51 protein-coding genes, 1 tRNA gene and 1 pseudogene (1 of these 53 only partly in view) are annotated in these 56,544 nt (G+C 65.2%); 26 read left to right on the forward strand and 27 right to left on the reverse strand.

Annotated features, from left to right (window positions below; genetic code table 11):
- The first annotated feature begins 267 nt into the window (after nt 1–267).
- From DES43_RS14885 to DES43_RS14905, 5 genes are all read left to right on the forward strand, one after another.
- On the forward strand, nt 268–519 hold the full coding sequence (locus DES43_RS14885) for a hypothetical protein (RefSeq protein ID WP_035029909.1): 252 nt from the start codon (nt 268–270) through the stop codon (nt 517–519).
- A 98-nt stretch (nt 520–617) separates the two neighbouring features.
- Nucleotides 618–1,532, forward strand: coding sequence for a DMT family transporter (locus DES43_RS14890; RefSeq protein ID WP_035029912.1), 915 nt, complete (start codon nt 618–620; stop codon nt 1,530–1,532).
- On the forward strand, nt 1,533–2,036 hold the full coding sequence (locus tag DES43_RS14895; protein WP_035029915.1) for a GAF domain-containing protein: 504 nt from the start codon (nt 1,533–1,535) through the stop codon (nt 2,034–2,036).
- Nucleotides 2,033–3,355 carry an ActS/PrrB/RegB family redox-sensitive histidine kinase gene (locus DES43_RS14900; RefSeq protein ID WP_035029918.1) on the forward strand — a complete coding sequence of 441 codons (1,323 nt, stop codon included), beginning with the start codon at nt 2,033–2,035 and terminating at the stop codon, nt 3,353–3,355. The genes DES43_RS14895 and DES43_RS14900 overlap by 4 nt, the downstream gene beginning before the upstream one ends.
- A 194-nt stretch (nt 3,356–3,549) precedes the next feature.
- Nucleotides 3,550–4,113, forward strand: coding sequence for an ActR/PrrA/RegA family redox response regulator transcription factor (locus DES43_RS14905; protein ID WP_035030082.1), 564 nt, complete (start codon nt 3,550–3,552; stop codon nt 4,111–4,113).
- Nucleotides 4,114–4,159: 46 nt separating this feature from the next.
- On the opposite strand, the gene DES43_RS14910 is transcribed toward DES43_RS14905, so the two are convergent.
- Both DES43_RS14910 and cueR read right to left on the reverse strand, forming a co-directional pair.
- On the reverse strand, nt 4,160–4,660 hold the full coding sequence (locus DES43_RS14910; RefSeq protein WP_035029921.1) for an MmcB family DNA repair protein: 501 nt from the start codon (nt 4,658–4,660) through the stop codon (nt 4,160–4,162).
- A 90-nt stretch (nt 4,661–4,750) separates the two neighbouring features.
- Nucleotides 4,751–5,152: a Cu(I)-responsive transcriptional regulator gene (gene cueR, locus DES43_RS14915; RefSeq protein WP_035029924.1), complete on the reverse strand. Its 402-nt coding sequence runs from the start codon at nt 5,150–5,152 to the stop codon at nt 4,751–4,753.
- 203 nt (nt 5,153–5,355) lie between these two features.
- Between cueR and DES43_RS14920 the strand changes: the two genes are divergently transcribed.
- Nucleotides 5,356–5,970, forward strand: coding sequence for a L,D-transpeptidase (locus DES43_RS14920; protein ID WP_035029927.1), 615 nt, complete (start codon nt 5,356–5,358; stop codon nt 5,968–5,970).
- Nucleotides 5,971–6,118: 148 nt separating this feature from the next.
- Here DES43_RS14920 and DES43_RS14925 read toward each other — a convergent pair whose 3' ends face one another.
- The 5 genes from DES43_RS14925 to DES43_RS14945 all read right to left on the reverse strand — a co-directional run bounded on the left by DES43_RS14925 (nt 6,119) and on the right by DES43_RS14945 (nt 13,095).
- On the reverse strand, nt 6,119–6,691 hold the full coding sequence (locus DES43_RS14925; RefSeq protein WP_035029931.1) for a NifU family protein: 573 nt from the start codon (nt 6,689–6,691) through the stop codon (nt 6,119–6,121).
- 104 nt (nt 6,692–6,795) lie between these two features.
- Nucleotides 6,796–7,287 (reverse strand): universal stress protein, encoded by a 492-nt coding sequence (locus DES43_RS14930; RefSeq protein WP_035029934.1) that lies wholly within the window; start codon nt 7,285–7,287, stop codon nt 6,796–6,798.
- 87 nt (nt 7,288–7,374) lie between these two features.
- Nucleotides 7,375–8,442: a tryptophan--tRNA ligase gene (gene trpS, locus DES43_RS14935; RefSeq protein ID WP_035030085.1), complete on the reverse strand. Its 1,068-nt coding sequence runs from the start codon at nt 8,440–8,442 to the stop codon at nt 7,375–7,377.
- A 157-nt stretch (nt 8,443–8,599) separates the two neighbouring features.
- Nucleotides 8,600–10,186, reverse strand: a complete 1,587-nt coding sequence (murJ, locus tag DES43_RS14940; protein WP_035029936.1) for a murein biosynthesis integral membrane protein MurJ — start codon at nt 10,184–10,186, stop codon at nt 8,600–8,602.
- Between the two features lie 113 nt (nt 10,187–10,299).
- Entirely contained in the window at nt 10,300–13,095 is a 2,796-nt protein-coding gene (locus tag DES43_RS14945) for a [protein-PII] uridylyltransferase (protein ID WP_035029939.1), read from the reverse strand.
- Nucleotides 13,096–13,256: 161 nt separating this feature from the next.
- On the opposite strand from DES43_RS14945, the gene DES43_RS14950 reads away from it, so the two are divergent.
- From DES43_RS14950 to DES43_RS14960, 3 genes are all read left to right on the forward strand, one after another.
- Nucleotides 13,257–15,785 carry a heavy metal translocating P-type ATPase gene (locus DES43_RS14950; RefSeq protein WP_035029942.1) on the forward strand — a complete coding sequence of 843 codons (2,529 nt, stop codon included), beginning with the start codon at nt 13,257–13,259 and terminating at the stop codon, nt 15,783–15,785.
- Between the two features lie 49 nt (nt 15,786–15,834).
- Nucleotides 15,835–16,206 (forward strand): CopM family metallochaperone, encoded by a 372-nt coding sequence (gene copM / locus DES43_RS14955; protein WP_133675760.1) that lies wholly within the window; start codon nt 15,835–15,837, stop codon nt 16,204–16,206.
- A gap of 70 nt (nt 16,207–16,276) precedes the next feature.
- Nucleotides 16,277–17,110, forward strand: coding sequence for an aldo/keto reductase (locus tag DES43_RS14960; RefSeq protein WP_035029948.1), 834 nt, complete (start codon nt 16,277–16,279; stop codon nt 17,108–17,110).
- A gap of 12 nt (nt 17,111–17,122) precedes the next feature.
- Here DES43_RS14960 and DES43_RS14965 read toward each other — a convergent pair whose 3' ends face one another.
- The 6 genes from DES43_RS14965 to DES43_RS14990 form a co-directional block, all read right to left on the reverse strand.
- Nucleotides 17,123–17,359: a formate dehydrogenase subunit delta gene (locus DES43_RS14965; protein ID WP_035029951.1), complete on the reverse strand. Its 237-nt coding sequence runs from the start codon at nt 17,357–17,359 to the stop codon at nt 17,123–17,125.
- Nucleotides 17,349–18,230, reverse strand: coding sequence for a formate dehydrogenase accessory sulfurtransferase FdhD (gene fdhD / locus DES43_RS14970; RefSeq protein ID WP_133675762.1), 882 nt, complete (start codon nt 18,228–18,230; stop codon nt 17,349–17,351). Before fdhD ends, DES43_RS14965 begins: the two co-directional genes overlap by 11 nt.
- Before the next feature lie 36 nt (nt 18,231–18,266).
- Nucleotides 18,267–21,137 carry a formate dehydrogenase subunit alpha gene (gene fdhF, locus DES43_RS14975; protein ID WP_035029953.1) on the reverse strand — a complete coding sequence of 957 codons (2,871 nt, stop codon included), beginning with the start codon at nt 21,135–21,137 and terminating at the stop codon, nt 18,267–18,269.
- 68 nt (nt 21,138–21,205) lie between these two features.
- Nucleotides 21,206–22,762: a formate dehydrogenase beta subunit gene (locus DES43_RS14980; RefSeq protein ID WP_035029956.1), complete on the reverse strand. Its 1,557-nt coding sequence runs from the start codon at nt 22,760–22,762 to the stop codon at nt 21,206–21,208.
- A complete protein-coding gene (locus DES43_RS14985; protein ID WP_035029959.1) occupies nt 22,759–23,238 on the reverse strand; it encodes a formate dehydrogenase subunit gamma in 480 nt (159 codons plus the stop codon). Before DES43_RS14985 ends, DES43_RS14980 begins: the two co-directional genes overlap by 4 nt.
- Before the next feature lie 140 nt (nt 23,239–23,378).
- Nucleotides 23,379–24,272 carry a LysR family transcriptional regulator gene (locus DES43_RS14990; protein ID WP_035030092.1) on the reverse strand — a complete coding sequence of 298 codons (894 nt, stop codon included), beginning with the start codon at nt 24,270–24,272 and terminating at the stop codon, nt 23,379–23,381.
- 182 nt (nt 24,273–24,454) lie between these two features.
- Here DES43_RS14990 and DES43_RS14995 point away from each other — a divergent pair, with 182 nt between their 5' ends.
- From DES43_RS14995 to DES43_RS15005, 3 genes are all read left to right on the forward strand, one after another.
- A complete protein-coding gene (locus tag DES43_RS14995; protein ID WP_035029962.1) occupies nt 24,455–25,096 on the forward strand; it encodes a DUF47 domain-containing protein in 642 nt (213 codons plus the stop codon).
- 6 nt (nt 25,097–25,102) lie between these two features.
- Complete coding sequence (locus DES43_RS15000) at nt 25,103–26,107, forward strand: inorganic phosphate transporter (protein ID WP_035029965.1); 1,005 nt, start codon at nt 25,103–25,105, stop codon at nt 26,105–26,107.
- Nucleotides 26,108–26,212: 105 nt separating this feature from the next.
- A complete protein-coding gene (locus DES43_RS15005) occupies nt 26,213–27,385 on the forward strand; it encodes an Mrp/NBP35 family ATP-binding protein (RefSeq protein WP_035029967.1) in 1,173 nt (390 codons plus the stop codon).
- A 36-nt stretch (nt 27,386–27,421) separates the two neighbouring features.
- Here the strand turns inward: DES43_RS15005 and DES43_RS15010 are convergent, their stop codons facing one another.
- Nucleotides 27,422–28,270, reverse strand: coding sequence for an ABC transporter substrate-binding protein (locus DES43_RS15010; protein ID WP_035029970.1), 849 nt, complete (start codon nt 28,268–28,270; stop codon nt 27,422–27,424).
- A 247-nt stretch (nt 28,271–28,517) separates the two neighbouring features.
- Between DES43_RS15010 and DES43_RS15015 the strand changes: the two genes are divergently transcribed.
- On the forward strand, nt 28,518–29,207 hold the full coding sequence (locus tag DES43_RS15015) for an SH3 domain-containing protein (protein WP_133675764.1): 690 nt from the start codon (nt 28,518–28,520) through the stop codon (nt 29,205–29,207).
- 4 nt (nt 29,208–29,211) lie between these two features.
- On the opposite strand, the gene DES43_RS15020 is transcribed toward DES43_RS15015, so the two are convergent.
- Nucleotides 29,212–29,958: an SDR family oxidoreductase gene (locus tag DES43_RS15020; protein WP_035029976.1), complete on the reverse strand. Its 747-nt coding sequence runs from the start codon at nt 29,956–29,958 to the stop codon at nt 29,212–29,214.
- 41 nt (nt 29,959–29,999) lie between these two features.
- Nucleotides 30,000–31,469 (reverse strand): aldehyde dehydrogenase family protein, encoded by a 1,470-nt coding sequence (locus DES43_RS15025; RefSeq protein ID WP_035029979.1) that lies wholly within the window; start codon nt 31,467–31,469, stop codon nt 30,000–30,002.
- Between the two features lie 227 nt (nt 31,470–31,696).
- On the opposite strand from DES43_RS15025, the gene zwf reads away from it, so the two are divergent.
- From zwf to edd, 3 genes are all read left to right on the forward strand, one after another.
- Nucleotides 31,697–33,166 (forward strand): glucose-6-phosphate dehydrogenase, encoded by a 1,470-nt coding sequence (gene zwf / locus DES43_RS15030; protein ID WP_035029982.1) that lies wholly within the window; start codon nt 31,697–31,699, stop codon nt 33,164–33,166.
- 2 nt (nt 33,167–33,168) lie between these two features.
- The gene (pgl, locus tag DES43_RS15035) at nt 33,169–33,870 is read left to right on the forward strand and encodes a 6-phosphogluconolactonase (protein WP_133675766.1); all 702 of its coding nucleotides are present in this window, start codon (nt 33,169–33,171) and stop codon (nt 33,868–33,870) included.
- A 61-nt stretch (nt 33,871–33,931) separates the two neighbouring features.
- Nucleotides 33,932–35,758 (forward strand): phosphogluconate dehydratase, encoded by a 1,827-nt coding sequence (gene edd, locus DES43_RS15040; RefSeq protein WP_035029984.1) that lies wholly within the window; start codon nt 33,932–33,934, stop codon nt 35,756–35,758.
- Here the strand turns inward: edd and folD are convergent, their stop codons facing one another.
- Both folD and DES43_RS15050 read right to left on the reverse strand, forming a co-directional pair.
- Entirely contained in the window at nt 35,759–36,658 is a 900-nt protein-coding gene (gene folD, locus DES43_RS15045) for a bifunctional methylenetetrahydrofolate dehydrogenase/methenyltetrahydrofolate cyclohydrolase FolD (protein WP_035030097.1), read from the reverse strand.
- A gap of 116 nt (nt 36,659–36,774) precedes the next feature.
- The gene (locus DES43_RS15050; protein WP_133675768.1) at nt 36,775–37,743 is read right to left on the reverse strand and encodes a serine/threonine-protein kinase; all 969 of its coding nucleotides are present in this window, start codon (nt 37,741–37,743) and stop codon (nt 36,775–36,777) included.
- Nucleotides 37,744–37,944: 201 nt separating this feature from the next.
- Between DES43_RS15050 and DES43_RS15055 the strand changes: the two genes are divergently transcribed.
- From DES43_RS15055 to DES43_RS15065, 3 genes and pseudogenes are all read left to right on the forward strand, one after another.
- Nucleotides 37,945–38,029, forward strand: a tRNA-Leu gene (locus tag DES43_RS15055).
- A 184-nt stretch (nt 38,030–38,213) separates the two neighbouring features.
- On the forward strand, nt 38,214–39,203 hold the full coding sequence (locus DES43_RS15060; RefSeq protein ID WP_051520690.1) for a phage integrase SAM-like domain-containing protein: 990 nt from the start codon (nt 38,214–38,216) through the stop codon (nt 39,201–39,203).
- Nucleotides 39,175–39,414, forward strand: a pseudogene (locus tag DES43_RS15065) (usg protein); the annotation flags it as partial. The gene DES43_RS15060 and the pseudogene DES43_RS15065, both read left to right, overlap by 29 nt.
- Nucleotides 39,415–39,447: 33 nt before the next feature.
- Here the strand turns inward: DES43_RS15065 and iolB are convergent.
- From iolB to DES43_RS15110, 9 genes are all read right to left on the reverse strand, one after another.
- Nucleotides 39,448–40,248: a 5-deoxy-glucuronate isomerase gene (gene iolB / locus DES43_RS15070; RefSeq protein WP_035029991.1), complete on the reverse strand. Its 801-nt coding sequence runs from the start codon at nt 40,246–40,248 to the stop codon at nt 39,448–39,450.
- A complete protein-coding gene (locus DES43_RS15075) occupies nt 40,241–40,450 on the reverse strand; it encodes a hypothetical protein (protein ID WP_035029994.1) in 210 nt (69 codons plus the stop codon). The genes iolB and DES43_RS15075 overlap by 8 nt, the downstream gene beginning before the upstream one ends.
- The gene (gene iolE, locus DES43_RS15080) at nt 40,447–41,355 is read right to left on the reverse strand and encodes a myo-inosose-2 dehydratase (protein WP_035029997.1); all 909 of its coding nucleotides are present in this window, start codon (nt 41,353–41,355) and stop codon (nt 40,447–40,449) included. Before iolE ends, DES43_RS15075 begins: the two co-directional genes overlap by 4 nt.
- 20 nt (nt 41,356–41,375) lie before the next feature.
- The gene (gene iolD / locus DES43_RS15085; protein ID WP_035029999.1) at nt 41,376–43,202 is read right to left on the reverse strand and encodes a 3D-(3,5/4)-trihydroxycyclohexane-1,2-dione acylhydrolase (decyclizing); all 1,827 of its coding nucleotides are present in this window, start codon (nt 43,200–43,202) and stop codon (nt 41,376–41,378) included.
- Complete coding sequence (locus tag DES43_RS15090; RefSeq protein ID WP_133675770.1) at nt 43,199–45,121, reverse strand: bifunctional 5-dehydro-2-deoxygluconokinase/5-dehydro-2-deoxyphosphogluconate aldolase; 1,923 nt, start codon at nt 45,119–45,121, stop codon at nt 43,199–43,201. The genes iolD and DES43_RS15090 overlap by 4 nt, the downstream gene beginning before the upstream one ends.
- Nucleotides 45,118–45,897: an ATP-binding cassette domain-containing protein gene (locus DES43_RS15095; RefSeq protein ID WP_035030004.1), complete on the reverse strand. Its 780-nt coding sequence runs from the start codon at nt 45,895–45,897 to the stop codon at nt 45,118–45,120. The genes DES43_RS15090 and DES43_RS15095 overlap by 4 nt, the downstream gene beginning before the upstream one ends.
- A 1-nt stretch (nt 45,898) precedes the next feature.
- The gene (locus tag DES43_RS15100; RefSeq protein ID WP_051520691.1) at nt 45,899–47,050 is read right to left on the reverse strand and encodes an ABC transporter permease; all 1,152 of its coding nucleotides are present in this window, start codon (nt 47,048–47,050) and stop codon (nt 45,899–45,901) included.
- A gap of 120 nt (nt 47,051–47,170) precedes the next feature.
- A complete protein-coding gene (locus DES43_RS15105; protein WP_035030007.1) occupies nt 47,171–48,115 on the reverse strand; it encodes a sugar ABC transporter substrate-binding protein in 945 nt (314 codons plus the stop codon).
- 124 nt (nt 48,116–48,239) lie between these two features.
- Nucleotides 48,240–49,076 carry a MurR/RpiR family transcriptional regulator gene (locus DES43_RS15110; RefSeq protein ID WP_035030118.1) on the reverse strand — a complete coding sequence of 279 codons (837 nt, stop codon included), beginning with the start codon at nt 49,074–49,076 and terminating at the stop codon, nt 48,240–48,242.
- Nucleotides 49,077–49,198: 122 nt separating this feature from the next.
- Here DES43_RS15110 and iolG point away from each other — a divergent pair, with 122 nt between their 5' ends.
- The 7 genes from iolG to DES43_RS15145 form a co-directional block, all read left to right on the forward strand.
- Nucleotides 49,199–50,209 (forward strand): inositol 2-dehydrogenase, encoded by a 1,011-nt coding sequence (gene iolG, locus DES43_RS15115; RefSeq protein WP_035030010.1) that lies wholly within the window; start codon nt 49,199–49,201, stop codon nt 50,207–50,209.
- On the forward strand, nt 50,206–51,318 hold the full coding sequence (locus tag DES43_RS15120; protein ID WP_035030013.1) for a Gfo/Idh/MocA family protein: 1,113 nt from the start codon (nt 50,206–50,208) through the stop codon (nt 51,316–51,318). The genes iolG and DES43_RS15120 overlap by 4 nt, the downstream gene beginning before the upstream one ends.
- Nucleotides 51,319–51,552: 234 nt before the next feature.
- On the forward strand, nt 51,553–52,899 hold the full coding sequence (locus DES43_RS15125) for an extracellular solute-binding protein (protein WP_051520692.1): 1,347 nt from the start codon (nt 51,553–51,555) through the stop codon (nt 52,897–52,899).
- Between the two features lie 96 nt (nt 52,900–52,995).
- Nucleotides 52,996–54,303, forward strand: coding sequence for a carbohydrate ABC transporter permease (locus DES43_RS15130; protein WP_035030125.1), 1,308 nt, complete (start codon nt 52,996–52,998; stop codon nt 54,301–54,303).
- A 7-nt stretch (nt 54,304–54,310) separates the two neighbouring features.
- On the forward strand, nt 54,311–55,135 hold the full coding sequence (locus tag DES43_RS15135; RefSeq protein WP_035030029.1) for a carbohydrate ABC transporter permease: 825 nt from the start codon (nt 54,311–54,313) through the stop codon (nt 55,133–55,135).
- The gene (locus DES43_RS15140; RefSeq protein ID WP_035030032.1) at nt 55,135–56,193 is read left to right on the forward strand and encodes an ABC transporter ATP-binding protein; all 1,059 of its coding nucleotides are present in this window, start codon (nt 55,135–55,137) and stop codon (nt 56,191–56,193) included. The genes DES43_RS15135 and DES43_RS15140 overlap by 1 nt, the downstream gene beginning before the upstream one ends.
- On the forward strand, nt 56,190–56,544 hold the 5' end (the start) of the coding sequence (locus DES43_RS15145; protein WP_035030034.1) for a glycerophosphodiester phosphodiesterase. Its footprint extends 407 nt past the window's final position; 355 of the gene's 762 nt are visible here — the first part of the coding sequence; it begins with the start codon at nt 56,190–56,192; its stop codon lies off the right edge, out of view. The genes DES43_RS15140 and DES43_RS15145 overlap by 4 nt, the downstream gene beginning before the upstream one ends.

The raw sequence follows: 56,544 nt of genomic DNA on the forward strand, positions 1-56,544 counted from the left end.
GGCTGGAAGCCGGCCGAGACCCGCAAGCGCAACGTCACCACAGCCCTCAAGGCATACGCCGCCTTCGCAACAAGCGCGGACAAGGGAGCCGTCAGGAAGCTGCCAGACTGACAGGGAGCGCCACGGCATTCCGACGGAGAAGCCGTGCCAGATTCGATTACCGGGATTGCCGACGGTTTCGCGCTCAGGCTGCGACCCTGCATCTTGCCACAAATCGGTGGTGGTGTAGGAATCATGCCCGGGCAGGGACCATCCGAGGGCTTTCACATGCTTTCCAGAACCATAGCCGTCATCGCCTTCGGCCTTCTGCTTTCCGGCTGCGTCACGGCCGAGCAGCAGCGCGCGGCCGATGAGGAGAAATGCCGGTCCTACGGCTTCACGCGCAAGAACGACGCCTTTGCCGAATGCCTGCAGCGCCTGGAGCTCGACCGGCGTGCCGCTGCCCGCGAGAACCGCTATGTCGACCCGTTCCCGCAGGTGATCTACCGGCCCGTCTATGTGCCGGTGAAAGCGAAATAGCCGGCGCGGCTCTGCCCCAATGGAATTTGCTCGCAAAATCCGCGCGGCGCGGATAACAGCGCATTGTCGGCCGAAATGGCCTTTCCAGGGAATGCGCCATGTCTCGCCTGTCCGGACTCGTGAACCGCAACGTGATTGTGGCCGGCATCCTGCTGATGCTGGCCGGTGATTTCATGTTCGCACTCAACGACGCCATGGGCAAATGGCTGGTGGCGAGCTTCTCCGTCGGCCAGGTGGTGCTGGTCCGCTCCATCGGCGCCTTCATCGTCCTCGGCCCGATGATCGTGCGGCAGGGAACGGCCAGACTGTTCCATCTGGACCGCATCGGGTTGCAGTTTGCGCGTGTCGTCGCCACCGCACTCGACACCCTGCTGTTCTATGCCGCCGTCGTCCATCTGCCGCTGGCCGACGTGATGAGCTTCTACATGGCCGGGCCGATCTATGTCGCGGCGCTGTCGCATATGTTCCTGGGCGAGAAGGTTGGCTGGCGGCGCTGGCTGGCCATCCTCATCGGCTTCTGCGGTGTTCTGGTGATGCTGAAACCGTCATCGGCCGCGCTGTCGATCGAGTCGCTCTATGCGCTGATCGGCTCGATCTCCTTCGCGGTCGCCATCGTGCTCAGCCGCCTGCTGCGCGGCACCAGCGACACAGCGCTGGTCACCTGGCAGACGGTTGGCGTCGGGCTTTGCGCCGGCGTCATGACGATCGGCGAGTGGCATCATGGCGCCGCCATAGACTATGGTGCCATGCTCCTGCTGGGCGTCGTTTCCGGCGTCGCGCATCTCATGATCACCCGCGCCCTGAAGATGGCGCCGGCCTCGACGCTGGCGCCCCTGCACTACACCCTGCTTCTGTGGGCCGTTGTGTTCGGCGTGATCTTCTTCAACGACATCCCGGCCCCGCGCATCCTGATCGGCGCCGGTATCGTGGTGCTGGCTGGGCTCTTCATCTTCCATCGCCAGAACGTCAAGGCTACGGTGCCGCCTGAAAGCGTGCCCAAAGGTGTCAACTGAATGTTTGAAGCGAGCCGCATCGACAGCGCCGACAAGCCAGCCTTCTATCGCGAGCTGGCTGCGCAGATGGAGGCGCTGCTTGCCGGCGAAAGCGACGCTATCGCCAATGCCGCCAATGTCTCGGCGCTGATCTTCCACACCATGGCGAAACTCAACTGGGCCGGCTTCTACTTCCTGCGGTCGCCGCAGGAACTGGTCGTAGGCCCCTTCCTGGGAAAGCCGGCCTGCGTGCGCATCGCGGTCGGGCGCGGCGTGTGCGGAACGGCCGTGGCCGAGCGCCGCTCCATTGTCGTCGAGGACGTGACGAAGATCGAAAACCACATTTTCTGCGACCCCGAATCGCGCTCGGAACTGGTGGTGCCGCTGATCCGGCACGGTGAAATCCTCGGCGTCATCGATCTCGACAGTCCTGTGCCCGGCCGTTTCGACGAAGACGACCGGCAGGGCGTCGAGCGCCTCGCGGCCCTCTATGTCGCTGCCAGCGCACCGGAAGGCCCACGATGATCAAGCTTAACGCGCCCGATCTGCGCCAGAGCTACCGGCTGCGCCTCAACACGCTGATCCGCCTGCGCTGGCTGGCCATAGTCGGCCAGAGCATCGCGGTGATGTTCGTTGCCTACTGGCTTGAGTTTCCGCTGCCCGTCGGCCTGTGCTTCGCGCTGATCGCCGCCTCGGCATGGATGAATCTGTGGCTCGCCTTCCGTTATCCGGCTGCGTACAGGCTGACGCCGCTGGCCGCCATGAGCCTGCTCACCTTCGACACGCTCCAGCTTGCCGGCCTGCTCTATTTCACAGGCGGGCTGACCAACCCGTTCTCGCTGCTGCTCATCGTGCCGGTGGTGATCTCGGCCACCTCGCTGCCGATCCGGCTGACCGTTCTGCAGGCGGTGCTGGTGATCGCCGCCGCATCGCTTCTGGCTTTCTTCCATCGTCCATTGCCGTGGATCGAGGGCACCACGCTGGTCATGCCCTTCATCTACGTCGCGGGCATGTGGATGGCCGTGCTGTCGGCCACCGCCTTCGCCGCCATCTACGCCTTCCGTGTCGCGGAGGAAGCACGGCTTCTGTCGGATGCACTGGCGGCCACGGAGCTCGTGCTGCAACGCGAGCAGCATCTTTCGGCGCTGGACGGGCTGGCGGCCGCCGCCGCGCATGAGCTCGGCACGCCGCTCGCCACAATCTCGCTGGTCGCGAGGGAAATGGAGAAGGCGCTCGGCAAGGATCCGAAATACAGCGACGACGTCACCCTGCTGCGCAGCCAGAGCGAACGCTGCCGCGAGATCCTCAAGCGCCTGACCAGCCTGTCCTCCGAGGGCGAGCCGCAGATGGCCCGCCTTCCGCTGACCTCGCTGGTGGAGGAAGTGACCGCCCCGCATCGCGACTTCGGCATCGTCATCCGCCTTCAGCCGGGCGAGTGCATCGGGCCGGAACCGGTAGGACGCCGCAATCCGGGCGTGCTCTATGGCCTTGGCAACCTGGTCGAGAACGCGGTGGATTTCGCCCATACCAGCGTCAGCGTCCGCTGGAGCTGGGACGACGATTTCGTGTCCCTGTCCATCGTCGACGACGGCTCGGGCTTCCCCGTCGAGGTGCTCGACCGGATCGGAGAGCCCTATATGTCGACGCGGCAGGGCGCCGAACCCGGCGGGGGGCTGGGGCTCGGCCTGTTCATAGCCAAGACCCTGCTTGAGCGATCCGGCGCGACCATCACCTTCGGCAACGCCACCGGCCCCGGCGAAGGCGCTGTGGTCCGGGTTCGCTGGCCGCGCAGCAATTTCGTCTATGCCGAGGAGAGCGCGGCCCTGCCGCTCCGGAAAGCCTGAAGCCGAAATCCTCTTCCCGGCCATGAAAGTTTTTCGTCCGCATCTGCATGGAAACAGGGCAACACATGGCCGACTATGCGCTGGATCGGGAAATGGCCTTCGGACACCGCTCAAAAATTGGACAGCGGCGCTCAACGCATATATTTCCGTGCAAGGACGTTTTGTCGCGGTAAACTGAAGTGGGGTTGAAGATCATGACTGGTGAAGACGGCAATGGCGGCGTGGTGACCGGCGACGACACCTCGCTGCTGATCGTGGATGACGACAAGCCCTTCCTCACCCGTCTGGCACGGGCCATGGAAACCCGCGGCTTCACGGTCGATACCGCCGAAAGCGTCGAGGAAGCGGTCGGGAAAGCGCGCGCCAATCCCCCCGCCTATGCCGTGGTCGACATGCGGCTTGGCGATGGCAACGGCCTCGACGTGGTCGCCGCCATCCGTGAGAAGCGGGAGGATGCCCGCACGATCATCCTTACCGGTTACGGCAACATCGCCACGGCGGTGACGGCGGTGAAGCTTGGCGCGGTCGACTATCTTTCCAAGCCGGCCGACGCCGACGACGTGTTCGCGGCGCTGACCCGCCAGTCGGGCGAGCGCGCGGCGCCGCCGGAAAACCCGATGTCGGCCGACCGTGTGCGCTGGGAGCACATCCAGCGCGTCTACGAAATGTGCGAGCGGAATGTTTCCGAGACGGCCCGCCGTCTCAACATGCACCGTCGTACCCTGCAACGTATCCTCGCCAAGCGCGCACCGCGATAAACGGCAGGGCAGGAAAGGGAGAAAACCCACCGGTCTCCTGCTCTTCCTATTCGCTTTCGCCATCCAGCGCCGGCACGGCCACGCCCGCCAGCTCGGCGGCCAGCAGCCGGGCCGCGCCGGCGCGGGCAATGCGCAGCATCAGGGCCTTGCGCGTGGCTGCGGCCAGCCGGTGCTCGGGCGCCTCGCGCATGATCTCGGCACCATAGCCGTCAGACAGGATGAAGCCGCAATCCTGCGGGAAGATGTCTGCCGGTACGCCTGGATGAGTGGCGAAGAACAGCCGGTCTGAATGCAGCCGGTAATCCGGCCATTTTCGGTCCACGCGAAAATCCTCGATCGACGACTTGATCTCGATGATCCAGATGTCGCCCTGTCTGGTCAGGGCCACGAGGTCGGCGCGACGGCCGGTTGCAAGCGACAGCTCGGGCAGCACATGCGCGCCCATTTCCATCAGCAGGCGCTGGACGCCGCGCCGCACCAGCATGGCGCGTTCCGACTGGCGACCGTCGGCGAGCGGGTTTCGAAGAATCGGCGAAACGATTGGCATGAACCATTATTGCCGATTTTGTTCACGGTTTGAACCCGTTTTCTGCCCCATCGTCCGCACACTCTGCGCCGGCGCAAGGAAGGAAGAAGCTCAGATGGCACGCTCGCCGACACCTGCCATCTCTTCGAGAATCGGACAATCCGGGCGGTCGTCGCCATGGCAGGCATGGATCAGCTTTTGCAGGGTGGCGCGCATGGATTGCAGCTCGCCGATCTTTTCCTCGATCGCCGCGACATGGCTGGAGGCGATGCGGTGGACATCCGCGCTGGCGCGCGAACGGTCGCGGTAGAGCGCCATCAGCTGGCGGCAGTCCTCTATGGAGAAGCCAAGATTGCGCGCACGCTTCAGGAAGGCGAGCCGATGGACATCCTCGCCCGTATAGTCGCGATAACCGTTGGCCGACCGCTGCGGCGCGATCAGGCCGATCTCCTCATAATAGCGGATGGTCTTGGCGGGAATTCCCGTGCGGCGGGCCGCATCTCCGACATTCATGGGTGCAAACCTTTCGGAGCGTTGATTTTCTTCACGTTCCTGTGAACGACTGTTGCGCAATTGCAATAGGATGCAACTTACACGCGGGTCGCGACTGTCATATAGGCAGCGCCTGCTTGGCAAGCAAAGAAAAGCCGTCATCAATACAGCGGCGAGGCCGAATCGGCTTCCATCGGGATTACCAGGAGGGGGCAGTCTTTTCGATGCGGATCAGAACGGTACTTGCCGCCCTTGCGCTCTCTGCATCGCTTGCCGGATGCAGCACCATCGGGACAACCCCGATGTTCACCAGCAGCTACGGCGCCACCACCGACGCAGGCTACAATCTGCCGCGCATTCCCATCGAGAAGGTGGACAGGAAGTACCACCGCCAGATCGTCCGTTACGATACCAGTGAAAAACCCGGCACCATCGTCGTCGATACCTCCGGAAAGTTCCTCTATCTGGTCATGGAGGGCGGCAAGGCCATGCGTTACGGCATCGGCGTGGGCCGCGAGGGCTTCGAATGGCGCGGCACCGCGCGCGTGGCCATGAAACGGGAATGGCCGACCTGGACGCCGCCGGCCGCGATGATCAAGCGCCAGCCGGAACTGGCCAAGCACGCCGGGGGAATGAAGCCCGGCCTCGGCAACCCGCTCGGCGCGCGGGCGCTCTATCTCTTCAACAAGAGCGGCGACACAGGCTATCGGTTGCACGGAACGCCGGAATGGAATTCCATCGGCAAGGCGATGTCTTCCGGCTGCATCCGCCTCATGAATCAGGACATCATCGATCTCTACAAGCGCTCGGAGAATGGCGCCAAGGTGGTCGTTCTCTAAACCGTGCCGTCCGAAATCGGGAACCGGTTTCGGGTCTGCGTCATGCGGCAACAGTCAGGTGCGAACCGTCTCGGCAACACAGACGTCGCAACGAAAAACCGGGCCCTGAAGCCCGGTTTTTTGTTTCTTGCAGTCCGCGACGGTGCGGTCAGGCGACCTGCTCGACCTGCTGAACCTCAGGCACGAAGTGGCGCAGCAGGTTCTGGATGCCGTGCTTGAGTGTCGCCGTGGACGACGGGCAGCCGGCGCAGGCGCCCTTCATGTGCAGGAACACGACGCCGTTCTCGTAGCCGCGGAAGGTTATGTCGCCGCCATCCTGGGCCACCGCCGGGCGAACGCGGGTGTCGAGCAATTCCTTGATGGTGAGCACGATTTCCTCGTCCTCCTTGTCGTAGAACTCCTCGCCCTCGTCGATTTCAAGAGTGGAAGGCCCGGTGCCGGTCATTACCGGCTGGCCCGACATGAAATGCTCCATGATCGTGCCGAGAATCGCGGGCTTCAGATGCTGCCAGTCGGCCCCATCCTTGGAGACGGTGATGAAGTCATAGCCGAAGAAGACACCGGTGACGCCGGGAATCTCGAAAAGACGGCCGGCCAGCGCGGACGAGGCGCGCGCCGTTTCAGCGTCGCGGAAATCAGCCGTGCCATCGAGCAGCACCTCCCGGCCGGGCAGGAATTTCAGCGTGGCGGGATTGGGGGTCGCCTCGGTCTGGATGAACATGGCCGTCTCCGTGGCCGCATGGCCTCTGGAATTGTCTTTGTCGTCAAAATAAGCCCGGGACGCCGGCCATTCAAGTGAAAGCCCGTCAGGGGAGACGATTGGCCTCAGCCGAGATTCTCGATCTCCTCGTCCGACAGGGTCTGCGGAATGATGGTCACCGGAATGGGGAATGCAGCGCCCTTGCCGACCACGGACGCGACCAGCGGTCCCGGTCCTTCCTTGCCGGAGCCTGCCGCCAGAACCAGAATGGCGATATCCTGATCCTCCTCGATCAGCTTGTGGATTTCCTCCACCCTGCTGCCCTCGCGCACCACCAGCTCCGGCTCGATCCCGAATTTCTGCCGCACGCGGGTGGCCTGCGCATCGAGCGCGGCATGGGCGGCGGCCGTCGCTTCCTCGCGCATGATCTTCTCCACGCCCAGGAAATGCTGGAAATCCTCGGTGTCGATCACATAGAGCAGAACCAGCACGCCGTTGGTGCTTTGCATGCGCAGCGAGGCATAGGTCACGGCCCGCTCGCATTCAGGCGTTTCATCGACAATGGCCAGGAACTTGCGGCGATGGCCGGCTTCGCGGCTGAGACGTCTGGATACCATGTGCGTGATCCGCCTCGCTGGCTTCGAACCGGCGCAATCTGCCACCGGCGGCAGCCGGCGGCAAGACGCATCGCAACTGACGCCGGGTCAGTTTTGCAGGAGACCGATGATGTCGCGCACCGAATGCATGGTCTGTTCGGCGATGGCGCCGGCGCGCTCGCCGCCATCCCTGAGCACGGTGTCGATGTACTGCGGATCGGCCATCAGCCGGCGCATTTCACCGGCGATGGGGGCGAGCTTGTGGACGGCCAGATCGGCCAGCGCCGGCTTGAACACGGAGAACTGCTGGCCGCCGAATTCCTTCAGAACCGCTTCGCGGGTCATGTCCGCAAGCCCGGCATAGATGCCGACGAGATTGTCGGCCTCCGGTCGTCCCTCAAGTCCTTCGACCTCTCCCGGCAGCGCCTCCGGATCGGTCTTGGCCTTCTTGATCTTCTTCGAGATGGCGGCGGCGGCGTCGGTCAGGTTGATGCGCGAGAGATCGGACGGATCCGACTTCGACATCTTCTTCGAACCGTCGCGCAGGCTCATGACCCGCGTGGCCGGCCCGCCGATCAGCGGCTCGGTGAGCGGGAAGAAGCCATTGACGGTTTCGTCGCCCATCTGCATTTCGACGCCAAGGCCAAGCTCGGCGATGCGCGCGGAGAAATCGTTGTTGAACTTCTGGGCGATGTCGCGGGTCAGCTCCAGATGCTGCTTCTGGTCCTCGCCCACCGGCACATGGGTGGCGCGATAGACAAGGATGTCGGCCGCCATCAGGCTCGGATAGGCGAGCAGGCCCAGCGAGGCGTTCTCGCGGTCCTTGCCAGCCTTGTCCTTGAACTGCGTCATGCGGTTCATCCAGCCGATGCGCGCCACGCAGTTGAATATCCAGGCGAGTTCGGCGTGCTGCGGCACGCGGGCCTGATTGAAAACGATATGCTGCTTCGGATCGATGCCGGCGGCAAGGAAGGCGGCCGTGATCGAGCGCGTCTGCGAAGCAAGGTCCTCATGGACAAGCTGCGCCGTGATCGAGTGCAGGTCGACGACGCAATAGATGCAGTCGTTGCTGTCTTGCAAGGCGACGAACTTGCGGATGGCGCCGAGATAGTTGCCGAGATGCAGGTTCCCGGTTGGCTGGACCCCGGAAAAGACGAGTTGCCTGAAGGTGGTCATGATGTCTCCCTGGCTTGTGGAGGGCCGTTCGGGCATGACCCGGAAGCGCCCGGCTTGCGGCGGAATCATGCTGCCGCGAACCCCGCCCGACGAGGTTCACGAGGCGGGCTTATGAACGATGGCCCCCTTACAATCAAGGGGGCGGGAGGCAGGGTCTTCACTCTTCGGTACCGGCCGGGGCGGCGCTGCCGCGCCTGACATTCCTGCGGACCATGCCGGCATCGGCGCCGCCGGTGGCGAAGGCGAGAACGAAATAGACCAGCGCACCTGCCGCGCACAGCAGCGCCAGGGATCCCGTCTGTGCAAGCAGGGAAGCCGGGGGCGCGAGCCATGGCGACAGCCACACCGCCCCGCCATACAGCGCGGCGCCCATCAATGCCGAGGACAGCACGAGGCGGGGGATGCGCCTCATCAGCGGCGCATCATGCCCCCAGTGACCGCGCCGGATCAGCACGACGAGCAGCATCAGGGCGTTGGCCCATCCTGCGACGACCGAGGCCACGGCAATGCCCGGCGCGCCCATGCGCGGGAACAGGGTCAGGGCGATGGTGATGTTGATCGCCACCGAGATGGCGGCGAACACCATCGGCGTCTTCGTATCCTCGCGGGCGAAATAGCCCGGCGTGAACGCCTTGATGAGCACGAAGGCAGGCAACCCAAGGCCGAATACGGCAAGGATCGACGACACGAGCACCGTGTCGTCGGAGGTGAAAGCGCCGCGTTCGTACAGCACCCGCACGATCGGCTCGGAGATGACCAGCAGCGCAGCCGTGGCCGGCAGGGTCAGGAACAGCACGAATTCGACGGAGCGGTTCTGGAGGCTTGCGGCCTCGCCATCGTTGCCGGCCTTGAGCGCCCGCGCCAGTTCGGGCAGCAGAACGATGGCCACCGCGATCCCGACGACCCCGAGCGGAAGCTGGTAGAAGCGGTCCGCCTGCGCCAGCGCGGGCACGGCCTTGTCCTGCCCGGACGCGATGGCGGTGCCGATCAGCGTGTTGATCTGGGTGATGCCGCCGGTGATTGCCGCCGGCAGCGCCAGCCACAGCAGGCGCTTCACATTGGGTGTCATGCGCGGCCGTCTGAAGCCGATGGAGATGCCCGCGCGCCGCGCCGCGATCCAGACGATGGCGAGTTGCACGACGCCCGCCGCCATGACGCCCCAGGCCATGGCGTAACCGACTTCAAGGCTGTCGGCGCCCGTATACCAGGCATGCCCCAGCACCGCGATGAGGATGACGTTGAGGAACACCGGAGCGATCGCCGCCGCGAAATAGCGGCGCAGCGAATTCAGCATCCCTGCCATCATTGCCGCCAGAGACATGCACATGAGATAGGGAAACATGATGGTGGCGAGCGCGACGGTCAGTTCGTACTTCTGCGGATCGCTGGCAAAGCCCGGCGCGATGATGGTGCGCACAAGAAGCGGCATGGCCAGTTCCATAAGTATCGTCAGCACCGTCAGCACCGAGAACAGCACGCCGAACACCTCCTCGGAGAAGCGGCGCGCCCCGTCTATGCCGTTGGCCTCGATTTCCTTGGCGAACAGCGGCACGAAGGCGCTGTTGAACGCACCCTCGGCGAACAGGCGGCGAAACGTGTTGGGAAACTGGAAAGCGGCGTAGAACGCACCCGCCACCGGGCCGGTGCCAAGCGCGGCCGCCATCAGCATTTCACGGGCAAAGCCCAGAATACGGCTCATCAAGGTGCCGGAGGCGACCGTCGCGAATTTCCTGACAAGACTCAAATTATGCTCGCTTCCCTGTAACGCGTGTCGATGGGCCCCCTTCCGGGCAGGCAGGAGTGGGCAATACAGCCGGAAGCGCGCCCTGCGAAGGAACCTTCAACGCACCGCCTCGCCTATTCCGCCGCCGGGCGTGATTTGTAGAGCTGCTCCAGCCCGGTGCCTTTCAGCACTTCGACCAGCCGCCTGGAAATGGCTGCGATGCGGGCCGGGCTCTCCACCTTCTGCCCTGTCAGGTCGGTGACGTAGAAGGTGTCGATCACCTTTTCGCCGAAGGTGGTGATGTGGGCCGAGGCAATGTCGAGCGACAGGTCGGACAGCGCGCCGGTTATTTCCGACAACAGGCCGGGACGGTCCAGCCCCTTCACCTCTATCACCGAAAACCGGTGGGACAGGGTGTTGCGTATCTCGGCCCGGGGCGTGATGCTGAATGCCCTGGCGCCGCGCTTCGCCTTGCTGCGCCTTGCGATCACCTCCGGCAGCCAGCTGCGCCCCGACAGCACATCCTCGATCAGCTTGCCGACGCGCTCGGCGCGCCGCCGTTCGTCCTCGTCGAGGTCGAACTCCCGGCTGATCAATATGGTGTCGAGCGCGCGGCCATCCGCGGTGGTGAATATCTGCGCATCGACGATGTTCGCGCCGGCCGCCGCGCATGCGCCGGCGATCACCGACAGCAGCCGGGGGTGGTCCTGCGCCAGCACGGTGATCTCGGTCACCGCCTCGAACTCGTGGGTGCGCACCATGGTGTCGAGCTTGCGGCCGGCGGCGTCCGCGTCGCGCACGAACTGCGCATGGCGAAGCTGATCGGCAAGATCGACGGTGAGCAGGTAGTTCGGGTAGAGCAGGCCGACATAGGCGGCGCGCGCCTCTTGCGGCCAGCCGGCCAATGCCGCCGTCAGATCGGCGCGCGCTTCGGCCGTGCGCTGCGAACGCGACATTTCCGAGAACCCCCCGGTCAGAAGCAGTTCGGTCTCGTAGTAAAGGGTGCGCAGGAGCTGCCCCTTCCAGCCGTTCCACACGCCGGGGCCGACGCCGCGAATGTCGCAGACGGTGAGGATGAGGAGCAGCTTCAGCCGCTCCACCGACTGCACCGCCGCCGCGAAATCCTCGATGGTCTTGCGGTCGTTGAGGTCGCGGGTCTGCGCGGTCATCGACATCAGGAGATGGTTCTCGATCAGCCAGGCGACGGTTTCCGTGTCGGCCGACGACAGGCCCAGTTGCGGGCATATGCGGCGCGCGATCCGCGCACCGGCCGTGGAATGATCTTCCGGGCGGCCCTTGGCTATGTCGTGCAGCAGCACCGCCACATAGAGCGCGTCGCGGCTCTTCTTCAGGCCCGGCATCAGCGAGTGCGAAAGGGGATGGGCCTTTTCCCCCTCTCCTCCCTCGATCTGCGCCAGCACGCCGACGCAGCGGATGAGATGCTCATCCACCGTATAGTGGTGGTACATGTTGAACTGCATCATGGCGACGATCCTGCCGAAATCGGGAATCAGCTTGCCCAGCAGCCCGGCCTCGTTCATGCGCCTGAGATTGAGTTCGGCATAGCGGTCCGAGGTGAGGATATCGAGGAACAGCCGGTTGACCTCGCCATTGCGCCGCAACGCCTTGTCGACCAGCCACAGCGAACGCGTCACCAGCTTCAGCGCATCCGGATGGAACTCCAGCCCATGCCGGTCGGCAAACCAGAACAGCCGCACGAGATTGACCGGATCGCGCTCGAAAACCTTGTCGTCGGCCACATTGAGGCGGTGGTTGTCGACGACGAACTCGCCGGTGCCGGCAAGCTTGCGCCGGCGCCGGGTGAATCCCGTGAACAGGCCGGCCATGCCCGGAACCTGCTTGGCCTGCTCCTCCTCAAGCCCGGCGCAGAAGATGCGCGTCAGATCGCCGACATCCTTGGCGATCAGGAAATAGTGCTTCATGAAGCGCTCTACAGCCGACAGGCCGGGATGGCTGGTGTAGCCAAGACGCTCGGCGATATCGCGCTGGATGTCGAAATAAAGCCGCTCCTCTGCCTTGCCGGTAAGGAAGTGCATGTGGCAACGCACCGCCCAGAGGAAATCCTCGGACTTCAGGAACAGCCTGTATTCGCCTTGCGTGAACACGCCCTTGCCGACCAGATCGGCGCCATTGCGCACACGATAGAAATATTTCCCGATCCAGAACAGCGTGTGCAGGTCGCGCAGGCCACCCTTGCCGTCCTTGACGTTGGGTTCGACCAGATAGCGGCTCTCTCCCGCCTTGGCATGGCGCACGTCGCGTTCGGCAAGCTTGGCCTGAGCGAACTCAGCGCCGGTCGTCGCAACGACCTCGCGGTCGAAGCGTTCCACCAGTTCACGGCTGAGCGCTTCGTCTCCGCAAAGAAAACGGCTCTCAAGCAGCGCCGTGCGGATCGTCATGTCGGCGAATGAGAGGCGGATGCATTCGTCGATATTGCGGGTGGCATGGCCGACCTTCAGCCCCATGTCCCACAGCATGTAGAGCATGTATTCGGCGATCTGCTCGCTCCACGGCGTCTGCTTGTAGGGCAGCAGGAACAGGAGATCGATGTCGGAGCCGGGCGCCAGCGTGCCGCGGCCATAGCCGCCCACCGCGATCACCGCCATGCGCTCGGCGGTCGAGGGATTGTCGGCCGGATAGACGCGGGTGGCCGTGAATTCGTGGAGCACCCGCACGATCTCGTCCATGACATGGGAGAGCCGTCGCGCGCAGGCCGCCCCGCCGCCGTCCTGACGCAGCATCTCTTCTGCGATGCGCAGACCCTCCTTGCGCTGTCGCTTGAGCAGGGCCAGCACCGCATTGCGGGTGCCGAAGGAGCTTGCAGCATCCTTTTCGGCCAGAGCCGACAGCTCGCCGCGCAGTGCTGCGCCGTCTATGAGTTCGTCCAGCCTGAGCGCGATCCTTGCCATGCGTGCCGGCTATCCTTCAGCTTGCAGAGAAGCGTCCTATATCCTGTTTCGCGCTGCAACGGTACGATTTTGCCCGCAACGGTCCGGCACCGGCATATCCCTCTTGACCTTCCAGTGACTGGAACCCCTATCTCGGGCAAAAGCAGTTGAAAGAGGTTGTCATGGCACATTCCGACCACCCGCACGATCACGGCAAGCAACACCATCCCGGACATGGGAGCGGCTCCTGCTGTTCGGGTGCGGCTGCGGCAAAAGCCGGAACCGTGGTTCGCGATCCGGTCTGCGGCATGACGGTCGATCCCGAGGCCGGCAAGCCGAGCCTCGTCCACGAAGGACACACCTATCACTTCTGCTGTGAAAGCTGCCGCACAAAATTCGCGGCTGACCCGGACGCCTACATCACCGCCAAAGACCCTGTCTGCGGCATGAAGGTGGACCGTGCCGGCGCCCGCCATTTCCTGCGCCATCAGGGCAAGAAGCATTATTTCTGCTCGGCGCGCTGCCTGGAAAAATTCGAGACCGAGCCCGAAAAATACCTCGGCGACCGTCCGGCGCCCGAGCCGATGCCGGCCGGCACGCAGTATACCTGCCCGATGCACCCCGAAATCGTGCAGGACGGTCCCGGCGACTGCCCGCTTTGCGGCATGGCGCTGGAGCCGATGGGGGTGCCGACCGGCGACGAAGGCCCGAACCCCGAGCTGGTCGATTTCACCCGCCGCTTCTGGGTCAGCGTCACGCTGGCGCTGCCGCTGGTGGTCATCTCCATGGGGCCGATGGTCGGGCTTCCGGTGCGAGACTGGCTGGGCGAACGGGTGGCCGTGTGGACCGAGTTCGCGCTGGCCACGCCGGTGGTGCTGTGGGCGGCGTTCCCCTTTTTCAAGCGCGGCTGGGCCTCGATCCTCAACCGCAGCCCCAACATGTGGACGCTGATCTCCATCGGCGTGGCGGCGGCCTATATCTACAGCGTCGTGGCGACGCTGTTCCCCGACCTGTTCCCGCACGAGGTGCGCGGCCACGGCGATTCGGTGCCGGTCTATTTCGAGGCGTCCGCCGTCATCATCGCGCTGGTCTTCCTCGGTCAGGTGCTTGAACTGAAGGCGCGCGAGAAGACCGGCTCGGCCATCCGCGCCCTGCTCGACCTCGCGCCCAAGACCGCGCGGCTGATCGGCGCGGACGGTTCGGAGCGCGACGTGCCGCTGGCCGAGGTCAGGGCCGGCGAGCGGCTGCGTATCCGCCCCGGCGAATCGGTGCCGGTCGACGGCACCGTCGAGCAGGGCCGCTCGACCATCGACGAATCGATGATCACCGGCGAGCCCATCCCGGTCGAGAAGGGCGAGGGCGACAGCCTGATCGGCGGCACGCTGAACCGCAACGGCACGCTGGTCATGCGGGCCGAGAAGGTGGGCTCCGAAACCACCCTGTCGCGCATCGTGGAACTGGTCGCCAAGGCGCAGCGCAGCCGCGCTCCGATCCAGAGCCTTGCCGACCGCGTGTCGGCGTGGTTCGTGCCGACCGTGGTGCTGGTCGCCATCCTCGCCTTCATCGGCTGGATGACGTTCGGGCCCGAGCCGCGCCTCGTCTACGCCATCGTCTCGGCGGTGTCGGTGCTGATCATCGCCTGTCCATGTGCGCTCGGTCTGGCGACGCCGATGTCGATCATGACCGCCACCGGGCGCGGCGCGCAGGCCGGCGTGCTGATCCGCGAGGCGGCAGCACTCGAGCGGCTGGCCGCTGTCGACACGCTGATCGTCGACAAGACCGGAACGCTGACCGAAGGCCGGCCGGAACTCACCGATGTCCGCGCCGAGGACGGCTTCGAGGAGAACGAGGTGCTGGCGCTGGCAGCGGCCATAGAGCAGGGCTCCGAGCATCCGCTGGCCGAGGCCATCGTCGCCGGCGCCAGGGCGCGTGGGCTCACCCTCCCGGCTGCCGGCGATTTCGAGGCGGTCAACGGCAAGGGCGTTTCCGGCACGGCCGACGGGCGCAGGCTGGTGCTCGGCAATGCGCTGTTCATGCAGGAGCACGGCATCGACGCAACGCTCATCTCTCAGCATGCCGATGCGCTGCGCGAGAACGGGCGCTCGGCCATCCTCGTCGCCATCGACGGCAAGCCTGCGGGCGTGGTGGCGGTGTCCGACCCGATCAAGCCGACCGCGTCGGAGGCGCTGCGCGAGCTGACGCGTTCGGGCATGCGCATCGTCATGGCGACCGGCGACAACGAGCGCACCGCCAGGGCCATTGCCGCCAGCCTCGGCATCGAAGAGGTTCGCGCCGGCATGCTGCCGGAAGCCAAGGCCGATCTTGTCGCGGAGCTGAAGGGCAAGGGCGCGGTGGTGGCCATGGCCGGCGACGGCATCAACGATGCGCCCGCCCTTGCCGCCGCCGATGTCGGCATCGCCATGGGCACCGGTGCCGATGTGGCGCTGGAAAGCGCCGGCATCACGCTGGTCAAGGGCGACCTCACCGGCATCGTGCGGGCGCGCCATCTGGCGCAGAAGACGCTGTCCAACATAAGGCAGAACCTGTTCTTCGCCTTCCTCTACAACGCACTCGGCGTGCCGGTGGCGGCCGGCGTGCTCTATCCGATCACCGGCACGCTGCTGTCGCCGATGCTGGCGGCGGCCGCCATGAGCCTGTCGTCGGTCTCGGTGATCGCCAACGCGCTCCGGCTGCGGGGGCTGAAGCTCTGAAATCCCGGCAGGAGGCCCACACAGGAGAACCATTATGATATGCAGGAAAATGAAGATCGCCGCTGTGGCCGCCGCTCTCGCCGTCGGGCTCGGCTGCTACCAGATCGCCTCGGCGCAGGACGACCACGCCGGCCATGGCGCGGCGGCGGCGAGCGCCGAAAGCGCTTCCGTAGCCGGCTACAAGGCGGCCATGGACAAGATGCATGCCGACATGGCGGCAATGGACTACAGCGGCGACGCCGATGTCGATTTCGCGCGCGGCATGATCCCCCACCATCAGGCCGCCATCGACATGGCCAGGGTGCTGCTGGAGCACGGCAAGGACCCGGAGATGCGCAAGCTGGCCGGGGAGGTCATCGCCGCGCAGGAAGCCGAGATCAGGCAGATGCAGGAGTGGCTTCAGGCGCATCCGGTGCAATAAGCGCCGCGCAATTGCCTCGCATCGTCATCCGCGCCATCATGGTGCCGATTCCATGAGCCGGAGACCGCCGATGCCGATCAGGACCACTGCCCTGCCGTGCGGAGAGGCCGTGCCCGTCTTCGGGCTCGGCACCTGGACGATGGGCGAGCGCGGGGGCAGCTTCGCCGACGAGACGGCGGCGCTGCGGCTCGGCCTCGATCTCGGGGCGACGCTGATCGACACGGCTGAAATGTATGCCGATGCCGAACTGGTGGTGGGCGAGGCGATAAAGGGACGCCGCGACGGTCTGTTCATCGTCTCCAAGGTGCTGCCCTCCAACGCCTCGCGCACCGGCACAGTGGCCGCCTGCGAGCGCAGCCTGAAGCGGCTCGGCACCGACCGGATCGACCTCTACCTGCTGCACTGGCGCGGCGGCGTGCCGCTTGCCGAGACGGTCGAAGCCTTCGAGGCGCTGAAGGCAGCCGGCAAGATCCGCCACTGGGGCGTCTCCAACTTCGACACCGGCGACATGCAGGAGCTGTCCGCGCTGCCTGCCGGCAGGAACTGCCAGAGCAATCAGGTGCTCTATAATCTCTCGCGGCGCGGTATCGAGTTCGATCTGTTGCCGTGGAGCCGCGAGCGCTCCATGCCCGTCATGGCCTATTCGCCCATCGAGCAGGGCGCACTGGCGCAGGACAGCGCCATCGGGACCGTCGCCGCCCGCCATGGAGCGACTCCCGCGCAGATCGCGCTGGCATGGGTGATGCGGGAGGACGGCGTCATCGCCATTCCCAAGGCGGTGCGGCCACAGCATGTGCGCCAGAACATCGCCGCCGCGGAGATTTCGCTGACACAGGACGATCTCGCGGCACTCGACCGCGACTTCGCGCCGCCCGCGCGCAAGCGGCCCCTGGAGATGATCTGACCGGTCCGCCCCTCAGCCCGGAACCGTCTCTGCCGGTGGCGGCGGGCGCACCTGAGTGGCCGCCTCGACGACGAGGGTGTCGAACCCGGCATGACCCGCCTCGATCATCTCGAAGAACTGACTGCGCATGCGCGGCTCCCAGAACCTGTTGATGTGCTCGGCAACGCCGGCGACGCCCTCGTCATGCGGCTTGGAGCGGAAGAATTTTGCGATCTGGTTGGCCTGGTAGACGAGCTTGTCAGGCGACATGCCTGGCACCTCCGGATACGACGCGATGGGAATGGGTGAAAATGTCGAAATCGTCGCCGCGCACCAGCGCCACCAGCGTCACCCCGGCGGCTTGTGCCGTGCGGATGGCAAGCGCCGTCGGCGCCGAAACGGCGATGATGAAGGGCGAACCTATGGAAGCGGTCTTCTGCACCATCTCCACCGACACACGCGAGGTGACGACGACCGCGCCGGCAGCGCCTGCCGTTCCCGCCCGCGACAGCGCGCCGGCCAGCTTGTCCAGCGCGTTGTGACGGCCGACATCCTCGCGTGCCGCGACGACGCCCTGGCCCGGCACATAGAAGCCGGCCGCATGCACCGCGCCGGTCTGGCGATGCAGAGGCTGGAGCCCGGAAAGAAGCCGCACCGAACGGGTGATATCGTCAGGCGTCAGGTTCACCTTCGATGCGCCGACGATAGCCACGCTGCGCATCGCCTCCTCGATCGACTCGATGCCGCACAAGCCGCAGCCCACCGGGCCGGCAAGCCTGCGCCGCCGGGCCTCGAAGCGCCTGTTGGCGGCGTCGTGCAAGCGAATCTGGATGTCGATGCCGGCTCCGAGGTCCTGTACCTCGACCGCGTCTATTTCCCCGGCTGAGGCGACGATGCCCTCGGTGATGGAGAAACCGAGGGCGAAATCCTCGAAATCCGCCGGGGAGGCCATCATCACCGCATGGGTGGTGCCGCTGTAGGAAAGGGCGATCGGCGTCTCCTCCGGCACCATGCGGTCGGCGGCCGAAACGCCATCGGGCCGATGCGTGATGCGCCTTATGGCCGTCACAACGGAGCGCGACGCGCCTTCGGCGGCATCGGAGGAACAGGCGGCGGAAAGCGTTGCGTCAGGACGGATCATGATGTCCATCATAGCATCAGCCGCCGCCCCGCGCACTTACTCGGCCGCCAGCGACGCGATGCGCCGGCTGCGCCGCGCCTGCTCGTCATATTCGAGCTGCCATTCGCTCGGACCGTTGGACGGTGCGACCTGCACGGCGGTGACCTTGTATTCGGGGCAGTTGGTCGCCCAGTCCGAATAGTCCGTCGTCACCACATTGGCCTGCGTCATCGGATGATGGAAGGTGGTGTAGACCACGCCCGGCGACACGCGGTCGGTGATCAGCGCCCGCAGCGAGGTCTCGCCGGCGCGGCTCGCCACGCGCACCCAGTCGCCGTTGCGGATGCCACGCTGCTCGGCATCGTGCGGATGGATTTCCAGCCGGTCCTCGTCATGCCACACGACATTTTCGGTGCGCCGGGTCTGGGCGCCGACATTGTACTGGGACAGGATGCGCCCCGTGGTGAGCAACAATGGGAAGCGTGGGCCGGTCTTCTCGTCCGTCGCCACATACTCGGTGCGGATGAACCTGCCTTTGCCGCGCACGAAGCCGTCGACATGCATGATCGGCGTGCCCTGCGGCGCCTTGTCGTTGCAGGGCCACTGCACCGAGCCCATCTCGTCGATCAGGTCGAAGGAGACATTGGCGAAGCTCGGCGTCGTCGCCGCGATCTCATCCATGATCTGCGAGGGGTGGGTGTAGTTCCAGTCGAGGCCGAGCGCGCGCGCCAGTTCCTGTGTCGCCTCCCAGTCGGCATAGCGGGCCCTGGGCTCCATCACCTTGCGCACGCGGTTGATGCGGCGCTCGGCATTGGTGAAGGTGCCGTCCTTCTCCAGGAAGGTCGAACCCGGCAGGAAGACATGGGCGTAGTTGGCCGTTTCGTTCAGGAACAGGTCCTGCACCACCACGCATTCCATGGCGGCAAGGCCGGCGGCGACGTGATGGGTGTCGGGATCGGACTGGAGAATGTCCTCGCCCTGCACATAGAGCCCCTTGAAGCTGCCATCGACGGCGGCATCCAGCATGTTGGGGATGCGCAGGCCCGGCTCGTTGTCGAGCTTCACCCCCCACAACTCCTCGTAGATGGCGCGCGTGGCGTCGCCGGAGATGTGGCGGTACCCCGGCAGCTCGTGCGGGAAGGAGCCCATGTCGCAGGAACCCTGTACATTGTTCTGCCCGCGCAACGGATTCACGCCAACGCCGGGGCGGCCGATATTGCCGGTCGCCATGGCCAGATTGGCGATGGCCATCACGGCGGTCGAGCCCTGGCTGTGTTCGGTCACGCCGAGGCCGTAGTAGATCGCGCCGTTGCCGCCGGTGGCGTAGAGGCGCGCGGCTCCGCGGATCTCCTCTGCCGGCACGCCGATATAGGCGGAAACGGCCTCGGGGCTGTTGGCCTCGTCGGCGACGAAGCCGGCCCAGTCCTGGAAAGCGTCCCATTCGCAGCGCTCGCGCACGAATTGTTCGTCCACCAGACCTTCGGTAACGATGACGTGGGCGAGCGCCGTGAGCAGCGCGACGTTGGTGCCGGGCCTGAGCGCAAGATGATAGTCTGCCCTCACATGCGGGCTGCGGACCAGATCGGTACGGCGCGGATCGATGACGATCAGCCGCGCGCCTTCACGCAGGCGCTTCTTCATGCGCGAGCCGAACACCGGATGCGCGTCGGTCGGATTGGCGCCGATGACGACGATGACATCGCTTTGCTCGATCGAATCGAAGTCCTGCGTGCCGGCCGAGGTGCCGTAGGACTGCCCCAGCCCGTAGCCGGTGGGGGAATGGCAGACGCGGGCGCAGGTGTCGACATTGTTGTTGCCGAAGCCCTGCCGCACCAGCTTCTGGACGAGATAGGTCTCCTCGTTTGTGCAGCGCGACGAGGTGATGCCGCCAACGGCGGTCCGCCCGTACTGGTGCTGGATGCGGCGGAACTCGCTTGCGGTATGGGCAAGCGCCTCCTCCCACGTCACCTCACGCCACGGATCGGAAATCTTCTCGCGGATCATCGGCTTGAGGATGCGGTCCCTGTGCGTGGCATAGCCATAGGCGAAGCGGCCCTTGACGCAGCTGTGGCCATGATTCGCGTCGCCGCCCTTGTAGGGCATCATGCGCAGGACCTCGTCGCCCTTCATCTCGGCCTTGAACGAGCAGCCGACGCCGCAATAGGCGCAGGTGGTGACCACGGAGCGCTCCGGCATGCCGTGTTCCAGCACCGATTTCTCGCGCAACGCATCGGTGGGACACGCCTGCACGCAGGCGCCGCAGGACACGCATTCGGATTCGACGAAATCCTCGCTCATGCCGGCCACGATGCGGGATTCGAAACCCCTGCCCTCGACGGTCAGCGCGAAGGTGCCCTGCACGTCCTCGCAGGCGCGCACGCAGCGCGAGCACACGATGCACTGCGAGGGATCGTAGATGAAATAGGGGTTGGTCTCGTCGCGCACGAGATAGTCGATGTTGAGCGAGCCGTTGCCCGGCGCGACATGGTTGCGGCCATCCAGCCCGTAGCGGTTCTCTTCCAGCCCTACTTCGGCGGCCACCTTGTCGAACTCGCTGAGGCCAGTGCCGCGTTCCTCGTTCCAGCCGCTCGGGTGATCGGAAACGTAGAGCTCCATCACGCCCTTGCGGATGGCGTCGAGCCGATCGGTGCGTGTGTGGACCACCATGCCTTCGCCGACCGGCGTGGTGCAGGAGGCGGGCGTGCCGTTGCGGCCCTCGATCTCCACCAGGCAGATGCGGCACGAGCCGAAGGAATCCAGCATGTCCGTTGCGCACAGCTTCGGTATTTCCACGCCCGCTTCCATCGACGCGCGCATGATCGAGGTGCCCTCGGGCACAGTGACCGGCTTGCCGTCGACGATCAGTGTGACCTGTTTTTCGGCCTGCGATTCAGGTGTGCCGTAGTCGATTTCGTGTATCAGACCCATGGCTCAGGCTCCCGGACACATACGATAGCACCCAAAAGCGGCGCAATCACGGAAACAGATGTGCATCGTCATTCCGCAGCCTCCCGCATCGGTGCCGGCTTGAAGTCCTCGGGGAAGTGCGTCAGCGCGCTCATCACCGGATAGGGCGTGAAGCCGCCCAGCGCGCACAGCGAACCGAATTTCATGGTGTTGCACAGGTCAGTAACCAGTTCGATCTGACTGTCAGGCGCAATTCCGGCGGCCAGCCTGTCCAGCACCTCGACGCCGCGCGTCGAGCCGACGCGGCAGGGCGTGCACTTGCCGCAGCTTTCGAGGGCACAGAATTCCATGGCGAAACGCGCCTGCTTCAGCATGTCGGCGCTGTCGTCGAAAACGACGATGCCGGCATGGCCGATCAGCCCGTCCTTTGCGGCGAATGCCTCGTAATCGAAAGGCGTGTCAAAAAGCGCGCGCGGAAAATAGGCCCCGAGAGGGCCGCCGACCTGTACCGCCTTGACCGGACGCCCGGTGGCTGTGCCGCCGCCGATGTCGTCGACGATCTCGCCGAGCGTCAGGCCGAAGGCCGTCTCGAACAGGCCGCCATGCCTTATGTTGCCGGCGATCTGGATCGGAATGGTGCCGCGCGAACGGCCCATGCCGAAATCCTTGTAATAGGCCGCGCCCCTGTCGAGGATGATCGGTACGGAAGCCAGCGAGATGACGTTGTTGATCACCGTCGGCCTGCCGAACAGACCCTTGTGGGCCGGTAGCGGCGGCTTGGCGCGCACCATGCCGCGCTTGCCTTCGAGGCTGTCGAGCAGCGCCGTCTCCTCGCCGCAGACATAGGCACCGGCGCCGACGCGCACTTCCATGTCGAAGACCCGTCCGGAGCCCAGCACATCCGGCCCCAGCACCTTGGCCCCGCGCGCGATCTCCACCGCCCGGCGCATGGCGGCAACCGCATGCGGATATTCGGAACGGATATAGATGAAGCCCTTCGTGGCTCCGGTGGCGAGGCCGGCGATGGCCATGCCCTCGACCAGCACGAAGGGGTCGCCCTCCATGATCATGCGGTCGGCGAAGGTACCGGAATCGCCCTCGTCGGCGTTGCAGACGATGTATTTTTGCACATCGCCGGTATCGAGCACCGTCTTCCACTTGATGCCGGTCGGAAAGCCTGCGCCGCCGCGGCCGCGCAACCCGGATTCCGTGACCTCTGCCACGATCTGCGCCGGCGCCATCGTCGCTGCCCTGCGCAGTCCGGCAAGGCCGCCATGGCGCTCGTAGTCCTCCAGCGAGAACGGATCGGTGATGCCGCAGCGGGCGAAGGTGAGCCGCGTCTGGCGGGCGATGAAGGGAATCTCTTCCGGATCGCCCAGCGCCAGCTCGTGCGCGCCGCCGGACAGGAAACCGGCATCGAACAAGCCTTTTACCTGCGCCGCCCTTACCGGACCGTAGGCGACGCGGCCCGCTTGCGTCTCGACCTCGACCATCGGCTCGAGGAAATAGGCGCCGCGCGAGCCGTTGCGGACGATGCTGGCCTCGATGCCGCGCTGCTTCAGCTCGCCGGCAATGGAAGCGGCCACCTTGTCGGCGCCGAGCGCCAGCGCGCCGGAATCGCCGGGGATGTAGATGACCGGTTTCATGCCCGCACCTCCGCGACGATCTCGTCGATGCGGTCGGCATCGATGCGGCCGATGACCTCGCCATCGAGCATCGCGGCCGGCGAACAGGCGCACAGGCCGAGGCAGTAGACCGGCTCCAGCGTCACCCGCCCGTCCGGCGTCGTCTGGTGGAAATCGATACCGAGCGCCTGCCTGAGACGCGCCGCGACGTCGTCGGAGCCCATGGACTGGCAGGATTCCGCCTGACAGACCTTCAGCACATGGCGGCCGGCCGGTTCCTTGCGGTAGTCGTGATAGAAGGAGACGACACCATAGACCTCGGCGCGCGACAGGTTCAGCCCCCTGGCGATGACCGGCAGGGCTTCGTGCGGCACATAGCCGAATTCCTCCTGCACCTCGTGCAGGATGGGCAGAAGCGGCCCCTCCATGCCCTTCATGCCGTCGACGATCGACGCCACCTGCGCCTCGATCCCGGTACCTGCGCCCTGCATGACCATGCAGCGCCCTCCCTGAGCAAATGCGACCTCTCGCCAGAGCGTTATGCAACCAGAGAATAACGCCTTGATCAATAAAGCTCTTCCGTGGTTCGATAGATATCTTCTATCGACCGGACGGCATCATCACCTTTACTACCGTTTCAGGTCCTGAAATCTCTCGCCAGCGTCATCGCCTCGTCCAGAAGCGCCGAGACCAGCGGCGTGTGCGGCATGTGCGGGCCGGCGACCAGTCCCACCGTGTGGCTGGCGTCGGGCTCGACGATGGGAATGGCCCGCACCGGATCGGCGAAGCCGAAGGTTTCGGTCAGGGTGAGCGGCATGATCGACGACCATTTGCCGGTGCGGATATGCGAGAACAGCACGATCATGGAGTTGCTCTCCAGCGTCGGGCGCATCTGCACGCCCGCTTCGGCCAGATGCTGGTCGATGATGCGCCGGTTCTGCATGTCGGGCGTCAGCAGGCACAATGGCAGCCGGCTCACCTCCTCCCATGTCACCTTGTCACGCCCGGCCAGCGGATTGCCGCTGGAGGTGATGAGCTGGTAACGCTCGTGATAGAGCGGCACGCTGGTCACTCGCCCGAGCGGCTCGTTGTCGAGATAGGTGATGCCGGCGTCGATCTCGAAATTCCCGAGCAGCGACAGGATTTCGATCGAGGTGCGCGACAGGATCGAGAAGGTCACGCCGGGATGCTTCTCGCGGAACGGCGTGGTCAGGCGCGGCATCATCGCCAGCGCGGTCGGGATGGCGGCGATGCGGATGCGGCCCGACAGTCCGTGGCGGGCGGCGCGCATTTCCTCGCGCATCGCATGCGCATCGCCGACGATGCGCCGGGCCCAGCCGAGCACCTGCTCGCCCTCGGGCGTCAGGCCCTGAAAGCGCGAGCCGCGCTTGACCAGCATCACGCCGAGCTGGTCCTCGAGCTGCTTGATCGCGGCCGAAAGCGTGGGCTGCGTGATGCCGCACAGCTCGGCCGCACGGCCGAAATGCTCCTCCCGGGCAAGGGCGATGAAGAATTCCAGCTTGTCGATCATCCGGTCCGAAACCTGTGTGGGCAATTCCGTGCCTAAGGTCGGAGAAATCGCCGCACCGCGCAAGACACGCCGCGAAACTGCCGAAAATGCGGCCGGCTTCCACATTTTTCAGCCGACTACAGGTTTGCACCGGACGAAACCGGCGTTAAGGGGAAGCATCGGTAACCGACGAAAGATCCGACATGCTTGGCTGGTTCAGGAAGCTGCTTCCGCGCGAGGACGGGTTCTTCGATCTCTTCGAACGCCATTCCCGCGCCGTGGTGGGCGCAGCCGAGGCGCTGCAACGCCTGCTCGCCGGACAGGACGTCGAGAAGAACGGCGACGAGATCGTGCGGCTGGAAAAGGAAGCCGACCTCATCACCGCCGAAGTGATGCTGGCAGTGCGCCGCTCCTTCATCACCCCCTTCGACCGCAGCGACATCCAGGACCTCATCCAGTCGATGGACGACGCCATCGACATGATGCACAAGACCGTCAAGACGGTGCGCCGCTTCGAGCAGACGGAGTTCGATCCGCTGATGCAGGAAATGGGCGTCGCCATCGTCGAGGCCGCCAGGCTGGTCGCCGAAGCCGTGCCGCTGCTCAACAAGGTCGGGCAGAATGTGCTTCGCCTGACCGCGATCGCCGAGGAAGTGGTTCGGGTGGAGGAGCGTTCCGACGATCTGCACGAGCGCGGTCTGAGGGACCTCTATCACCGGCACGCCAAAGGCGACGCCCTGGCCTATTTCGTCGGCTCGGAGCTCTACAACCAGCTCGAAAAGGTGGTGGACCGATTCGAGGACGTGGCGAGCGAGATTTCCGGCATCGTCATCGAAAACGTCTGACCGGATATGGACGCCACAATCGCTCTTCCGCTGCTGATCGGCCTGATCGGCGTCGCGCTGTTCTTCGACTTCCTCAACGGGCTGCACGATGCGGCGAATTCCATCGCCACCATCGTCTCGACGCGGGTGCTGCGCCCGCAATATGCCGTGTTCTGGGCGGCGTTCTTCAACTTCATCGCCTTCCTGTTCTTCGGCCTGCATGTGGCCGAGACGCTGGGCACCGGCATCGTGGACGCCAACATCGTCACGCCGGGGGTCATCTTCGCCGCCCTTGCGGGCGCCATTGCCTGGAACATCATCACCTGGCTGGCCGGCATCCCGTCGAGCAGCTCGCATGCGCTGATCGGCGGCCTGCTGGGCGCGGGGATCGCCAAGGCCGGGCTCGACGCCGTGGTGTGGACCGGCGTGCTCAAGACGACCTCGGCCATCGTGCTTTCACCGCTGACCGGCTTCGTGCTGGCGCTCGTTCTGGTGCTGATCGTGTCGTGGCTGTTCGTGCGCCAGACCCCTTTCGCGGTGGACCGCTCGTTCCGCGTCCTGCAATTCATATCGGCCTCGCTCTATTCGCTCGGCCACGGCGGCAACGACGCCCAGAAGACCATGGGCATCATCGCGGTCCTGCTCTATTCGCAGGGCATGCTGGGCGACACGTTCTACGTGCCGCTGTGGGTGGTGCTGACCTGCCAGGCGGTGCTGGCGCTGGGAACCCTGTTCGGCGGCTGGCGCATCGTGCACACCATGGGCTCGAAGATCACGCGGCTGAACCCGATGCAGGGCTTCTGCGCCGAGACCGGCGGCGCGCTCACCCTGTTCGGCGCGACATGGCTCGGCATTCCGGTCTCGACCACCCACACCATCACCGGCGCCATCATAGGCGTAGGGGCGGCCCGCCGTGTGTCGGCGGTGCGCTGGGGCATCGCCGGCAACATCGTCATCGCCTGGGTCGTCACGCTGCCCGCAACCGCCGCGATCTCGGCCGTCACCTATTATCTGACGCAACTGGCTGCCTGAGCCCCGCTGGCACGATGACGCAGCCGCCGGCGCTTGGAGCGGCCGGACTTATGCAGTATCTCAGGGAACGCTCCCGGCAGCACACCCAGGCATGAGGTACACGCAATGTCCGTCACCAAGGAACTTGTCACCGAGCGGCTGAGAAGCGTGAGCGGGCCGGACTTCTCCGGCAATGTCGTCGATCTCGGCATGCTCTCCGAAATCTTCATCGCCGACGGCAAGGTGTTCTTCTCCATAACCGTGCCGGCCGCTCGCGCCGACCAGATGGAGCCGCTGCGTGCCGCGGCCGAACGCGTTGTGAAGGCCATTCCCGGCGTCACCGGCGCGGTGGTGACGCTGACGGCCGAGAAGAAGGGTGGCGGCATGGAAGCGGCGGCACCTCCCCGCCCCGCTCCGGGCCGGGCAGCCCCGTCCCGTCCCGCCGCGCCTCCCCCGCGTCAGGCGCAACCCGCGCCACCGTCGCAAAGCCCCGGCAAGCGCGGCGTTCCGGGTATCGACGCCATCGTCGCCGTCGCTTCCGGCAAGGGTGGCGTCGGCAAATCGACCACTGCGGTGAACCTCGCCCTGGGTCTTGCCGCCAACGGGCTGAAGGTGGGCGTGCTCGACGCCGACATCTACGGCCCCTCCATGCCAAGGCTGCTCGGCATGCACGGCCGCCCCGAGAGCGCCGACGGCAAGATCCTCAAGCCCATGCAGAACTATGGCCTCAAGGTCATGTCGATGGGCTTCCTCGTCGACGAGGAGACGCCGATGATCTGGCGCGGACCGATGGTCGTGTCGGCACTGACCCAGATGTTGCGCGAGGTGGACTGGGGCCATCTCGACGTGCTGGTGGTGGACATGCCCCCCGGCACCGGCGACGCCCAGCTCACCATGGCCCAGCAGGTGCCGCTGGCCGGCGCGGTCATCGTCTCGACGCCGCAGGACCTCGCCCTTATCGACGCCCGCAAGGGGCTGAACATGTTCAGGAAAGTCGACGTGCCTCTGCTCGGAATCGTCGAGAACATGAGCTATTTCATCGCGCTGGACACCGGCAAGCGCTACGATATTTTCGGCCATGGCGGCGCCAGGCAGGAAGCGGAGCGGCTGGGCGTTCCCTTCCTCGGCGAGGTGCCGCTGGAGATGGGCATCCGCGAAAGCTCGGATGACGGCGAACCCGTCACCGTCGGCCGGCCTGACGGCCCGGAAGCGCGTATCTACCGCGACATCGCCACCCGGGTCTGGCAACGGCTGCAGGAGGAAAAGGGCGGCAGCGGGCCATCCATCGTGTTCGAATAGCAGCCCCGAACGTTAGCGAGCGCTTACCATAAAAGTTCAGTAGAAACCGATCGGGAAATAGCGAAGATACAATTCCGCGAAGATGCCCTTCGCCGATATTTCCTGAAGCGCGTAATCGAAGGCGGCGGGCAGCAACGCATCGTCGGCGCGGGTGGCGATGGCGAGCCCGGTGCCGAGATATTCCGGGGCGATATAGGGGCCGCCTGCGAAGCGGCAGCATTTTTCCGATTCGGCACCGGCCAGCCAGAACGAAAGACGCATGCCGTCCCCGAAGGCCGCGTCGATCCTGCCGGCTTTCAGTTCGGCATGGAGCGCGTCCTCGTCCGGCAGGGGCACGATTTTCACAGCGCTGAAATAATCCTGCAACATGCGCTCATGCGCCGAACCGACGATTACCCCGACCGGCCTGTCCTGCAACCTGTCGTGGAGCGGCTCGGCCAGCGGGCGCGACTTCTGCACGGCGAACCGCGCGGGGAATTGCAGATAGGGGCGCGAGAAGGCATATGTGGCGCGCGTTTCGGCGGTGGCGGCCAGCCCCGCGATAATCGCCTCACCCTCCCCCTTTTCCAGCGCCTCCTGCAACTCGTCCCACGGCAATGCCTGAATCTGGCATTTGTCGGCGAGGTCGAGGCGGGCGCAGATGGCGCGGGCGAGATCGACATGGAACCCGGACAGGCGCGCCTGACCGTCGAGGAAATTGAAAGGCGGAAAATCGGTCGTGGTGAGAAAGCGCAGCCGGGGCAACGCGGAAAGGTCCGGCCGGGGCAGGCGCTCCTTCGCATCCCACAACAGCGGGATGACCGGCTCTTCGGCAAAAACGCTCTGTCCGGGCTGCAAAAGCCCGGCAAGGAGGAAGCTCAAAGCCGCAACTGTTCGCAAACGCACGATTCGCCACCCGCCGATCAGGACCTGCGTGCTTTTCCTATGAAATCGGATCGGCCACAAGTTTTGCTATGATATTGGCTGCTTTTGGCGCGCCATATGCGCAGTGATGCCACAATTTGCCTTAAGATGACGGTTGCGAATGGCCTGTCGCGGCAAAAGCTGTAAGATTGGCCCATCCGCATCCAAGACCGCTGCGAACGGGGGACGGGGCTCTTACGCAGACGGCCGGCTCTTTGGAGATGGCGAAGTGAAAGGTCTACCGGGTTTCGGCAAACCGAGACGGCAGCGTTCGGTGCAGTATGGCTACAGCACGCCGGCTTCGCACTGGCACCGGGTCAAGGAACATTCCCATCTCGTCATCGCCGCTCTTGGCAGCTTCGCCTTCATTGCCATCGCAATTACCGCTTTCTGGTTCACCCTTCCAAGAAACGACAAGCCTGTCGCCGCCAGGGCAGCCCCGCAGGAAATGACGGCACCGGATGCGGCGGACGACGCACAGCCGGTCGTAGCGGAAACCCCTGCGGCTCCGGAAGCGGCACCTGCCGTAGCCGCCGCTCCGGCAACGGAGGCCGATCCGGAGATCCAGCCGCTGGCCCTGATGCCCGAGCCAAGGGTGCCGGAAATCGATACGCAGGCCGCGGCGGCGATCATCGTACCCGATGCCGAAGCCGGCGACATCGCTCCGGAGACCGGAAGCGGAACCCGCACTGCCGCCATCCCCGCACCGAAGCCGAAACCGCCTGCGGCCGCAGCCGCGGCCACGGGAACTGGCCGCATCACCCGCGGTGTCACCTTCCGCTCGGGCCCCGGCGGCTCCGCCATCGGCACCATTCCCGGCGGCACCGAAGTGAAAGTGATCTCCTGCGACAGCTGGTGCGAGATCGTTCACAAGGACCAGCGTGGCTTCGTCTACAAGGATTTCCTGGACCGGGACTGACCGCTCACACGCAGCGGCCGCCATCGACCTCCAGCGCCACACCGGTGATGAAAGCCGCCTCGTCCGAGGCCAGCCACAGCGCCGCATTGGCAATGTCGAGCGGCGTCGACAACCGCCCCAGCGGCACCGAGGCGCGGAACCTCTCGCGCAGTTCCGGCGTATCGGAACCCATGAAGCGCTCCAGCATCGCCGTGTCGCCGGCCACCGGGCACAGGCAGTTCGCCCTGATGTTGTGCGGCGCGAGCTCCACTGCCATCGACTTGGTGGCGGTTATCGCCCAGCCCTTCGATGCATTGTACCATGTCAGCCCCGGCCGCGGCCTCAGGCCGGCCGTCGAGGCGGTGGTGAGGATGACGCCGCCGCCCTGCCTCTGCATCGTCGGCACCACCGCCAGCGTGCTGTAATAGATCGCCTTCATGTTGACGGCGGTGATGAGATCGAAGGTCGCTTCGTCCACGCCCAGCAGGTCGCCGTTGCGGTGGGTGAAGCCGGCATTGTTGACGACGATGTCGACCCGGTCGAAGGCGCTCTTGGCGGCATAGACCATCTGTTCGACATCGGCGCGCTGGGAAACGTCGGTGGTGACGGCGATGGCGTCGTTGCCGATCTCCTCGGCCAGTTCGGCGGCGCCGCGCGCATTGAGATCCGCCACCACAACCTTGGCACCTTCTTCAGCGAAACGGCGGGCAATGCCCTCGCCGAATCCCGCCGCCGCCCCGGTGACGATGGCGACCTTGTCCTTCAATCTCATGTCCTGCTCTTTCGCTTGTTGCCTTGCCTGTAACTGAACGCTTACCGATGGTCGAACACGACCGTCTTGGTCGCCGACATGTCGTAGAGCGCCTCGAACCCCTTCTCGCGGCCGTGGCCCGAGCGGCCGAAGCCGCCGAAGGGCAGTTCCACCCCACCGCCCGCGCCGTAGCTGTTGACGAAGACCTGCCCGGCACGCACCCGCTTTGCCAGCCGATGCTGGCGCGCGCCGTCACGCGTCCAGATGCCGGCGACGAGACCATAGTCGGTGCCGTTGGCGAGCCGCACCGCCTCGTCCTCGCCCTCGAAGGAAAACAGCGACAGCACGGGACCGAAGATTTCCTCCCGGGCGATCCTCGCTGCCGGATCGACGGCGCCGAACAGCACCGGCGCGGCATAGAAGCCGCCCTGCGGCGCACGCTCGTCCACGGTGCCGCGCGCCAGCACGGCAATGCCGGAAGCCTCTGCTTCCTCGACCATGGCGGCGACGCGGGCGCGCTGGCGGGCGCTGACCAGCGGGCCGAGATCGCGTTCGGGGTCGGCATCATGGGGGCCGGCGACCAGCTTCGCGAAACGGCCGGCCAGCGCCTCTGCAACCGCGTCATAGGCCGGGCGCTCGATCAGCACGCGGCTGCCGGCCGAGCAGGTCTGTCCGGCATTCTGGATGATGGCGTTGACCAGAACCGGCAGCACCTTGTCGAGATCGGCGTCGGCAAAGACGATCTGCGGCGATTTCCCGCCAAGTTCCATGGTCACGCCGCGATTGTTGAGGGCCGCCGCCTGCTGGATGGCTGTCCCGGTTCCCGGCGAGCCGGTGAAGGTGACGTAATCCACGCCTGGATGGCCGGAAAGGGCCGCGCCCGCCTCGCTTCCATATCCCGTCACCACATTGAAAACGCCTTCGGGAAAGCCGGCCTCCAGCGCCAGCTCCGCGATGCGGATCGTGGTCAGCGAGGCATCCTCGGCCGGCTTCGCCACCAGCACATTGCCCATGGCGAGCGCCGCGCCGGCCACCCGCGCCAGGATCTGCAAGGGATAGTTCCACGGAATGATGCCGGCGACCACGCCATGCGGCTCGCGCAGGGTCAGCGCCGTGTAGCCGTCGAGGAAGGGAATGGTGTCGCCATGAAGCTTGTCGGCCGCGCCGCCGTAGAATTCGTAATAGCGCATTGTCGCCGTCACATCCGCGCGGCCCTGCCTGAGCGGCTTGCCGGTATCGCGCGATTCGAGCGCCGCCAGCTCTTCCGCATGGCGCCCGACCAGAAGGCCCAGCCGCGTCAGCAGCCGTCCGCGTTCCACCGCCGGCATGCGGCCCCACGGGCCCTCGTCGAAAGCCTGCCGTGCTGCCCGTACCGCCAGATCCACATCCTGCGCGTCCGAGGCCGGAATGGAGGCAAAAACCTTGCCGTCAGACGGGCAAACCGCATCGATCCGGCCGCCCGAAACCGCCCCGACGCTTTTGCCGCCGATGATCTGACGCCATTCGGCGCATTCTGGCGTTGATGCATCCATGTGGGGTTTTCTCCTCTGCATTCGCCTTGGTTCGGTCCGGAGCCCGCACTAGAATAGAGGCATGGACGTACGGTACCAGCGTCGCAACCCGCTGCGGCCACGATTTGGAATTGGTAACAATGCCAGCGCTGCGACGCCATGGCACTGGTCAAATTAAATCGATTAGATTATATCGGCTGCGTTGCCCGGACGATGCCGAACAACATGGATAATGCCACGGACGCACCATGACCAGCCAGATCATTCCCGTCGACCCCTTCGACTTCATCATCTTCGGCGGCACCGGCGACCTGTCGGAACGCAAGCTTCTGCCGTCGCTCTATCACCGGCAGCGCGACCATCAGTTTTCAGAGCCGACGCGAATCATCGGCACCTCGCGCTCGAAGATGAGCGACGACGAGTTCCGCGCCTTCGCCCGCAAGGCCATAGAGCAGCATGTCGCGCCGGAATACATCGACAAGGCGGAGCTGGACGAGTTCCTTGCCCGTATCTCCTATGTGGCGGCCGACGCCGTGAGCGGCGAAGGCTTCGAGGAACTGAAGGCGGCGATCGGCGACAGCACCCGCATCCGCGCCTTCTATCTGGCGGTTGCGCCCTCCCTGTTCGGCGACATCTCGCGCAACCTGAAGGCGTACGACCTCATCACGCCCGCCTCGCGCATCGTGCTGGAAAAGCCGCTCGGGCGGGACCTCGATTCGGCGCGCGAACTCAACGATCTCGTCGGCAGGAATTTCCGCGAAAGCCAGATCTTCCGCATCGACCACTATCTCGGCAAGGAGACGGTGCAGAACCTGATGGCGCTGCGCTTCGCCAACGCGCTCTACGAGCCGCTGTGGAATTCGGCCCATATCGACCATGTCCAGATCACGGTGGCCGAAACGGTGGGGCTGGAAGACCGCGTCACCTATTACGACAAGGCCGGCGCATTGCGCGACATGGTGCAGAACCATCTGCTGCAACTGCTGTGCCTCGTCGCCATGGAGGCGCCGTCCTCCATGGACGCCGATGCGGTGCGCGACGAGAAGCTGAAGGTCCTGCGCGCGCTCAAGCGCATCAACGGCAACGAAGCGCCCCGGCACACGGTGCGCGGCCAGTACCGTGCAGGCGCCTCGGCCGGCGGCCCGGTCAAGGGCTATATCGAGGAGCTGGGCAAGGACAGCGGCACCGAGACCTTCGTCGCCATCCGCGCCGAGATCGAGAACTGGCGCTGGGCGAACGTGCCCTTCTACCTGCGAACCGGCAAGCGGCTGGCCACCCGCGTCTCGGAGATCGTCATCGAGTTCAAGCCGATCCCGCATTCGATCTTCGGTGACGGAGCGGGGCCGATCTTCGCCAACCAGCTCGTCATCCGCCTGCAACCCGACGAGGGCGTCAAGCAGTTCATCATGATCAAGGACCCCGGTCCCGGCGGCATGCGGCTGCGCCAGATTCCGCTCGACATGAGCTTTGCCCAGTCCTTCAAGGGCCGCGCGCCGGACGCCTATGAGCGGCTGATCATGGATGTGGTGCGCGGCAACCAGACCCTGTTCATGCGCCGCGACGAGGTCGAGGCGGCGTGGAGCTGGATCGACCCGATCCAGCAGGCGTGGGAAGGCTCCCGGCAGGATGTGCAGGGCTATACGGCCGGCACATGGGGGCCTTCCGCCTCGATCGCGCTGATCGAGCGCGACGGGCGCACCTGGCACGAAAGCACCTGAGCATGGCGACGAGCGGCTACAGCTGGACCGAGTTCCCGACCCGCGAAGCGCTGGCCGGGGCGCTGGCCGGCGCGGTGGCGGAAAAGCTCGCCGCCGCAATCGACCGGCGCGGCGGCGGCCTGCTGGCGGTTTCGGGCGGCACCACGCCGGGCCGCTTCTTCGAGGCGCTTTCGACGCGCGACATCGCATGGGACAAGGTGACGGTGACGCTGGTGGACGAGCGTTTCGTGCCGCCTTCCTCGCCACGTTCCAACGCCGCATTGGTGACCGACAGACTGCTGCGCAACGCGGCATCCGCCGCACGCTTCATGCCGCTTTATCAGGCCGCGGAGAATGCCGCTGAAGCCGCATCGCAGGCCGAGGCGCAGCTTGCCACCCTGAACTGGCCGCTCGATGCCGCAATCCTCGGCATGGGCACGGACGGCCACACCGCCTCCTTCTTTCCCGACGCCGATGCGCTCTCCACCCTGCTCGACCCGGCCGGTGCGCGCGCGGTGTTGCCCGTAAACGCAGCAAGCGCCGGCGAGCCGCGCCTGACGCTTTCCATGGGGCGCCTGGTCGGGGCCGGCTTTCTTGCCCTGCACATCGAGGGTGCGGAAAAACGCGCGGTCTTCGAAGCGGCCATGGAAGGCAATGACAAAAAACCCGTCCGGGCGGTGATCGAGGCATCGCCGCAGCCGGTAGGGGTGTTCTGGGCGCCCTGACCGCGAAAGGAACCCGGAACAGGCCGTCGGTGACGACGGCGGACCACGGAAGGATCATCCGATGACAGCCAGAAGCGACATCCAAGCCATCACGGACCGGATCAGGGAGCGCTCGCGCTCCGGCCGCGAAGCCTATCTCGCCCGCATTACCGACGCCGCCGGAAAATCCGCGAACCGCGCGGTGCTGGGCTGCGGCAATCTCGCCCACGGCTTTGCCGTGTGCACTCCGCAGGAAAAGATCGCCCTGTCCGGCGACACGGTGCCCAACCTCGGCATCGTCACCGCCCATAACGACATGCTTTCGGCGCACCAGCCGTTCGAGACCTTCCCCGCCCTCATCAAGCAGGCGGCGCGCGAGGCCGGCGGCATCGCGCAGGTGGCGGGCGGCGTGCCGGCCATGTGCGATGGCGTGACCCAAGGCATGCCCGGCATGGAGCTGTCGCTGTTCTCGCGCGACGTCATCGCCATGGCTGCCGCCGTCGGCCTTTCGCACAATATGTTCGACGCCGCCGTCTTCCTCGGCGTCTGCGACAAGATCGTGCCCGGCCTTGTGATCGCGGCGCTGACTTTCGGCCATCTGCCGGCTGTGTTCGTTCCGGCGGGCCCGATGACCAGCGGCCTGCCCAACGACGAGAAGGCGCGCGTGCGCCAGCTCTATGCCGAAGGCAAGGTCGGCCGCGCCGAGCTGCTGGAGGCCGAGTCGAAATCCTATCACGGCCCCGGCACCTGCACCTTCTACGGCACCGCCAATTCCAACCAGATGCTGATGGAGATCATGGGCCTGCACACGCCGGGCGCATCCTTCGTCAATCCCGGCACACCGCTGCGCGACGCGCTGACGAAGGAAGCCGCCAGACGCGCGCTCGCCATCACGCGGCTCGGCAATGCCTACACGCCGGTCGGCCGCATGATCGACGAACGCGCCGTCGTCAACGGCGTGGTCGGGCTGCACGCCACCGGCGGCTCCACCAACCACACCATCCATCTCATCGCCATGGCGGCGGCGGGCGGCATCAGGCTGACCTGGCAGGACATTTCCGACCTGTCGGAAGCGGTGCCGCTTCTGGCGCGCGTCTATCCGAACGGGCTCGCCGACGTGAACCATTTCGCTGCCGCCGGCGGCATGGGCTTCCTGATCCGCGAACTGCTCGACGCCGGGCTGCTGCACGAGGACGTGCAGACCGTGTGGGGCGAGGGCCTGCGCGCCTATGCGGTGGAAGCGAAGCTCGGGACGGACGGCTCGGTGGTGCGCGAGGCCGCTCCAGCCACAAGCGGCGACGAAAAGGTGCTGGCGCCCTTCGCCAAGGCGTTCCGGCCGACCGGCGGCCTCAAGGTGCTGGCCGGCAATATCGGCCACGCCATCATCAAGACCTCGGCGGTCAAGCCGGAGCGGCATGTGATCGAGGCGCCTGCGCGCGTCTTCCACAGCCAGCAGGGTCTCAACGACGCCTTCAGGGCCGGCGAGCTCACCGGCGATTTCGTCGCGGTCGTGCGCTTCCAGGGGCCGAAGGCCAACGGCATGCCGGAACTGCACAAGCTGACCACCGTGCTCGGCATATTGCAGGACCGCGGCCAGCGCGTCGCTTTGGTCACCGACGGGCGCATGTCCGGCGCCTCCGGCAAGGTGCCGGCGGCCATCCACGTTACGCCGGAAGCACTGGAGGGTGGCGCGATCGGCAAGATCAGGGACGGCGACATGGTGCGCCTCGACGCGACCGCCGGCACGCTGGAGCTGCTGGTGCCGGCCACCGAGCTGGCGCTGCGGCCGCAGGCCGGCGCCGACCTTTCCGAAAACGAATTCGGCTTCGGGCGCGAGCTGTTTGCCGGCTTCCGGCATCTGGCCGGCCGCGCCGATCAGGGTGCCAGCGCCTTCGGCAACGCCGCCTGATCAGAAGCGTGGACGGGCCAGCCCGGCGGCGAGATAAGCGGAAGCGACCGTATTGGCCATCAGCATGGCGATGGTCATCGGCCCGACGCCGCCCGGAACGGGCGTGATCGCGCCCGCCACTTCCGCCGCCCCGGCATAAGCGACGTCGCCGACCAGCCGCGTCTTGCCCTCACTCTTTTCGGGTGCGGGAATGCGGTTGATGCCGACATCGATGACGGTGGCCCCGGGCTTCACCCAGTCGCCCTTCACCATTTCCGGACGGCCGACCGCCGCCACCAGAATATCGGCGGTGCGGGCCAGCGCGGCCAGATCCTTCGTGCGCGAATGGGCGACGGTGACGGTGCAGTTGGCCGCCAGCAGGAGATTGGCCATCGGCTTGCCGACGATGTTGGAGCGGCCGATGACCACCGCGTTCAGCCCGGACAGGTCCTTGCCGCGCACGCGCTCGATCAGCAGCATGGAACCGGCCGGGGTACAGGGCACGAAGGCGGTCTCCGCCTCGCCGGTGCCGAGCTTGCCGACATTGACGAAGGTGAAGCCGTCGACATCCTTCTCCGGCGCGATGGTCTGAATGACCTTGCCGCTGTCGATATGATCGGGAACCGGAAGCTGAACCAGAATGCCGTGGATGGCGGGATCGGCATTCAGTTCGCCGATCAGCTTCAGCAAGTCCGCCTCGGCGGCGTCGGCAGGCAACGTATGCTGAACCGAATGGAAGCCGCACTCCTTCGCCGTGCGCGACTTGTTGGCGACATAGACCTGGCTGGCCGGGTCCTCGCCGACGATCACCACGGCAAGGCCGGGTTTGCCGCCACCTTTCGCAGCAAGATCGGCGGTGAGGGCCTTCACCTTGCCGATCACCTCGGCCGACATCTTCCTGCCATCGATGACTTCACTCATGCCGATCTCCATCTGCGCTGCCCGCTGGCATATGATGCGAAGATTTCACGCCGCACCCACGTCAATGCGTCGCCGGATGCCCTAAACCCGAAAAGGCCGCTTTGGAAGACCGGAAATCAGCGCCGGGCGCGCTGGCGGGCGAGATCCTGCGTCGCGGCGCGGAACTGGCGCAGGCTGGCGCGGATTTCCTCCACAGAAGGCGGATGGCCGAGCGGCGAAGCGCTGTTCCCGCCAGCCGGCTCCGCACCTGACGAGTCAGCCTGTCCGCCGCCTGGCGAATCATCCTGTGCGCGGGCTGCAAGGCGGGGTGGCGGCGCGTCCTCCACCTTCGCGTTCACGGCGGCTTCCGGCCGTCTCCATGCGACGGCAAGGCCGGCTGCAAGCCCGAGAAAAAGGCCCGCGAGCGGCAGGAAGGCGGCAATCGCTCCCAGGGAACTCCACAAAAGCAGGGCAGCCGCGATGCCGATCAGCGCGCCCAGAAGCGTGATACGCAGGATCAGCGGACGCGAACCCGCAATACCGGGCCGGACGCGGACAACGGGTTTCTCCTCCGCCTTTCCCCCATGCCCGGCGGGATCATTCCCGGCGTGATCGGGGGCGGCGGAATCGGAGACGAGAGGCGATCCGGAGAGATCTGTCGTAAAAGCCTCCGCGGAGCCCGGCCGTTCCTCCCGTCCGGTTGGCTGTTCCCCGGCAGCGTCAGGTGCCTCCGGCGGCGTCGGGACATCGTCCCACAGGGATCGGACCTCGTCCTGCGCAAGCCCGGCAGGCGGCGTCTCCGGGACCGGCGGGACGATTTCTTCCCTCCGCGGCACAATCTCCAGCAGCGTTGGCGGCATGGTATCCGGCGTTTCCGGCGGTTCGGCAGGACGGCTTTCTGCTTCCTGCTCGTGGCCTTTGCCAGATTCGCGCTGCTGGCGGGCAAGCCGGTGGCGCCCGGCTGCCGTGCGGCGCCATTCGTTCACCGGATCACCGGCCTCGGGCTGGCGTCCGGGAGAGGCGTCATCCTCCCCGCGCATGGCGCGGGCCAGCGCGGCAAGGGCGCGCTCACGTCTCCAGTCCTCCGGGCTTTGTCCGTTACTCATCGCGCGCCGCCAGTTCACGATAGGCCGCAGGGTCGGCCAAAGGTTAATCCATGCTAAACCGACAGGGCAAATAAAAGGTTAATTTCTGCCGGCGTCGCTGGCCTGATCCCCCCGCCCCGGGATCTGCTGACAGTTAAATCCGGAAAGGGTCGAAAAAGCGCGTTGACAGGACAGGCCGGCCCGCTTACATGAGCGCCACCAGCCCAGATGGCGGAATTGGTAGACGCGCACGGTTCAGGTCCGTGTGCCGCGAGGCGTGGAGGTTCGAGTCCTCTTCTGGGCACCATTCCCATCCCGATACCAACGGGATCAATAAGTTAAGCCTTTTCAATTCGTTGCGCTGACCCTACTGTGTGACAGAGGCGTGTGACATGAGGCTTCGGCTTGTGGCTCCAATGGAATGAAAAGACTCCTCCAATCTCCAATTTGAACAGCACCTTCCTGCTGACTTGAGGGAACGACTGGTCGGCATGACGCTGGAAGTTCCACGCGGCGACGGTATCATCCCTATCACCGTCACTGAAAAGACGCGGGCAATCCGGTTCTCGCTCGGTGCATCCGGTAGGAGTGAGGCCAAACGGCGGCAGGCGGAAGCCATAGCCTACCTTGAAGGCGTCTACCGGAGCTTGCGGGCCAATGCGCCCATCGCCCTCACCCACAAGCAATGCGTGGCGCTGGCCGGGGAGCTTTATCGCTCGTGGGCGGCAGACTTGGAGGCATCCAGCCGGATCAGCTTCCAGCAAGAGGCCGATGGCTCCATGGTACGGGATTACAGTCTGGACCTGGAGGCAGAGTCAGGCGGACTGACACTGGCGGCGGAACGGTCGGGCCTTTTGGAAGGGTCAGACCTTGAGCGGCATCTGGGGCCATTTGTCGGCAAGCTCCTTCTGCGCCGGGGAATTGTCGCCGTGGATCGGCCATCAAGGGCAATGCTGCTCCCGGAGTTCGCCAAGGCTCTGGCCGAGGGGATGGCGGCAAGGAGCCGGAAGGCCCAAGGAGACTATCGGCCCCATCCGAACTCGGAGCGTTTCCCGGAATGGTCTGCCCCGGTGGCAGCAAGCCCATCGAAGCCAAGCCCTTCCGTATCGCTCCAAGGCCTGTTTGATGATTGGTGGAGCGAGGCGGAGCGGGCAGGCAAATCTCCCAGCACCAAGGAGAGTTTCGGCAAGGCCGTCTCTACCCTTGGCAAGTTTCTCGACCACGATGACGCGGCCCGAATTACCCCTGACGACATGCTGCGCTTCAAGGAGCATCTTCCAGCGGTGGTTAATCCGCGCACCAAGAAGCGCCTTAGCCTGAAAACCATAGGGGATAACTACCTGGGAGGCCTCCATGTGGTCTTCAAATGGGCCGTGGAGAAAAAGAGGCTCATGATCAATCCTGTCGAAACCGTCAAGGTGCCAAAAGCCAAGACCACGCGGACAGCTTCAGATGAGCGGCTACGGGCTCACCACGGCTGAAATCCATTATCATATGCCGGATCATCCCAGCTTGCTTCAGCTTTACGTCTGGCAGGAATACGATCTCGCGCCGGAGTTCTCCGAACTGCGCGGCTTTCTCGACTACTGGACCGAAGCCCTGGAGGATGCCCTGCACTCCGTGCGCTTCGCCCACCATCGCCCGATCCAGCCAACGGAGTGGAGGGCGGTGGACGGGATCATTTCCATTCATCGAATGGCTGACACCGGCGCGAGTGGCGGTGCCTCACGCATCACGCCGGGAGATCCAGTCGAAATCGGGATGGTTGCGGAAGCGCCATTTGCGCAACGGCCCCGCCATCACGTTGAGATAATACATCTCGTAGCCATAGGGCGCGCCGCAGGGATGATGGCCCTTCGGCACCAGCACCACGTCGCCGTCCGCCACCGCCATGGTTTCGTCGAGCGCACCGTCCTCGGTGAACACGCGCTGGATGCCGAAACCGTTCTTCGGATTGAGACGATGATAATAGGTCTCTTCCAGATAGGTCATGTTGGGGAAGTCGTCCTCATCGTGCCGATGCGGCGGATAGGACGACCAGTGGCCGGCCGGCGTATAGACCTCGGTGACCAGCAGGCTGTCGGCGACGTCGCTGCTTTCCATGGCGATGGGATAAATGAAGCGCGTATTGCTGCCCTTGCCGCGCTCCTCGAAGCCGATATCCGTCAGGATACGCGCGGGATGGTTTCCCTTGCCCGGCGCGGTGCACACCGCCAGCGTGCAGGCGGTCTCCGCCACCACTGACCAGTGGGCGCCGTTCGGCACATAGACGCAATGCGGCTTCTTGCGCTCGAACACGTCCATGCGCTCGCCGAGCAGGCCGAAATCCTGCCCGTCCACGGCAATGCGCGCCTTGCCCTCGACCAGAACGAGGATCGCCTCCCGGTCGCCCGTCGCCTCCCCGGCCCGGTCACCGGCCTGCAACGAATAAAGTCCGAAGCCGACATAGGACCAGCCGGCCGACTGCGGAGTGATGTCATGCACCTTGCCGCGTGCGCCGGAAGGTTTACGGAGCAGATCAGCCATTTTTCTCACCATCCCCGATCACCGGCTTGTAGGCTACCAGCAGCGCCCAGCCGCAATAGAGGCCGATGGCACCGAACACCATTGCCCATATGGTTTCACCATTCGACAACTCGAACGCCGCCCAGGCGAAGGACAACGCCACGATGGCGATGCGCCGCCACAGCGGACGATAGAACGGATGGGCTGCATCCAGTATCTTCATGCGGTCTCGCTCTGATCCAGTCCGGTGCGCCGCGCCATATCCTTCAGCGCCCGCAGCCCCATGCTCTGATAGGTGACGGGGTCGCGTACGGCGGAATCCTGCTCCGCCTCCACAACCACCCAGCCAGAGTAGCCGGCCCGCGCCGCCACTTCCAGTACAGGTTCGAAGGCGACGGCTCCTTCAGGGTCGCCCGGTACGGTGAACACGCCGCGCCGCACGCCTTCGAGGAAGCTCAGGCTTTCCTCCCGCACCGTGCGCATTACTTCGGGCCGCACGTTCTTGGCGTGGATATGGACCACCCGGTCCATATGGCGGGCAATGATCGCCGCCGGATCGCCTCCGCCGAAGAAAGCATGGCCGGTGTCGAACAGCAGCCGGGTCGAAGGCCCGGTCGCCGCCATGAAGGCGTCGATCTCTTCCTCGGCTTCGACCACGGTGCCCATATGGTGATGATAGGCAAGGAGGATGCCTTGCGCCTCGCAGAACTTTGCCACCTCCTCCACCGCCGCGCCGAAGCGCCTCATGGCCTCCGCATCGAGCTTCGGGCGGTCGTTGAGCGCGACACGATCGTTGCCGTGCACGGTGTTGGAACATTCGCAGGCGATGCAGATCGGCGAACCCATGGCCTTGAGGAAGTCGAGCCATGGCTGGATGGAGCGCTTCTCCTCCTCCACCGGACGCTCCAGCAGCATCAGCGAATACCAGCCTGAGACGAAGCGCAGCCCGTGCTTCGCCAGAACGGCCTTCAATGCATCCGGCTCCCTCGGGAACTTGTGGCCGTTCTCGATGCCGTCGAAGCCGATCTCGCCGGCCTGCCGCAGGCAGGTTTCCAGCGAGATATGGGCGCCGATGGAATGGTCGTCGTCATTCGACCAGGCGATGGGATTGGTGCCGTAGAGGATCATGCGTGCGTTTCCAGAAGGGTTCAGTTCTCGTCGCGGCGGGCCAGCGCCGCCTCGTAGTCCTTGCGCGCGGCCCGCACCTGCGCTCTGCTCGACACTTCCGGCACCGCCACCTCCCACCAATGGCCGCCGGCCTCGGTGCTCGGCATCGGATCGGTGTCGATGACAATGACATGGGTGCTGTCCGAAGCGCGGGCGCGGACCATGGCGGCCTCCAGTCCGGCGATGGAATCCGCCTTCCCGGCAGTCGCGCCCATGGAGGCGGCATGTGCCACGAAATCGATGCTGCTCGGCACCTCGTGGCGGGCGGTGTCGAGCAGATTGTTGAAGCTCTCGCCGCCAGTCGCCCTTTGCAGCCTGTTGATGCAGGCGAAGCCGCGATTGTCGAGCACCACGACGATGAGCTTGCGGCCCAGCATCACCGAGGTCGCCAGTTCGGAGTTCATCATCATGTAGGAGCCGTCACCGACCATGACGACGACCTCGCGGTCGGGATGCGCCATCTTCACGCCGAGCCCTCCGGCGATCTCGTAGCCCATGGTGGAGAAGCCGTATTCGAGATGGTAGCCGTTCGGCCGCGCCGCCTTCCACAGCTTGTGCAGCTCGCCCGGCAGTCCGCCGGCAGCGCAGACGACGACGGCATCGTCATCGAGCGAGCGCTGCACGGCACCGATCACCTGCGCATCCGAAGGCAACGCATTGCCTTCAGGCGCGGCTGTCGCCGTTGCAACCGCATCGAGCCAGCTTTCGCGCAGGCCGGCATCGGGCGCGGGTGCGCGGTGGCCGGCCAGCAGACGAGCGAGTTCCAAGATCGTCTCCCGCGCATCGCCCACCAGCGCCGTCGCGCCATGCTTGGCGGCGTCACAGGGCTCGACATTGACCGACAGGATGCGCCGCTCCGGATTGCGGAACAGCGCCCAGGAGCCGGTGGTGAAATCCTGAAAGCGGGTGCCGATGCCGATCACCAGATCGGCACCCTCGGCAATCGCATTGGCCGCCGACGAGCCGGTGACGCCGATGGAGCCGAAGTTCAGCTTGTTATCCCACGGCAGGGCCGATTTGCCGGCCTGCGTTTCGGCAACGGGAATGGAATGCGCCTCGGCAAACGCCTTGAGCGCTTCGCAGGCCCCGGAATAGTGGACGCCGCCGCCGGCGACGATCAGCGGCTTGCGCGCCGCCCGCACAAGCGCTGCCGCCCGTTCGAGTTCATCAGGATCGGGGCGCGGCCTGCGCCTGCGCCAGATGCGTTCCTCGAAGAAGGACAAGGGGCAATCGAATGCCTCGGCCTGCACGTCCTGACAGAAGGAGAGCGTCACCGGCCCGCAGCGGGCGGGATCGGTAAGCGTGGCCATGGCGCGCGGCAGGGCGGTGAGCAGATGGCGCGGGCTCATGATGCGGTCGAAATAGCGGCTGACCGGCCGGAAGCAGTCATTGGCCGAGACGGTGCCATCGTCGAAATCCTCGACCTGCTGCAACACCGGATCGGGCGCGCGGCTGGCGAACACATCGCCGGGGATGAGCAGTACCGGCAGCCGGTTGACATGGGCCAACGCGGCCGCCGTCACCATGTTGAGCGCGCCGGGGCCGATGGAGGTCGTCACCGCCATGGCCTGCCTGCGGTTCTTCGCCTTGGCGAAGGCGATGGCCGCATGGGCCATGCCCTGTTCGTTGTGGCCGCGCCAGGTCGGGAAAACCTCGCGCGCCTCATAAAGCGCCTCGCCGATGCCGGCCACATTGCCGTGGCCGAAGATCGCCCAGCAGCCCGGAATGAGGGGCTCGCCTTCCTCGTTCTTCTGTGCAGCGAGGTAGCGCACCATCGCCTGCGCCGCCGTGAGCCTGACCGTCTTCATGGCTTGCCTCTTGTCTGCCCTTCGCGTCTTGCATCGTCCCATGCCGCACACAGTTCGGCATAGGTGCCCGTCATCTCTTCCACCGCTTCCGCGTCGCCGATTTCGCCGGACAGCCACTTGCGCGCCGGGGCGGCGAAGATGGAACGGCCGACCGCGAAGCCCTTGACCAGATCAAAGCGCGCGGCCTGCGCAAAGCTCGCCCGCAGATCCGCGATCTCCGCCTCCAGCCCGAGCACGACGATGCCGCGCGTGCAGGGATCGTTGCACTCGATGGCGTCGCAGGCCAGCGCCCAGGCTTGCGGCGAGGTCATCGGCTCCAGCTTCCACCAGTCGGGGAAAACGCCGATGTCGTAGAAGCGCTGGACGACGCGCGCCGTGGTATCGTCCACCATCGGCGCGACCCTGGAGGGGATGATCTCCAGCAGGAACTCCAGCCCGTTGGCGCGCGCGGCATCGGCAAGTCGCGTCACCGTCTCCTCCTGCGCCTGCTTCGTCGCCTCGTCGTCGTCGGGGTGATAGAAGCACAGTACCTTCACCACATGTTCCGCCGGCCATTCGGCAAGGGCGGACCCGAGGTCCGGTCCAATCTCAAGTTCCAGCGGGCGCGAGCCCGGAGCCTCGACCGGGCGGCCGATCCACAGCCCCTGCCCGGCGGCGCGATGGAGCGCCTCCTGCCCTAGCCGTCCGTCGCACAATATGCCATAGCCGCCGCGCCCGCCCGCAACCTTGAGTGCCGCATCGAGGCAGAGTTGCTTGAAGATGCCAATGCGCTCATGTTCGACCCCCAGTTCGTCGGCCATGTCCTCCATCTGGCGTCGGTGATCGAAGGCGAAGACGCGCATCACCGGCCATTCGCCCTTGCGGTTGGTGGACCAGTGAATCTGCTCCAGTTCGCGGTCGTGGCGCAAGGCGGGATTTCGCACGCCGCGTTCGAGCAGGAAATTCAGTTCCTGCCAGCTCGGATAGGCCGGGGCACAGCCGTGGCGCGACACGGCAAGCGCCCCGCAGGCATTGGCGTATTTCAGCGCCACCGGCCAATCCTCGCCATCGAGCCAGCCCTTGAGCAGGCCGGACATGAAGCCGTCGCCCGCGCCAAGCACGTTGAACACCTCGATCGGGAAGCCGGGACCGGAGAGACCTTCATCGAGCGTTTCGGGTATGGTGCCCGTGAAAGCGGCTGCCCCCATCGGGCCGCGCTTGCACACCAGCACCGCATCGGTGATTTCGCGCACCTTGCGCAGGGCGGATATCGTGTCGGTGCTGCCGCCGGCAATGTGGAATTCCTCCTCGGTGCCGACGATCAGGTCGAACAGGGCCAGCGTCGATTGCAGCCTGGCGGTCACCTTATCCGATGCGATGAAGCGGTTCTCACCGTCACCATGGCCGGAAAGCCCCCACAGGTTCGGACGATAGTCGATGTCGAGAGCTGTCCGCGCGCCGCTTTCGCGGGCAAGGCGCAGGGCCTTCAGCACCGCCGCCTCGGTGCGCGGATGAGACAGATGCGTTCCCGTCGCCACCACGCAGCGTGTCTCGGCGATGAAGCCCGGATCGATATCGTCTTGCGACAGCGCCATGTCGGCACAGTTCTCGCGATAGAAGATCAGCGGGAACTGGTGCCGGTCACGGATGCCCAGAAGCACCAAAGCCGTCAGGCGCTCCGGGTCGGTCGCCACGCCGCGCACGTCCACGCCCTCGGCGGCAAGCTGTTCGCGGATGAAGCGGCCCATATGCTCGTCGCCCACCCGGGTGATCAGGGCGGAGCGCAGGCCGAGCCTCGCGGTGCCGACCGCCATGTTGGCGGGCGAGCCGCCGACATATTTGTTGAAGGAGCGCATGTCCTCCAGCCGTCCGCCGACCTGCGCGCCGTAGAGATCGACCGAGGACCGGCCGATGGTGATGACATCGAGCTTTTTCGTCATACCGTGCCGCCCAGCGAGCCCTCCAGTTCGGCCAGTTCCTGGCCGCCGGCCATCATGTCCTGAAGCTCTTCCGGCTTCACCTCGCCGCGCAGCGCCGTGCCCAGCGTGCGCCCGCGATTGAGCACCGTGAAACGGTCGCCCACCGCCAGCGCGTGGCGCACATTGTGGGTGATGAAGACGACGCCGATGCCCTTGGCCCGAACCCTGGCGATGGTCGACAGCACATTGGCCGTCTGGCGCACGCCGAGCGCCGAGGTCGGCTCGTCGAGGATCAGCACCTTGGCGCCGAAATAGACGGCACGCGCGATGGCCACGGTCTGGCGCTCGCCGCCCGACAGCGTGCCCACCGCCTGGTCCGGCTCGCGCAGGTTGATGCCCATCTTGCGCATCTCTTCCATGGTGACGGCGTTCGCTTTCTGGAAGTCGAAGAAGCGCAGCGGCCCGATTTTCCGGATCGGCTCGCGGCCCATCCAGAAATTGCGTGTCACCGACATCAGCGGGATCATGGCGAGATCCTGATAGACAGTGGCGATGCCCGCCTGCATGGCATCGCGCGGGCTGGCGAAGGCGACCTCCCTGCCCTCGACGAGGATGCGCCCGCGCGTCGGCTTGTGGACGCCCGACATGGTCTTGATGAAGGTGGATTTGCCGGCGCCATTGTCGCCCAGCAGGCAATGGCATTCGCCGGGCAGCACCGAGATCGACACGCCGTTCAGTGCGATCACCGGTCCGAAGTGCTTCTCGATATCGACGAGTTCGATGAGCGGATTTGTCATCTCAGCGCTCCCCCGTGATCATGCGGCGGATATAGGTGTTGAGGATGACGGCCATCAAAAGGATGGCGCCGAGGAAGACGCGGAACAGCGAGCTTTCCACCCCGGCGAAGAACAGCCCTTGCTGGACGACGCCGAAGATCAGCGCGCCAAGGGCGGCCCCGATCACCGAGCCGTAGCCGCCGGTGAGCAGCGCACCGCCGATCACCACCGAGATGATCGCCTCGAACTCCTTGAGCAGGCCGCGATCGGCCGCGGCCGAGCCGAACTCCATCACCTGGCAGGTGGCGAAGACGGTGGCGCAGAAGGCGGAGAACATGAACATCAGGATCTTCACCCGGTCGACCGGAACGCCGACATAGCGGGCCGCCTGCGCATCGCCCCCGGAAGCGAAGATCCAGTTGCCGAACCGGGTGCGGGTGAGCAGGATGTGGCCGAAGGCAACCAGCACAAGCGCCCAGACGATGAGGATCGGGATACCGTCCACCACAGGCTGCCCGGCGCGCGGCCCGGCCACGAATTTGCCGATCAGGCCGATGTCGGCCAGCCACACGAACAGCCAGCCCAGTACCTTGCCGCCGAACAGCCAGGCCAGCGGATCGCCCGCCGCGACTTCTCGCACGCCGCCGATGATGGTCTGGCGCGTGGTGGAGATGGAAATGAAGATGGTGAGCCCGCGCAATATGTAGAGGAAGGCAAGCGTGACGATGAAGGATGGCAGGCCGGTCCGGATGACAAGGTAGCCGTTCAGCGCGCCGATCGCGAGCGCGATGGCGAAAGCGACGAGGATCGCGAACCAGACCGGATATTGCCACGTCACCGACAACAGCGCGATGATGATGCCCGAAAAACCGATCATCGAGCCGACCGACAGATCGAATTCGCCGGCAATCATCAAAAGGCAGGCGCCGACCGCGATGACGGCGAACTGCGCCGCCACCACGCCCCAGTTCATCACGCCTTCAGGCGCGAACATGCCGCTGTTGCGGGCAATGGCGAAGAAGAAGACGAAGACGAGGATCGTGCCGCATATGGCCCCCAGTTCGGGCCGGATCAGTGCCCTGCGCAGCGGAGAGATCGGCCTGACGCGCTCGTCTGCGACGATCCCGGTCCCACCAGTGGCACTGGGTTTGTTTCGAGGGGCTTGTTCGGTCATGCCGACCTCCGGAAATGGCCGCGCGAACCCGACGCCGGACAGGGCGCAGGCCGGGCTGCTTCAGAACAGGGATTGAGCATGCGGGCGCCGGGACCTTGCCGCAGGCGCCCGCATCACAGGTCAGCGATATTCGCCGGCCAGTTTCTCGACGAGTTCAATATTGTCCTTGGTGATGAAGCCCGGACCTGAATTGATCGAATTGCCCGGAACGACGCCGTAACGGGCGAGATTGGTCAGGATCACCACCGGCAGATAGCCTTGCAGGAACGGCTGCTGATCGATGGCGAAATTGATGGTGCCGTCCTTGATGGCAGCCGAAATCTCGCTCGACAGATCGAAGGTGGCAAAGTGGATGGTGCCCGCCTTGCCGCTTTCCTGCAACGCGGCAATCGTGGGATGGGCCGAATTGGGGCCCAGCGTCAGGATGCCGTTGGTGTCGGGATTGCTCTGGAGATAGGCCAGCACCTTGGACTTGACCTCGGCCGGATCGAGGCCGGAATCGATCATCTGCGAGCCGAGTTCCACGCCAAGCGCCTCGGCATAGCCCTGGCAGCGCTCCACCGAGGCCGGATTGGTGATGTAGTGGTTGACGCAGACGAATTTGGTGACGCCCGCAGCCTTGGCCTTTTCGCCTGCACCGTGACCAGCGGCTTTCTCCGGCTGGCCGACATGCAGGAGAGCGCCGATCTGCTTCGACTGCTCTTCGGTGCCGGAATTGATGGTGATGACCGGAATGCCCTTGGCCACCGCATTGGAGAGCGGGCCGGACAGCACGTCATAATCGGCGATGGTCGAAATGATGCCGTTCGGATTGGAAGCCGCCGCCTGCTCGATGATGCGGCCCATGTCGGCCAGATCGCCGGTTGGCGGATTGCGGTATTCGACCGTCACATCCATCTGCTTGCCGGCAAGCGTGATGGCGTTCTTGATGGTATTCCACCAGCTGTCGCTGTCCGGCGCATGACTGACCAGAACGAAGCGCTCACCCTCGGCATGAGCCGGCGTGGAAAGACCCGCAAAAACAGCGGAAACCGCCGCCGCGAGTGCAAGAAACGTCCTTCTCATTGAAACCTCCCCGTTTCGTCCGCATGCCGGCGTCCTCCTCCGGAAACCGTCACATGCACAGCAATCCCGGACGATCCGGGATCGTAAATGACATAATTATTCTATTTTCTTCAAAAAGCAACATTCATTTTCCATTTTTATGCCGGCGACGATGCGCGCCTACAGCAACGGACACCGCCATGGCCAGCGTCAGCGCGGCCGAGAGAGAGCGGAAGGCGCCGACATCGATCTCCGGCACGAACAGCCTGACCGCATCGAGCCTGGCCAGCGGGCTGGTCGGCAAATCGGTCAGGGCCACGATTCCGACGCCCCGCCGCTCCGCCTCCTCGGCCAGTTCGACCGTATCGGACGCATAGGGCGCGAAGCTGATGGCGATCATGGCGTCGCCCCGCGCCAGCAGATGATCGAGTTTCAGATTGCCGACACCGCTGTGCAGAATGGCCGGAATGCCCATCTTCTCGAAGGAGTATGCGAGATATGAGGCAACCGGGAATGCGCGACGGTTGCCGACCAGATGGATGGTGCGCGCCTGCGCCAGGATGGCCACAGCTTCGTCGAGCAGAGCTGCATCGACGGTGCGGGCAAGGTTCTCGATGGAATTGCGGCCGGCCTCGGCAAATTCCGCCAGAAGCGCGGCCGGTGTGTCATTGCCGCTATCGCGCAGCTTGGTCAGGCGCGTCGCGTAGTTCGGCCATTTCTGGGTGTACTCCTCGCGAAACAGCTTCTGCATGTGCGAGAAACCGGAGAAACCGAGTTCCTGACAAAAGCGCATGAAGGCCGAGGGCGGCACATCTGCCGCTTCCGCAAGCTCCGCAACTGTCGACACCGCCACCTTGTCGGGATGGGCCGCAACGTAGTCGGCACATTGGCGCAGCCGCTTGGGCAGGCCGTGGCCGTCGTGCCTCAGCCTTTCATAGAAGGCTTCGACCGTGTGCGGCGCGCCTGCATCGTCGTGGTCCATCGCTTGCTCCTTGACACGATCCATGTTCCGTGATTTTGGAATTTTTATTCTAATTTACTCAGGCGGGCAATGCCGGAGCGGTTTGCATAAATCCGGTGGCGTCCGATTTGTCGAGGACCGACATGACGATCAGTTTCGCTCTTCTGGGCGCCGGGCGCATCGGCAAGGTGCATGCGCGGGCCATTGCATCGAACCACGACGCCAGACTGGCGGCGATCTCCGATCCGGTCGCGCAGGCCGCCAGCGCGCTCGGGCAACGCTATGGCGCGCCGGTGCGCTCCATCGACGAGATTGCCGCCGACAAGGGCATCGACGCGGTGGTGATCTGCACGCCGACCGATACCCATGCCGACCTGATCGAACTTTTTGCCCACGCCGGCAAGGCGATCTTCTGCGAAAAGCCGGTCGATCTTTCCGTGGCGCGGGTGCGGGCCTGCCTGAAGACGGTAGAAGAAACCGGCGCCAGGCTGATGGTCGGCTTCAACCGCCGCTTCGACCCGCATTTCCGCGCCGTGCGGCAGGCGATCGACGAGGGCCGCATCGGCAAGGTCGAGATGGTGCAGATCGTCTCGCGCGATCCCGGCCCGCCGCCGCCGGCCTATATCGCCTCGTCGGGCGGCATCTTCCGCGACATGACAATCCATGATTTCGACATGGCCCGCTTCCTGCTCGGCGAGGAAATCGAGACCGTATTTGCTGCGGCCTCGGTGCTGATCGACCCGGAAATCGGCCGTCTGGGCGACCATGACAGCGCATCGGTGGTGCTCACGACTGCCTCGGGGCGTCAGTGCTCCATCTCCAACTCGCGCCGCGCCAGCTATGGCTACGACCAGCGCATCGAGGTCCATGGCTCGCTGGGCGCGGTTTCGGCGCAGAACCAGCGCCCGGTTTCAGTCGAACTGGCCACCGCCGACGGCTATCGTCTGCCGCCGCTGCACGATTTCTTCATGACCCGCTACACGGAAGCCTATGCGGCCGAAATCTCCGCCTTCATCACAACGATCCGGGACGGCAAGGCGCCTTCGCCATCGGGTTCAGACGGGCTGGCGGCGCTGCTTCTGGCCGAAGCAGCGCTGAAATCCGTGCAGGAAGGCTGCGCAGTGCGGGTGACTGAAGCAGGCGGCAACGCATGAGCGCCCCCGGCATCGGCCTCATCGGCACCGGCTTCATGGGCAAGTGCCATGCGCTGGCCTATGGCGCGGTCAGGGCGGTGTTCGGCGACGTGCCGACGCCACGGCTGGAACTCCTGTGCGACACGCCGTCGGACAAGGCTTCCGCCATGGCCGGGCAATTCGGCTTTGCCCGCGCCACCGTCGACTGGCGCGCGCTGGTGAGCGATCCCGCAGTCGACATCGTGTGCATCACCACGCCCAACAAGCTGCATGCCGAAATGGCCATTGCGGCCCTTGAAGCCGGCAAGCATGTCCATTGCGAAAAGCCGATGGCGCTGACGCTGGACGAGGCCCGCGCCATGACGGAAGCCGCGAAGAAAAGCGGGCGGCGCACCATGGTCGGCTACAACTACATTCGCAATCCCGCCTATCAGCACGCACGCCGGCTGATCGGCGAAGGCGCCATCGGCCGCCTCATCCATTTCCGCGGCTTCGTCGACGAGGACTACCAGGCGGACCCGGACCTGCCATGGACCTGGCGCGCCACAAAGGCGGAAGCCGGGCTGGGCGCATTGGGCGACATGGGCTGTCACATGCTGTCCATGGCCATCGGCCTGATGGGACCTATAAGCAGCGTCATCGGCGACATCCGCACGGTGCATGAAACGCGCCCCTCTCCCGAAGGCGGCGAGCGCCGACCCGTCGAGAACGACGACATCGCCTCGGCCATTCTCACCTTCGCCGGCGGCCAGCAGGGCCTGTTCTCGACCTCGCGTTCGGCCTGGGGCCGCAAGAACAGCATGATCTTCGAGGTGCACGGCACAAAAGGCATGATCCGCTTCGATCAGGAAAGGATGAACGAGCTGCACCTGTTCCAGAATAGCGGACCGTCTGCCGAGCAAGGCTTCAGGACCATTCTCACCGGTCCCGCGCATCCCCCCTATGGCAACTTCACGCCCGCGCCCGGCCACCAGCTCGGCTTCAACGATCTCAAGACCATCGAGGCGGCCGAGTTCCTGCGCGCCATCGCGGCTGGCACGGAAGCCTGGCCATCATTCAGGGACGCGCTGGCCATCGAGGAGGTCATCCACGCGATCGCCGCTTCGCAGGGGCGACGGATCGACCTGTAACGGAAGATTGACGAAATACCGGGCCGATGCCATTGTACACGTGTGCAACGCCTGCTGCGCCAAAAGTGGCGAATAATCTGCACACGTTTACGATGGCATCCAGCTGTCAGCAGGGAGGACCATAAACGATCGACATTCCGGGGTCCGGACAAGGGCAGCCGCAAGGCGAGAGCCTCTTTCCGGCAGATCGACGGAGCCGGCAGGCGAAGCACCGACAAAGGGAGGTCGAGAGAGATGACAATATCGCGTTTGGCAATCTGGGCGGGCGCCGCGGCCGTGGCGCTTCTTGGCAACATCGGCATTGCGGCCGCGCAGAACGTCACCATCAGCGTCTGGTCCGGCGGCACCGGGCCGAACGACAACTACCGGGTCGATGCCATCGAAATGGCGGCCGACATCCTCGAGCGGGAGCGGGCCATCGCCGGCGAGGACCTCAACATCACCGTCGAGAAGAAGGCCTATCCGGGCTGGGACGATTTCAAGCAGGCGCTGACGCTGGCCGCCGAGGCCGGCAATGCCCCCAACATCGTGGTCACCGGCCACGAGGACATCGCGCCGTGGTCGCAGTCCGGCCTGATCGTGCCGGCCGAGGACTACCTGAACCTCGACGCCTGGCCGATCAACGACATCTACGAGAACCTGATGGAGATCGCTTCCTATGGCGGCGTGGTCTACGGCCTGCCGCAGGATGCGGAATCGCGCCCGTTCTTCTTCTGGAAGCCGCATATGAAGGCGATCGGCTATTCCGACGAGGATCTGGAGGCGCTGCCGGCACGGGTGCAGGCGGGTGAATATACGCTGGCCAATGTGCTGGAAGATGCCAAAAAAATGCAGGACGCCGGCGTCGTGCAGGCGGGATACGGCTTCTATCCGCGTCCCGAGAACGGGCCGGATTACTGGCAGTTCTACACCTCCTTCGGCGGTGTGATGGAGGAAGACGGCAAGCTCGTTCTCGACAAGGCGGCAATGCAGCGCTTCTATCAGTTCTTCGCCGATGCGGTCGCGGCCGGCGTGACGCGCAAGAACCACATCGGCACACCCAACGACCAGTGGTATTCGGAAGTGCCGAGCGGCAAGGTCGGCATCTGGCACGGCGGCACATGGCACTATGCCCGCTACGTGAACCAGGAAGGGCTCAAGGACTTCTTCGGCAACATCGCCTTCACGCTCATTCCCGCAGGCGAAGGCGGCAAGGCCAACACGCTCACCCATCCGCTCGTCTATCTGCTGACCAGCAAACACGGAGAGGATGAGACGACGATCGCGGCCGAACTGATCAAGATCGCCTCGGAGCCGCGCATCAACACGCTGCACGCCATCAAGTCGGCGCATCTGGGCATCGCCCACCAGCAGTCCAACATCGATCTCTATTCGAGCGACCGCTGGGCGCGCGAGGCGACGGAACGGCTGCTGCCCCATGCCAACGCCATGCCCAACAACACCAATTTCGGCGTCTACTGGAGCGCGATGTGGAAGGGACTGGAAAGCGCATGGACCGGCCAGAAGACCCCGGAACAGGCGGTGAACGACGTGGAGGCGGAACTGCGCAACAGCCTCGGTGAGGCCATCGTCATCCGCTGACGGCACAGATTGATGGATGCGTCCCGCGACAAGACAGGACTACCCCCGGCCTCGGGCGGTGCCGGGAGAGCGCCCGCGCGCCGGAGGCTCGGCCTGCTGGACAGTTCGCGCGGGCTGGGCGTCCTGCTTCTGTTGCCGGCGCTGGTTCTGGTGATCCTGTTTTTCCTCATGCCCGTAGTGCTCACCGGCGTGTTCGCCTTCACCAACATGAGCACCGCGACAGGCATCAGCGGCGGCGCCCATCAGGTCTCGCCAGGCTCGCTGAGGGTGCTGACGGAGCGCTACGGCATGGGCGAATTGGCAGAGCGCCTCGGCCAGCCGACCTATCTGGTGGACGAAAGGGGGCTGGCGGCGCTGGAGGAGACGGGCATCGCTCCCGGCATCGTCGCCAGCCTGCGGCGCGGCCATCTCGACGAAAGCTTTGCCTCGCGGCGCGAATTCGAACGTGCCATCCGCGCCTTGCCCGACCGGCCGGACACGCGCACGGTCAAGCGCATTTCGGATGCCTTCAGCCGTTCGCTGGCCAATGCGCGCTTCACCGATGCCGGCGCGCTCGTTGCGGCGGCAGAGGCCATCGACCCGGACCTCACCCCGGAGGAGAAGGATGCGCTTGCCAGCGCCACCTATACGGGCTGGAGCTGGACGACTGACAATTTCCGCCGCCTCACCTCCTCGCGCGACACGACGCGGGTGTTCTTCAACACGCTGTTCTTCGTGGCCATGACGCTGGTCTTCTTCAACATCGGCTATGCGATGTTCCTGGCCATCGCCACCCACTACATGCCCGAACGGCCGGCGGGTATCTTCCGCATCGTCTGGTTCCTGCCCCGTATCTCGCCCGTGGTGATCTATGTTCTCCTGTGGAAATGGGTCGCCTGGGACACGGGCTTCCTCAATGCCGTGCTTTCCGATTTCGGCGTCAGGCCGCGCAACTGGATGCTCGACAGCGCGACGCAGGCCTGGTTCTTCGTCATCATGATCAACGGCTTCGTCGGAGCCTCGATGGGCATGCTGATCTTTGCCTCGGCCATCAAGGCGATTCCCGAGACCCATTTCCATGCCGCCAGCGTGGACGGCGCCTATCGCTGGCAGCAGGTCCGCCACATCATCCTGCCGCAGCTCAAATGGCCGATCCTGTTCGTCACCTGCTACCAGACGCTGTCGCTGCTCACCTCCATCGAGCAGACCTTGCTTGCCACCGACGGCGGCCCGGGCGGCGCGACTGAGGTCTGGTCGCTGTGGATCTACCACACGGCGCTGAACAATTATGCGGGCAACCTGCAATATGGCTATGGCGCGGCCATGGCGCTGGTGCTGGTCGTCATCGGCATCGTTCTGTCGCTGATCTATCTGCGCCTGTTCAATTACAATGCGCTGATCACCCGGCCGCGGATAGAGCTGTGAGGGCGCGATGAACGGACACCAGAAAAGCTGGCCGATCATCCTCGTGATCACCATTCTCAGCGCCCCGCTGGTGCTGGCCTATGCCTATCTGTTCGTCGACACAATCACCAACTCGCCGCCGGGTTCGGTGGTTCCGCACGAATTCACGCTGGAGCACTGGTCGTTCCTGTGGCAGACGCGGCCGGGTCGCCTCAGCATCTGGCGGGTGACGCTCAACTCGCTGCTGTTCGCCACCACCAGTGCCGCGCTGGTGGTCGTCGTCTCGTCCATGGCCGGCTATGTGCTGTCGCGCCTCAACGTGCCGGGGAGAAGCTTCTTCCTCGCCGGCGTGATGCTGCTGCATGCCTTCCCGGCCATCACGCTGATCGTCGCCATTTTCATCGTGTTGCAGATGGTCGGCCTCTACAACTCGCTGATCGGCGTGATCCTCGTCAAGGCCGCAATCGACATGCCGCTCGGCATCTGGCTGATGAAGGGCTTCTACGACACCGTGCCGTGGGAGATCGAGATGGCCGGCATCCAGGACGGGGCGAGCCGCTTCACCGTCTGGCGCAAGCTGGTGCTGCCACAGGTCAGGCCCGGCATTTTCGCGCTGGCCCTGTTCGCCTTCCTGCTGGCATGGGGCGAGTTCATCCTGCCGCAGGTGCTGGCCCCCAGCGGCAACGCACAGGTCCTGTCGGTCTATCTCGCCTCGCTGATCGCCGACGACAACAATTTCGACATGGCGCTCTTCAAGTCCGTCGGGCTGTTCTACATCGCGCCGGTGCTGGTCCTGTTCTTCGTTTTCCAGAACTACCTGATGAACATCTACGGAGGAGGCACGAAGGGCTGATGCGCATCCTGCTCGACAAGTTCAGCAAGGCGTTCGGCGCCGTCAGCGTCATCGAGGACATGACGCTGGAGATCGGCGACGGGGAAATGCTGGCTCTGCTCGGCCCGTCGGGTTGCGGTAAGTCGACCACGCTGTTCGCCATCTGCGGCATCCACAAGGTGAGCGGCGGCCGCATCCTGTTCGGCGACAGGGACGTGACCTCGCTGCCGCCGCAGGAGCGCAATGTCGGCGTGGTGTTCCAGTCCTATGCGCTTTATCCGCACATGACGGTGCGCGAGAACATCGCCTTTCCGCTGCGCATTGCCGGCAAGTCGTCCGTCGAGGTCGCCCGGCAGGTGGACGAGATGGCGCAACTGGTGCACATCGAGCCGCTTCTCGACCGCCGGCCCGCCGAGCTTTCCGGCGGCCAGCAGCAGCGCGTGGCGTTGGCGCGGGCGCTGGTGCGCCGTCCGCACGTGCTGCTTCTCGACGAGCCGCTCGCCAATCTCGACGCAAAGCTGCGGCTGGAAATGCGCTCCGAGATCCGGCGCATCCAGCTCGAGACCGGCATCACGGCGGTGCTCGTCACCCACGATCAGGTCGAGGCGATGAGCATGTGCGACCGCATCGCCATCATGGATGCGGGCAGGATCGTCCAGATCGCCACGCCGACCGAGATGTACAACGATCCGCACACCGCGTTCGTGGCCGGTTTCCTCGGCAATCCGCCGATTGCCTTCCTGCGCGGCGTCGTCAGCGGCGACGCGATCGTGGTGCCACAATCCGATGTGCGGCTGCCGAAGCCGAACGGAGCCCGAAACCTGGCCGAGGGCACGCGTGTCTCCGTCGGCATCCGCCCGGAGAATTTCGGCCCCGCGGGCGATGTTCCGGTCAGGGGCCGCATCTCCTTCGTGGAAACGCAGGGGCGCGAGAACCTCTACGACCTGATGCTTGCCGACGGCAGCGTTTTGCGGTCGATCCAGCCGGTGCGTTCCGATATCGCCGTGGGCGACGAGGTGGAATGGTCCGTGGCCTCGGACCGGATATTCATGTTCGACGACAAGGGAGAGCGGATTTGAGCGTCACGGCGGGGTCAGGTTTCGCGCAACGCTTCGGCTGGCCCGCCCCCCTGCCGCGGCCGCTCGCCATCGGGCATCGCGGCGCCAGCGCCCATATGCGGGAAAACACGCTGGCCTCCTTCGCCCGCGCCTCCGACCTCGGTGCCGAGATGTGGGAACTGGATGTCCAGATGACGCGGGACGGCGTGCCTGTCGTCAGCCATGATGATCATCTGCTGCGCGTCTTCGGCGTGGACGCACATATTTCCGCACTGGATGCGGTGGAACTCGCCGGCATGGCCGGCGTCGAGGTGCCGACCTTCGCCGAGGTGGCGGCGCTGGCGCGCGAGCGGAGTGCCGGGCTCTATGTCG

Origin of the sequence: Aquamicrobium defluvii, assembly GCF_004363725.1 — a bacterium.
In the GTDB taxonomy this organism is placed as follows: Bacteria; Pseudomonadota; Alphaproteobacteria; order Rhizobiales; family Rhizobiaceae; genus Mesorhizobium; species Mesorhizobium defluvii.

What these genes read in the sequence shown, in the direction of transcription:
- DES43_RS14960 (WP_035029948.1), top strand. Translation starts at nt 16,277, where the DNA reads ATGCCGATCAGGACCACTGCCCTGCCGTGCGGAGAGGCCGTGCCCGTC.
- fdhF (WP_035029953.1), bottom strand. Translation starts at nt 21,137, where the DNA reads ATGGGTCTGATACACGAAATCGACTACGGCACACCTGAATCGCAGGCC.
- DES43_RS14945 (WP_035029939.1), bottom strand. Translation starts at nt 13,095, where the DNA reads ATGGCAAGGATCGCGCTCAGGCTGGACGAACTCATAGACGGCGCAGCA.
- DES43_RS14895 (WP_035029915.1), top strand. Translation starts at nt 1,533, where the DNA reads ATGTTTGAAGCGAGCCGCATCGACAGCGCCGACAAGCCAGCCTTCTAT.
- DES43_RS14890 (WP_035029912.1), top strand. Translation starts at nt 618, where the DNA reads ATGTCTCGCCTGTCCGGACTCGTGAACCGCAACGTGATTGTGGCCGGC.
- DES43_RS15140 (WP_035030032.1), top strand. Translation starts at nt 55,135, where the DNA reads ATGCGCATCCTGCTCGACAAGTTCAGCAAGGCGTTCGGCGCCGTCAGC.
- trpS (WP_035030085.1), bottom strand. Translation starts at nt 8,442, where the DNA reads ATGACCACCTTCAGGCAACTCGTCTTTTCCGGGGTCCAGCCAACCGGG.
- DES43_RS15100 (WP_051520691.1), bottom strand. Translation starts at nt 47,050, where the DNA reads ATGACCGAACAAGCCCCTCGAAACAAACCCAGTGCCACTGGTGGGACC.
- DES43_RS15020 (WP_035029976.1), bottom strand. Translation starts at nt 29,958, where the DNA reads ATGAGATTGAAGGACAAGGTCGCCATCGTCACCGGGGCGGCGGCGGGA.
- folD (WP_035030097.1), bottom strand. Translation starts at nt 36,658, where the DNA reads ATGAGTGAAGTCATCGATGGCAGGAAGATGTCGGCCGAGGTGATCGGC.
- DES43_RS14910 (WP_035029921.1), bottom strand. Translation starts at nt 4,660, where the DNA reads ATGCCAATCGTTTCGCCGATTCTTCGAAACCCGCTCGCCGACGGTCGC.
- DES43_RS15000 (WP_035029965.1), top strand. Translation starts at nt 25,103, where the DNA reads ATGGACGCCACAATCGCTCTTCCGCTGCTGATCGGCCTGATCGGCGTC.
- copM (WP_133675760.1), top strand. Translation starts at nt 15,835, where the DNA reads ATGAAGATCGCCGCTGTGGCCGCCGCTCTCGCCGTCGGGCTCGGCTGC.
- cueR (WP_035029924.1), bottom strand. Translation starts at nt 5,152, where the DNA reads ATGAATGTCGGAGATGCGGCCCGCCGCACGGGAATTCCCGCCAAGACC.
- DES43_RS15095 (WP_035030004.1), bottom strand. Translation starts at nt 45,897, where the DNA reads ATGACAAATCCGCTCATCGAACTCGTCGATATCGAGAAGCACTTCGGA.
- iolD (WP_035029999.1), bottom strand. Translation starts at nt 43,202, where the DNA reads ATGAAGACGGTCAGGCTCACGGCGGCGCAGGCGATGGTGCGCTACCTC.
- iolG (WP_035030010.1), top strand. Translation starts at nt 49,199, where the DNA reads ATGACGATCAGTTTCGCTCTTCTGGGCGCCGGGCGCATCGGCAAGGTG.
- DES43_RS14925 (WP_035029931.1), bottom strand. Translation starts at nt 6,691, where the DNA reads ATGTTCATCCAGACCGAGGCGACCCCCAATCCCGCCACGCTGAAATTC.
- DES43_RS15125 (WP_051520692.1), top strand. Translation starts at nt 51,553, where the DNA reads ATGACAATATCGCGTTTGGCAATCTGGGCGGGCGCCGCGGCCGTGGCG.
- DES43_RS14905 (WP_035030082.1), top strand. Translation starts at nt 3,550, where the DNA reads ATGACTGGTGAAGACGGCAATGGCGGCGTGGTGACCGGCGACGACACC.
- DES43_RS14995 (WP_035029962.1), top strand. Translation starts at nt 24,455, where the DNA reads ATGCTTGGCTGGTTCAGGAAGCTGCTTCCGCGCGAGGACGGGTTCTTC.
- DES43_RS14920 (WP_035029927.1), top strand. Translation starts at nt 5,356, where the DNA reads ATGCGGATCAGAACGGTACTTGCCGCCCTTGCGCTCTCTGCATCGCTT.
- DES43_RS14965 (WP_035029951.1), bottom strand. Translation starts at nt 17,359, where the DNA reads ATGTCGCCTGACAAGCTCGTCTACCAGGCCAACCAGATCGCAAAATTC.
- DES43_RS15110 (WP_035030118.1), bottom strand. Translation starts at nt 49,076, where the DNA reads ATGGACCACGACGATGCAGGCGCGCCGCACACGGTCGAAGCCTTCTAT.
- DES43_RS15090 (WP_133675770.1), bottom strand. Translation starts at nt 45,121, where the DNA reads ATGACGAAAAAGCTCGATGTCATCACCATCGGCCGGTCCTCGGTCGAT.
- pgl (WP_133675766.1), top strand. Translation starts at nt 33,169, where the DNA reads ATGGCGACGAGCGGCTACAGCTGGACCGAGTTCCCGACCCGCGAAGCG.
- DES43_RS15120 (WP_035030013.1), top strand. Translation starts at nt 50,206, where the DNA reads ATGAGCGCCCCCGGCATCGGCCTCATCGGCACCGGCTTCATGGGCAAG.
- zwf (WP_035029982.1), top strand. Translation starts at nt 31,697, where the DNA reads ATGACCAGCCAGATCATTCCCGTCGACCCCTTCGACTTCATCATCTTC.
- DES43_RS15135 (WP_035030029.1), top strand. Translation starts at nt 54,311, where the DNA reads ATGAACGGACACCAGAAAAGCTGGCCGATCATCCTCGTGATCACCATT.
- iolB (WP_035029991.1), bottom strand. Translation starts at nt 40,248, where the DNA reads ATGGCTGATCTGCTCCGTAAACCTTCCGGCGCACGCGGCAAGGTGCAT.
- DES43_RS15075 (WP_035029994.1), bottom strand. Translation starts at nt 40,450, where the DNA reads ATGAAGATACTGGATGCAGCCCATCCGTTCTATCGTCCGCTGTGGCGG.
- DES43_RS14930 (WP_035029934.1), bottom strand. Translation starts at nt 7,287, where the DNA reads ATGGTATCCAGACGTCTCAGCCGCGAAGCCGGCCATCGCCGCAAGTTC.
- iolE (WP_035029997.1), bottom strand. Translation starts at nt 41,355, where the DNA reads ATGATCCTCTACGGCACCAATCCCATCGCCTGGTCGAATGACGACGAC.
- DES43_RS14900 (WP_035029918.1), top strand. Translation starts at nt 2,033, where the DNA reads ATGATCAAGCTTAACGCGCCCGATCTGCGCCAGAGCTACCGGCTGCGC.
- DES43_RS15050 (WP_133675768.1), bottom strand. Translation starts at nt 37,743, where the DNA reads ATGAGTAACGGACAAAGCCCGGAGGACTGGAGACGTGAGCGCGCCCTT.
- DES43_RS14950 (WP_035029942.1), top strand. Translation starts at nt 13,257, where the DNA reads ATGGCACATTCCGACCACCCGCACGATCACGGCAAGCAACACCATCCC.
- DES43_RS15060 (WP_051520690.1), top strand. Translation starts at nt 38,214, where the DNA reads ATGACGCTGGAAGTTCCACGCGGCGACGGTATCATCCCTATCACCGTC.
- DES43_RS15005 (WP_035029967.1), top strand. Translation starts at nt 26,213, where the DNA reads ATGTCCGTCACCAAGGAACTTGTCACCGAGCGGCTGAGAAGCGTGAGC.
- DES43_RS14985 (WP_035029959.1), bottom strand. Translation starts at nt 23,238, where the DNA reads ATGGTCATGCAGGGCGCAGGTACCGGGATCGAGGCGCAGGTGGCGTCG.
- DES43_RS14885 (WP_035029909.1), top strand. Translation starts at nt 268, where the DNA reads ATGCTTTCCAGAACCATAGCCGTCATCGCCTTCGGCCTTCTGCTTTCC.
- DES43_RS15105 (WP_035030007.1), bottom strand. Translation starts at nt 48,115, where the DNA reads ATGAGAAGGACGTTTCTTGCACTCGCGGCGGCGGTTTCCGCTGTTTTT.
- DES43_RS14980 (WP_035029956.1), bottom strand. Translation starts at nt 22,762, where the DNA reads ATGAAACCGGTCATCTACATCCCCGGCGATTCCGGCGCGCTGGCGCTC.
- edd (WP_035029984.1), top strand. Translation starts at nt 33,932, where the DNA reads ATGACAGCCAGAAGCGACATCCAAGCCATCACGGACCGGATCAGGGAG.
- DES43_RS15025 (WP_035029979.1), bottom strand. Translation starts at nt 31,469, where the DNA reads ATGGATGCATCAACGCCAGAATGCGCCGAATGGCGTCAGATCATCGGC.
- DES43_RS14990 (WP_035030092.1), bottom strand. Translation starts at nt 24,272, where the DNA reads ATGATCGACAAGCTGGAATTCTTCATCGCCCTTGCCCGGGAGGAGCAT.
- fdhD (WP_133675762.1), bottom strand. Translation starts at nt 18,230, where the DNA reads ATGATCCGTCCTGACGCAACGCTTTCCGCCGCCTGTTCCTCCGATGCC.